A 55538-nucleotide genomic window follows, 5' to 3' on the forward strand; every position below is an offset into this window, starting at 1 on the left:
CCCTAACCCTCTCCCCGCGCGCGGGGAGAGGGGACGTGCCCTAAAAGCAGCGTCGAGGTTAAGGAAGGCGGTGCGGCATATCCCTTCTCCCCGCGAGCGGGGAGAAGGTGCCGGCAGGCGGATGAGGGGCAGGCTCTGGGAAAACAAGAAGCAGCCGGATGATGGCGGCTCGAGGGAAACAAGTAGATGCAAGCAGATTTCGTCATCATCGGCTCGGGCTCCGCCGGCTCCGCCCTCGCCTACCGCTTGTCGGAAGACGGCAAGAACAGCGTCATCGTCATCGAGGCGGGCGGCAGCGATTTCGGGCCGTTCATCCAGATGCCGGCGGCCCTTGCCTGGCCGATGAGCATGAAGCGCTATAATTGGGGTTATCTGTCCGAGCCGGAGGCGAACCTCAACAAACGGCGCATCACCGCGCCGCGCGGCAAGGTGATCGGCGGCTCCTCGTCGATCAACGGCATGGTCTATGTGCGCGGCCATGCCGAGGATTTCAACCGCTGGGAGGAGCTCGGCGCCAGCGGCTGGGCCTATGCCGACGTGCTTCCCTATTTTAAGCGGATGGAACATTCGCATGGCGGCGAAGAAGGCTGGCGCGGTACCGACGGGCCGCTGCATGTCCAGCGCGGCGGTTTCACCAATCCGCTGTTCCAAGCCTTCGTCGAGGCCGGCAAACAGGCGGGCTTCGAGACGACGGAGGATTATAACGGCAGCAAGCAGGAAGGTTTTGGTCTGATGGAGCAGACCATCTTCGGCGGCCGCCGCTGGTCTGCCGCCAACGCCTATCTGAGGCCGGCGCTGAAGCGGCAGAATGTCAGGATCGTCTACGGCTTTGCGCAGAAGATCGTGATCGAGGACGGGCGGGCGACCGGCGTCGAGATCGAACGTAACGGCAGAACAGAGGTGGTGAAGGCGAACCGCGAGGTGATCGTCTCGGCCTCCTCGTTCAATTCGCCGAAGCTCTTGATGCTGTCGGGCATCGGTCCCGGCCAACATCTGCAGGACATGGGCATTGCGGTGAAGGCAGACCGGCCGGGCGTCGGCGCCAACCTGCAGGACCATATGGAATTTTATTTCCAACAGGTGAGCACCAAGCCGGTGTCGCTCTATTCTTGGCTGCCGTGGTTCTGGCAGGGGGTGGCGGGCGCGCAATGGCTGCTCTCGCGCGGCGGGCTCGGCGCCTCCAACCAGTTCGAAGCCTGCGCCTTCCTGCGCTCGGCACCTGGGCTGAAGCAGCCCGATATCCAGTATCATTTCCTGCCGGTGGCGATCAGCTATGACGGCAAGGCGGCGGCGAAGAGCCACGGCTTCCAGGTTCATGTCGGCTATAACCTGTCGAAATCGCGCGGCAGCGTGAGCTTGCGCTCCGCCGATCCCAAGGCCGATCCGGTGCTGCGCTTCAACTATATGAGCCATGCGGAGGATTGGGAGAAATTCCGCCACTGCGTGCGCCTCACCCGGGAGATCTTCGGGCAGAGCGCCTTCAACGACTATCGCGGGCCGGAGATCCAGCCGGGCGAAGGCGTGCAAAGCGACGAGGAGATCGACGCCTTCCTGCGGGAATATCTGGAAAGCGCCTATCACCCCTGCGGCACCTGCCGGATGGGCGCCAAGGACGATCCGATGGCGGTGGTCGATCCGCAAACGCGGGTAATCGGCATCGATGCCTTGCGCGTTGCCGACAGCTCGATCTTCCCGCACGTCACTTATGGCAATTTGAACGGCCCCTCGATCATGACGGGAGAGAAGGCCGCCGACCATATCCTCGGCAAACAGCCGCTGGCACGCTCTAACCAGGAACCCTGGGTCAACCCGCGCGCGGCCGTCAGCGACAGATAGTCAGTGGTAATCTTCTTCGCGCTGGTGACGGACGGCGAGGATAATGACGCTCGTTTCGCTCATCACTTTGAAAAGAATGACATATCCGGCAGAACCGAATGGCACGACGAGCTCGCGCAACAGAGGATCATCCGCAGAGGCGCGCCTGGCCATAAGCGGGAAATCCTGGAGTATCATCAGCGCTTTTTGAATGACGCTGAGGGCACGTTCCGCCAAATCCGGATCATGTTCGATCAGAAAATCGGCAAGCCGGTCCAGATCTTCATAGAAGGTCTGGGTGTACTTTAGCTCGAAGGTCATTTCTGCTGCGCTGCTTTACGGGCTTTCGCCTTTTCAAGCTTTTTGCGCATCAACTCCTGAATGTCGTCCGTTGTATAAAACACACCGGTCCGCTGCGCTTCCGCCAAGCCAGCCAGACCGCGTGCGATGAACTCCGCTTGGGTCTTTCTATAATCGATCTGGCGGCGAAGAGAGTCTTCTATCAGCGACGACAAGCTCTCGCCTTCTTTGAGAACGCTTTCGGCGGCAGCGCGCAATTCAGGATCCACGCGAAGGGACGGGAGAGATGCCGTTTTCATGACGTTCCTCATGCGTTGCAATTGCAATGCAATATGATGGATCATCGTGTTGTATTCAACTCCCCTCCACCTGACCCAATTCATATGAGCCGCGGTCGAGAAATCGGGAACGATCACATCAGAGAAATCCGATCCAGCGGCCAGCGAGCACAGCAGCGATCCAGACCGCGGCCGACAGGGCGGCAGAGAAGCGCAGGCCGGGCCGGACGATGCCTGTCGACACCGCCGTTTTCCAGCCTCGCCCGAAATGAACGATCGACAGGTTGAGAAGGCCGAGGGCGATCAGGCAAAGCTTGGCAAGGAAGGCGGGATTGCCGGCATATTCGACCGCCCTGACGCTGAAGAGGCAGACGCCGGTGACAATGGCCGCCGCAAGGCCGACACCGGCGGCGCGTGACAGAAACGGCGCAACGATCTCAACCGGCACCTTGCGGAAGAAGCCGGCGAGCCTCAGATCAAGCGGCAGGATGGCGCCGACCAAAAGGCCGATCGCCAGGATATGGGCTGCGTTGACGAACAAGTAGAGCGTTCCGGAGCGCCGGAGCGCGAGCGCAGGTGTCGTTGCCGACAGCCATTCGAGAATGTCGATCACAGCTCAGTTCGCCCAGAGGTCAGTTCGTCTTGATGCGGTCGGGATAGATATCGTAGCGCTTCTCGCCGATGGTGAGGCGCACGGCCTTCAGCCGCTTCTCTTTTGGATCCTGCGAACGGTTTCCAAGGACCACCACCTGGTCGCCAGGCTTGGCCACACCTTCGACGAAACCGGAGCGTTCCGTCTGGCGCGGATTGCCGAGTTCGACGAGCCAGACGCCGTCATCGGCGGTGGCGATATCGAGCGTCGGATGCGGTCCACCCATGGAGATCTTTTGGATGCTGCCGCGCAGTTCGATCTGATCCGCCTCGGCCCAGGACCAGCCGTGATGGGCAATTGCGCCGGTGGCGAAAGCCATCGAAAGCATGGCCGCAGCCACTACTTGCCGTGCTGAAATTCTAAACATGATGTCCTCCCTACCCGTATGGACAGGCAGGTGGAGCATCGGAGCCGGAGGAAAAGGGATTTCACCAAATCTTGAAGAAAGAAGCGGGCGTATGCTCAGGCCAGCAGCCGGGTGACTTCGGCGCTGTGCTTTGGAGCGATGGCGTCGGCGATGGTGGTGGAGAACAGCACCTTGCGGGTGGCGTCCGCCACCTTGGCGAAGACATGGCGGATCTGGCAGTTCTGTTCGCCGTCGCAATCGTCGCACCGGCGGTAGGCGGTAATCGACAGACACGGAAGCGGCGCGATCGGGCCATCGATGATGCGCAGGATCTCGCCGAAGGTGATGGTGTGGGCGGGCTTCAGCAGGAGGTAACCGCCCTGCTTGCCGCGACGGCTGGCGACGACGCCGTGATGTTTCAGGTCGAGCAGGATCTGTTCGAGGAACTTCTTCGGGATCTTCTGCTGCGCTGCGATATCGGAAATCATCACCGGTTCGTCGGCATCGGCATCAGCCAGGACCGTCAGCGCCCGCAGCGCATATTTCGCCTTTTGCGTAATCATTTTTGACCATCGACACACACAGGCGGCGCGAATTTCCGCACCGCTACGGAAGTACTTTCACCTCTATGGCACAACCAGCATGAACGGAATTTGAACGCGCCGGAGAAAGCCTTGAGAGACAAGCGTTTTGGCCTTGTTTTTTGCTCTCGGCCAAGCTCCCTTAATCTATGCCAAAACCGCGCCTTCTGCACCATTTTCGGCATCACTTCAGATTTCGGATTGACAGGCTGCGTGTAACTCTACTATTTCTATAGACATTCGAGCTGCCGATGTGGATTTTTATCCGCAGGCGGCTGCTTTTCTGCATCGCGGCAGCTTCGGAGAGATATTTGCTCCTCCGGCCGCAGCTTTCGAAATCCCTTTTTCTGTCCGATCCATGCGTGAACTGCGATACTCCCGTCAACAAAGGACAGGATTCTCATGACTGCTATCAATGCGATTGCGGAAGAAGGGCCGATTGCGGAAGCCGAGGCGCTGAACGACAGATTGGCGGGTCTCGACCTTGCCGGACGTCTGTCGCTGGTCTCCGGCCTTGGCGGCCGCGTGGTGTTCACGACGTCACTCGGCATCGAGGACCAGGTGATCACCGCCGAGATCGGCACGCACCGCCTGCCGATCGATATCGCGACGCTGCAGACCGGCCGGCTGTTTGCCGAGACGCTGTCGCTGATCGAAGAGACCGAAAGCCAGTACGACATCCATATCCATCGCTTCGAGCCCGAGAAGGCCGATATCGACGCCTATGCGGCGCAATACGGCCTCAACGGCTTCTACGAGAGCGTCGAAGCCCGGCATGCCTGTTGCGGCATGCGCAAGCTGAAGCCGCTTGCGCGTGCCCTCGAAGGTGCCGCGATCTGGATCACCGGCCTGCGCCGCGGCCAATCGGCCAACCGTGCCGAGACGCCCTTTGCCGAATACGACGCCGAACGCCACCTGCTGAAGGTCAATCCGCTCGCCGACTGGGACCTGGAGGCGATCAAGGCCTTCGTTTCCGCAAACGGCGTGCCGATCAATCCGCTGCACGCCCGCGGTTATCCCTCGATCGGCTGCGAGCCCTGCACGCGGGCGATCAAGCCCGGCGAGCCGGAACGCGCCGGCCGCTGGTGGTGGGAGCAGGACGAAACGCGCGAATGCGGCCTGCATGTCGCCGAAGAGGCCGCAGCGATCGCCGCACAGTAAATCACCCCACGGCTTTCCCAATCAGGGCGCGGCGACCGCCGCAGCCTTGGGAAAGCCAACATTCCCAGGGAAGTCAACTTTCCCGGGGATAGCCAACATCAAGTTTTGCGGTGAGCCGCAAACGACCGATAGCCTGGAGTAAGACATGCCCGATAGCCGTCCGGATACGGAACTCAGCAATCCGCAGAGCGCCAAGGCGCCGCTCGACCCGCATCTGAAAGCGCTGGAAAACGAATCCATCCACATCTTCCGCGAGGTTGCGGCCGAATTCGAGCGTCCCGTCATGCTCTATTCGATCGGCAAGGACTCCTCGGTGCTGCTGCATCTGGCGCGCAAGGCCTTCTATCCCGGCCGCGTGCCCTTCCCGCTGTTGCATGTGAACACCGGCTGGAAATTTTCCGAGATGATCGCCTTCCGCAACGAGACCGCGAAGAAGTACGATCTCGATCTGATCGAACACATCAATCCACGCGGCAAGGCCGAAAACATCACGCCGTTCACGCATGGATCGGCCGCCTTCACCGACATCATGAAAACCGAAGGCCTGCGCCAGGCGCTCGATGCCGGCCAGTTCGATGCGGCTTTCGGCGGTGCGCGGCGCGACGAGGAAGCCAGCCGCGCCAAGGAGCGGATCTATTCCTTCCGCACGCCCGATCATCGCTGGGATCCGCGCAACCAGCGGCCGGAACTCTGGAACATCTATAACGGCATGATCCGCAAGGGCGAGAGCGTGCGCGCCTTTCCGCTGTCGAACTGGACCGAAGTCGATATCTGGCGCTACATCCAGGCCGAGGACATTCCGCTGGTGCCGCTCTATTACGCCAAGAAGCGGCCGTTCGTGGAGCGCGACGGCATGATGATCCTGGCCGAGGATCCGCGCCTGGAACTGCTGCCCGGCGAAGTCCGCCAGGAAGGCATGATCCGCTTCCGCACCCTCGGCGACTTCCCGCTGACCGGCGCTATCCGCTCACAGGCCACCACTCTCGAAGAGGTGATTGCCGAACTCGAAATTGCAACGGTGTCCGAACGCCAGGGCCGCGCTATCGATCGCGACCAGTCCGGCTCCATGGAAAAAAAGAAGCGTGAAGGATATTTCTGAGATGACCGCAGCCCAAACCGCCGTCTCGGCCGCAACCGTCGTCAACCTGCCCGCCGCCGAGCCGCTCAAGGCCCTGCGCGATACCAGGCCGCTGCGCCTGATTACCTGCGGCAGCGTCGATGACGGCAAGTCGACCCTGATCGGCCGCCTGCTCTGGGACACCAAGGCGGTCAAGGAAGACCAGGCCGCCACGCTGCAGCGCGATTCCACCGGCAAGCAGAACGATCTCGGCCTGCCCGACTTCGCATTGCTACTCGACGGCCTGCAGGCCGAGCGCGAACAGGGCATCACCATCGATGTCGCCTATCGCTATTTCTCGACCGACAAGCGCTCCTTCATCGTCGCCGATACGCCCGGCCATGAGCAATATACCCGCAACATGGCGACCGGCGCCTCGACCGCCGATCTCGCCATTCTGCTGATCGATGCGCGCTTCGGCATTCTGGAGCAGACGCGCCGTCACGCGACGATCGCCTCGCTGCTCGGCATCAAGCAGTTCGTGCTTGCCATCAACAAGATCGACCTGACGGGCTATGACCGCGCCGGCTTCGACAAGATCAGCCATGACTTCCGGGAATTTGCCCTGTCGCTCGGCGTCAAGCAGATCACTGCCATTCCGATGTCGGCGCTGAAGGGCGAAAACGTCGTCTATTCCGGCCAGGCCGCCATGCCCTGGTATACCGGCCCGACGCTGGTGGAAACGCTGGAGCTTGCCACGGTGCGCTCGTCGCAGACGGTCGGCTTCCGCCTTTCGGTCCAGCGCGTCTCGCGTCCCGGCGAAAGCTTCCGCGGCTATCAGGGCACGGTTGCCGGCGGTTCGGTCAAGCCGGGCGACAGCGTCATGATCCTGCCGTCGGGCATGGTCGCCAATGTCTCGAAGATCGTCACCTTCGATCTGGTTCGCAACGCCGCCGTTGCCGGCGACGCGATCACCCTGGTGCTCGACCGCCAGGTGGATGTGGCGCGGGGCGACATGATCGTTTCGATCGACGCCCAGCCGCAGGTCGGCCTTGCCTTCGACGCACAGATCGTCGCGCTGCAGCCCGAGGGTATCGAGCCCGGCAAACGCTACTGGCTGAAGAGCGGCAGCCGCCGCCAACGCGTGCAGGTACAGCCGCTCAGCCAGCTGGAGCTGAAGACCGGCGCCTGGAACGCCGCCCAGCGGCTCTACATGAACGCCATCGGCAAAGTCCGGCTCGTCTTCGACGAAGCGGCGATCTTCGACCCCTATGAGCAGAACCGGCTTTCCGGCTCCTTCATCCTGATCGATCCGGAGACCAACAATACGGTTGCCGGCGGCATGGTGACGGGCAAGCGCACCGAACTTGGCGGCCTGCACAATGGCGAAGCCCGCGTGATCCTCTCGCTTCCGGCCGACCTTGCCGAACAGATCATGGCAAGCGAACTCTTCGCCAGCCGCAGCCATGAGGCCGAGGTACGGCGCATGACGGCAGCCGAAGCGGCCGACCTCTGGTCGAGTGCCGCAAGCGATATTTGACAAGAGATAAGGGGCCAGCAAGTCTGGCCCCTCACCGCAGCCGAATCTGCGGGCTGGCGGATTCCCTGTCGGCCTCTACGGCCACTAAAAAATCAGAGTTTGCAGAAAACGGGCTTTTTCCATTCACGTTTCGCTGTTTTCCGCTTGCCCGCGGGCCAATGTAGGGCCATTCTTAGATCGGATCCTGGCGGTGCGGTAAAACGAGAGGTCAGGCCCTGCAACGCTCAATCTCGACCTCGAAGCACTTAACGTGGCGCCTTTCTCGACTGATCCCCGAGCGAGGAGTTGTCCATGTCCACGCGCTATGTCGACCATCCGCTACAACCGGGCGACCGGGTTCCGAACGTTGTGTTTGATGCGATCTCGAGCGAGGGGAAGATCGCACTTGATGATTTTCGCGGCCGCAGCCCATTGTTGATCGGTTTGTTTCGAGGCCTGCATTGTCCGTTCTGCCGGCGCCATGTCGCAGCCATGGCATATCTCAACCCGATGCTGCGTGAGAAAGGCGTCCAATCCCTTGCGGTGGTAAACACACCGGTCGAACGCGCGCGGCTCTATTTCCGTTACCATCCGATACCCGATCTTCTTGCTGCTTCCGACCCGGTACGGGCTTCGCACCAAGCCTTCGGCTTACGCGAGGTCGGGATCGACACGGCCATGGCGATACGGATCGATCTTCCGGGCGAGTTGCCCGAGCCTATGGGCGTGATGGCAATGGACGAATTTCTCAACAAGAAGGAAGGATATCAAATTACGGAAGCCGATCAGCAGATGATGACTGCCGATCACGGGCAGCTTGTCGGTCAGTTCCTAATCGACCGGGAGGGCATCGTACGCTGGAGCTTCACTGAAGTTCTGGAGGCTGGGCTCCAGACATTCCAGGCACCGAATTCCGAGGAATTGATGTCGGTCGCTTCCCAAGTCGTGCATTGACAACGAAAAACTCGCTCGACGCCCAGCCGAAAGTCGGCCTCCCTTCGACGCGCAGATCGTTGCCTTGCAGCCAGAGGGCATCGAGCCCGGAAACTCCTCGGAACCGTTGCGGCCTTTTGCGGTGGAACACTCCGCATCACCCGGCTATAAAGGTCATTGTGCGTTGGCTTTTTCGCGGTAATCGATGCCCAATTCTCCCGAATCCTCAGATGAAAGCGTTAGCAGCTCGAGCTCGGGTCGCGATCAGACACCAAATTTGCCAGCGCAGGTGGCCGCCTCGGATCCGCCGGGAAGCACTCAAACCGACGACTCGCTACCACCCCACGGATCCTTCGACCAAACTCGACGGGCCGCCAAGACTCTATTGCGTGCGCTGCGCCAAGATTTGCAGGCGAGTTCTGCTTTGGCAAAGATCAAAACGGCCGCGTTGTTTTGGAGGACGAAACTGAGGTCGACGCGGCCCGGAATCGCGTCAGCTCCCCACAAGTGGATGACGAGTGCTTTGGTCAAAGCGGGGCGCAGTATTCGCGGTCAGCGTTCAAGGCCGCGTGAAAGGCGACGCAGCGCTCCGTTCATTGCAGGCTGGCGGAAATTCGCTATCGGGTTGGCCTTGCTTGTCTGCCTCATCGCAGGAAGCGTGCTGGTGTGGGCACTGAAAGACGTGCCCTGGAGCGAAATCCGGGATGGAACGTTAAAGCCGGTCGTCGTGCTGGAAACCGCCGACGGCGCGCCATTGGTAAGACAGGGACCTTATCAAGGGCCATATGCTCGATACGACCAGTTTCCGCCCCATCTGATCGATGCCGTCCTTTCAATCGAGGATCGCCGGTTCATGGATCATTTCGGCATCGACCCCAGGGGCATCGGGAGGGCGCTTCTGCGGAACTTGGAAGCTGGCTCGGTGGTGGAGGGTGGTAGCACGATCACCCAGCAACTCATCAAGCTGCAATACCTCGACAGCGACCGAACCATAAAACGAAAGATACAGGAGGTCGTCATCGCGTTCTGGCTGGAGTGGAAGCTCGGCAAGGCGGAAATCCTGACGCGCTATCTCAATAGCGTCTATCTTGGAGCGGGCGCCACCGGCATGCCTGCCGCCGCGCGCATCTATTTCAACAAGGACATCGGCGCCCTCAACCTGCCGGAGTCGGCGATGCTGGCGGGGTTGCTGCGGGCGCCGAGCCAATGGAATCCGATCGACAATTTCGAAGGCGCCCGGCAGCGCACCTTGGTGGTTCTCGACGCAATGGCAGCCAATGGCAAGATCACCGAGCCACAGGCGGCGGAGGCCAAGACGAGCTTTGCCAGGCTGCACCCAACGACGCCCACGCCGCGCTCCGGAAGCTGGTTTGCCGACTGGATTTCACCGCAAGCAAGCGAAATCGCCGGCTCCTCGCCAGGTTCGACGACGGTGCGCACCACGCTGGTGCCGCGGTTGCAGCAGATCGCCGAAAGGGTCGTGAAAAGAGCTCTGGACAGTGAGGGAAAGACAGTCGAAGCATCGCAGGCGGCCTTGGTTGCTATGACGCCCGACGGCGCGGTCGTAGCGATGGTTGGAGGGCGCGACTACAAGGCAAGCCAGTTCAACCGCGCCGTCACTGCGATGCGCCAGCCGGGTTCCACCTTCAAGCTATTCGTCTATTACGCAGCATTGAAGGCTGGGCTCACCTTGTCTGACCAAGTTCCGGACGCGCCAATTGACATCAATGGCTGGTCGCCAGAAAATTCCGGTGGCAATTATCGCGGCTGGGTAACCCTTGCCGAGGCATTCGCGCGATCGCTCAATGCCGCCTCAGTGGCGCTTGCCGAAGAGGTAGGTCTGGACAATGTGATTGCCGCCGCGCGTGAACTCGGCATCGATGCGCCACTGGCCAACACGCCGTCTTTGGCGCTTGGTACGTCAGAAGTAAATCTGCTTAATCTCACCAGCGCCTATGCGTCCGTCCAACTCGGCAGGGCACCTGTCAGGCCCTGGGGCATCATCGACTTCCAGGCGGCGGGGCAGCCCAAGACGTTTCGAGTTGGCTCACAAGCAAAGCCGAATGTCGATCTTTCGCCCTACCAGTCCGACCTCATCGGCCTGCTGCAGTTGGTGGTCGAGCGCGGCACTGGACGTGGGGCCGATCCCGGCACGTTTGCGGCCGGTAAAACCGGCACGAGCCAGAACAATCGTGATGCCTGGTTCGTCGGCTTCACGGAAGCGCTCGTCGTGGGTGTCTGGGTCGGCAATGATGATGACGCGCCGATGAAGGGGGTGACGGGCGGCGACCTGCCAGCGCATATCTGGCGGGACTTCATGCGTGAGGCAACGACCGAACCGACTCTCAACGGAGTGCGATCGACCGAAGCAGTGGTCGATGGTCAAGGCGCGCCCCAGTCCTGCAACATCACCGCCTGCTCGCGCAGTTACCGCTCATTTCGGCCGTCCGATTGTACATATCAGCCATATTCCGGCGGCCGACGGCTTTGTGAAAAGTGATGTGATTCGGTAGAGATGGAGCACCGGTCATCCTTGCCTCACGCCCGTTTCGCAGATCGGCGCCGAATATCGTTTGGCCGATGTTGCGAAGGCGCACAAAGAGATGGAATCCGGACGTTCGGCGGGCAGTATCCTGTTGATACCTTGATTGGTCAAAGTCCGTTATTTCGGCTTACGCAGATCGAGAGATCCAGTCGGAATAGGAACCACACTGGCAAGCCGTTGGCCTACCACCGTACCGATTGTGGCAACCCCGGACGTATTCCTGGATGCCGGCTCGATCTGGCGAAGAAACAGTCCGCTATCATCTGCAAGAGATCCGATGGTAATCATCGGCTCATCATCGACGAAAAGTATCAAACCAATGCCGGATCCAACCTTATCCTCCACCCTGCATGGCAGGGCCCGCAATACGGTCTTCGCGTTTGTCGAAAACAGGGATTTCACAAGCCCGCCAAGTGCTTCGACCTTATTGACGAACGGCCGCACGACGAGCGTGACCGCTTCTTCTTCAGATAGAGTGAGTTCGACGGAAAACTGAGCCGGCGCAGAACCGGTTGGCAGGCAAGCACTATAAAGCTGAAAAATCGCGGCGCGGGCGAAATTCAAGCGTGTATCATGGGACTCGGCTTCGACGATTGATTGGAGAAAGCGTGAAGAGTTCACTGCCGGAATCCCTCTTTCGAATCGGGATAGCCCGATGATGAGTCAATATACGATACCGCTTCTAGGAGCGAGCCGTCCGAATTATTCATATTACCAACTGCTGATTACCAACTGCTGACCTTCGAAAATCTCCAGTTTGTCCCCAATATCCTGGATATACCGCGAATATTTGGCGAAGCTAGAGACCCAGTTTAGATCGCAAGAAAATATGGAAGCATTTAGGTCAATATTCTGGCGTGTTGAGATCGCTATCACTCGTCCGTTCGCGCAACCATCCCGGTTCGCGGGCGCGCTTCCGATCGTCGTGTCACGCGTGTTTTCGTCTTGAAATCGGTTTCCGCCTTAAAGCGATATGCCACATGTTGTTGGCAGCCATCAAATCGAATGGCAACACCCGGTGCCACACCCGATTCATCGCTCAAGACGATGAATGCTGGACGGCGGAAGGCTCTGGTGACCCCGATTATTGAAGCTTGAGGGCGGCGTCGCGCAGAGCCTGCCAAGCAGGGCTTCCATCGTTATGGATGTCGAATTTGTCGTAGTCGTCCTCAGGATAGCGGCCCGAGTCCTGGGTGCTGGTAAGCCGCCAGACCACCCAGCCTCCGCAATCCGAGGTGGCGATCGTGTTCAGCCACGTTCCATAGGCGTTTGCCTGATCGGCATCGGACCGCGGAATTCCAAACTCCTCCAGGATCACCGGTTTTCCGATATTTCGTCCGATCGCGCAGTATTCGCGAATGCGGGCATCGAAATCGGAATGGCTCATTTTGGCGTAGGATGGGTAGCCATGCCACGTGCCGAAATCGACGCTCGGAATGTTCATATCCGCCAGCTTCTGATCCATGTTCCCATGGCCCGTCGTTACGAGCTGTTTCGGTGCCAGGGATTTGACATAGGCTGACATTTCCGACACCCAGTCATGAAGGAGCGGTTTGGGATGGATGTCAGGTTCATTGGCCAGATCCCAGGCAAATATGGTGGGGTCATCGGAATAGCGCACACCAGTAATCGTGTTGACGCGCGACAGAACATGCCCGACCCATGCCTTGTAATCGCGTCGGGTTCGCGGATCAGCGGCAAAAAAGGTGTATTTGTCCGAACTCCCGTACCAGGCATTCATCTGCTGGGCACCGCCCGTATAGGCCCAGAAATCGACGAATGCGAGGATCAGCTTAAGCTTGCGCTTTGCCGCTTCCGCGATGAGGTAATCGACCTTTTGCAGACCGTCAGGTCCGTCGTTGGGAACCATCTTGTTGGTTATCGGATCCCAACTCATCATGTAGATGCCCTTGGTTCCCAGATTGCTGGATTCGGCCGTGCTTTTTGAATTCCAGATCGTCGGCACCTGGCCGTCCAGCGACCCTATAACCGGTTGCAGGAAGGTGCGCACCACATTGGCACCCATTGCCGTGGCATCGTCCAACACGCGGGTGACTTCGCCTGGCGAGCCAAATGTCAGATAATGGTTGTTTACGCCGGCCACGCGAAATGGCTTGCCGTCCAGAAGAAAGCCCCCCTCTTTCGTCGTGACGAAAGATTGCTGCGCAGATGACTGCGCGTCCGCAGATCCGACTTGAGCAGACCAAAAAAGCGCCACCGCCGCAGCGCCGACAGCGAAATTCCGAAAACGGTGAATACGTCTCATGCGAAGAAACTCCCTTTCAAGCCCGTGACGCAATTCCGATTTGGTCTGTCTCGTCGAGGGAATTGCCGTATGTCGGGACACCGGCAGCCGCTGATGGCGCGATGGTGGACTGCGTCGCAGTGTGCCGTGTGGCCCAATACAATGCCGGGCACAGAAGCAGGCCTTCCAGCGAAACAGCAATGACCCAGAAATTGGCTGTGCCTGCGATCCCGAATTGCGCACCACCGACGGCGGCCGCGATCTCCAGCACCGCACCGCCGGTCAGAACGAGCGTAGCAAAGCCCAGGCGCCGTCGGACACGCTGAACCGCCAGATAATGATACTTCAACGCCATTCCGAAAGCGGCAACGCCCAGAAACTGGAGGCCATTTCCTGCAATCACAGCATAGGCCGGATTGAATATCCAGAGCATGAAGCGCGACAGGAAGAGGAACGCCAAGGCGGTCGCCGCGCAGACCAGCATCGACAAGCCAAGCGACAGGCGCAGGCGCGAAGGAAATAGCTCCGGCTCCCGCACAGCGATGGCAAACAACACCGAGGCGAGTGACGCAGGGACTAGAAGCGCGACGTTCAGCACCGTCCAGGCGGCATAGAAGGCGGCGTTGATCTCAGCGGACAGCATCACCGTGACGACGAAGGGCAGCAGCAGCGCCGGCGCCTGAACAGCCATGCTGAGCGTATGATGGCCGAAAACCTGTCCGAGCACCGGGCGGAAGGCGTGGATCTCCGGCCGGTGGAAAACCCGCCTGCCGGCATAAACAAGAAGCCCGGCCGCGACGACCAGCGAGACAAGCTGCCCGGCAAACCAGGTGGTGAAGATCGCCAGTTCGCTGGCCGCCCGGCCAAGTGTCAGGCCGAGAGCGATCAGTAGAAGAAGCTTGCTGGCGGCGAAGACGACATTTCGGACCAGTTGAAGGCCGCTGCGCAGCAGGCCAACCAGGGCTTGGTCGAGCACGAGGGTCACGGCCGTCAGAGCGCAACCGGCGACGAAGAAAAGATCGGTCGCGGAGGAACCGACGATCGAGCCAAGCTGCGTCGATGTACGGGCAGCGATAGCAAGATAGATCAGCCCCACGACGATGGTGGCGCTGAACGAGGCCAGGAGGGCGCCCGTCAGAAAGGGGCCTGCTCTTTTCTGACGGCCTATCTCGCCCATCAGGAAGGGCCCGAGACCGACTTCACCGAGATTCGCGAGGAGATTCATCAACGATATGGCGGCGGCGGCGAGCCCAACAGCTTCGGCCGAGAAGGAGCGCGCCGCGAACCACCAGTAGACGAAGCCGAGAATGGCCGTCATCAACGTTCCAAGCCCCAGCATGCCTGCATTGAGGAGCAAAACCGCCTGATTCATCAGGAGGCTGCGGACCTTGGCAATGGCGGCGCTGAGGGTCATCATGCCTATTCCACCGGTTCGAGAGCGCGAGCAGGAACCGAGGTGAACGGTCGCTTAAGGGCAGCGCGGGTCCGGCCGAGAGCGAAGCCGGCCGCAGTGGCCGCCAGGCCGGCGCCCAGCGCGACGGCGCGAAGAAGGCCGCTCGGCTGGCCAAGCAACACATCAGCGAATCCCCGCATAACCCCTTGGGGCAACGTCCTCGTCATATAGGTCTTTTCCGACGCCAGCGCCTCGCCGGAGCCTGCCATCAACGATAGGCTGGCCTTTGAAAGCCCTTCGGCCCAGCATCGATGAAGGAAATATTTCCACGTCGCGCGATCGGCGGGTATGGCGTGATCGCTGCCGCTCGATGGCTCGAAGACGAAACGGCCATGCGGTAAGGCCTTGCTTGCACGGATGCAGAGTTCGGTTTCCTCGCATCCGAGCGGCAAAGCCTTGGCCGTTCGGCCCAAGCCGGAATCGAAGCCGCCCGCATGATCGAAGACGTCGCGGCGGATGCACATCGACGCGCCGATGAGGTTGCGCACCGGCCCCGGGTGAAGGCCGCGATAGGTGCAGCCGAGGATCCACAGGAATTCGTCGGGAAACCAGGACGGACGGTCTGTTTCCCACAACGGGCGGATGGCGGACACGGCGCCCAGAACCGAGGGATCCTCGAGTTGCCGCACCAAGGTCGCCAGCAAATCTTGATCCGACACGGCGTCGTCGTCGAGAAACAGGATGACCTCGCCGCGGCTGACGGAAATCCCGGTGTTGCGGGCACCGGAGAGGCCGGGCGGATGAATATTCTCGACGATCCTGACCGGGGTTTCGAAGCGCTTGGCGCGCAGACGCAGCGCGAGTGCCGGATTGTGATCGACGATGACGACGATCTCGTCCGCGGCCGGGACCTGGCGCGCTGCCGCCTCGATTGCTTTGTTCAGAATGCCCCAGCGCTTGTCGGAATAGCAGCAGATGACGATTGCCGTCGTGAGCTTGCCGGGCACGAGGTGCTGGACATTATCCATTTTTCGTCTCCGGAGCGAACTGAAGGGTTATTCCGGTCGGTGCCGGGGACTGGAGCGTGTCGATGGTCATCCAGACCTTGCGGTAGATCGTTCCCCTGTCGCCGTCCTTGTAGAGCCAGGCTTCCAGCCGTGCGGCGGGGCGCGTTTTTGTCGGCACGGAGAATTCGAAGGTTTGGCTGGAGGAAGGCGCCAGTTCGAAGGTTGGCATCTTTCCAATCAGCGTGCCGCCCAGAACAAGGTCAAGACTGTAAAGCGTCTTAGCGTCTTCCGAATTGCGCACGCCGACCGTTACCACATTGTTCGTCCAGTTCCCTTTGGGGACCATCCAAAGCTCGGTGAATTGAAACGGCTTGCGTTCAAGCGCGACCGGGCGCGCCATGAGGACGGCACTCGTCGCCAAGATCATGGAAGCTGCGAAGGCCCCAAAACGGCGGCCGGGCCAAGCCCAGGGAATGGCTGGAACCGGCCTTGCGAGCTGCAAAACGACATTCAGCCACCGAACGGCGATAGTCGTCAGGCCCAGCGCGTAGACCCAGCCCCGCGCATCGAGATGCCCGACGACATGCAGCAGAAGCCCACAAAAAATGCAGGCCGCGAAGCTCAGGAACACCGAGAGCGTCCCCCTCGTGACCATATCGCCCTCTATGCGCAGGGTGTCCACCAGCATGCGGCCCGGGAAATACAGTATCAGCGGCGCGCAGAGCACTAGGCGGACGGCCTTCTCCCAGGTCGAAAAGGTTTCGGGCAGCCACGTTACGGCCAACGCAGCGGCAAGAACCCACAGCGGAATGATTCCCAGAAAGACACGGCGGGCCATCATCGGGGACGAGCTCCTGCATCCGCCCATGCCGTCGCGCCGATGATCTGAGCGGCGCCCGGGTTCACCTTCATGAGCTTCTGGCGGATCACGTTCGGGTCGAAGGATTTCTGGACGAGATGAACGATCTTGCTGTCCAGCCGGCTCAGAGTGAGGCCGAGACGGCTATGGATCTGCGTCAGATAGGCCCCGCGCGCATCGCGCATCGTCGGCGACCGGTGCATCACATCGAGCACAAAGACGGAATAGAGCGTCCATTCCCCGAACCGTGTCTGGTCTTTTGACGCGCTGAGACCCTTGAGCAGCTCGACGTACGGTTTTGAGCCGTATTTCGACGCGATGTAGTCATTCAGCGCGATGAGCCATTCGCGCTTGAAGCAGAAGAAATCGTTGATGAAATCGACGTAGCGAAAAGACCGGGCCGGCTCGACGCCGAGGATCTTTGCAACATTGCGCAACCGTTTCTTCTCGAAACGGTAGTGCAGATCGGGAAGCCTGTGGCTGGAATAATAGAGAACCGGGTCGCGCCGGTCGATCAGATCGGTCGTCGCGATGGGCCGCAGCAGCAGTGTATCCGCACCGAGATTACAGAAATGCTCGGTCCGGCAGAATTCGAAGGCGCGCAGCTTGATGATCTGCTGCCGAAACCAGCCGGGAAGCTCCAGTTCGCTGGCCGAAAGCCAGTCGTTGTCGCCGGAGACAGCTGCGCCGGGCACGAGACCCTTCTCGTCGAGGAAGGCTCTTAAAGCCGCCGGCTTGTCGGTGACCATGGTCAGGTTTCCCTTGTCGGGGAAATGCTGCTGGTAGGAGCGAAGGGACGCTTCGAGTAAATATTCGATGTCCCGCGAATGGACGCACATGAAAGCGTCGATACGGCTATCGATCATTGCAAATCTCCGTCTGTTCGTCCCAAGGATTGCACCGGCTCTCCGGTCCGCTTGCGAGGGACGGCGGGCTCTCGTGTTTTCCCGAGCCGCCCGACGTCGAAAATGACCATGAAGCCGTTGTCGAAGGTGCGGTCGACATCGGGCTCGGAGTTGAACTTAAGGAGCGACGAGGACTGGAGGGGGACCATGTGGTTTCGGTCCTGCGCGCCGCCGTCGAAATAGACGCCGACGCCGGGCAGGCCGGTGGTCATGCGCAGGTCGACCATGACGAAGCCGACGCCCGAGTCGATCAGCAGCTTACGTTCCATCGGGCCGAGATCGGCTGCGGTGATGGCCATGCCTGTATCCCGCCCACTCTCAAGAGTGGTCGAGACCTGTTGCCGGCCATAAGTAGACAGGAGCAGGCGATTGATCCGGTCGGTTGCGAAATGCTGGTCTCTCCCCAGCCATTCCCTGGTCCAGCTTGCGGCGCTGATCCCCATCGGTTCTATCGACGAAGAGTCGGCCGACACTTCATAGCCAGCCGGAACCAGGATGCGTGGTCCCTCGGAGCTGATGACGCCAGCAATCAGCACCGTCGTTGCGGCGGCGGCAAGCGCCGTTGCGCGCAGCCAGCCACGCGACGTGCCGTGCCAGAACGCCGCGACGGCCACCGCCACGACAATTGCGACGCCGAGGAAGGATAGCGAGCCGACGCGGTTGCCGATCTCCCACCCACTGCGCGTCAGGCGGAATATGATACTGACGGGATAGGCCAGCGTCACCAAAACGAGGATCTGGAGAAGGCTTGACCGCCATAGGCGCCATCTGGTCGGCGGCCAGAGGATGCTCGCATTCCGGTGCTGCCCATTGAAAACGAGCGAGCGGAGAAAGCCGGTGAGAAGGCCCAGGCAGATCAGCGCGACGCCCGCCAACGTCAGGTAGCGTTGCCAAGCAGGCGCCAAGGCTCCCGTGTCCGACACGAAAAGCTTACGCGTCGAAGTCGAACTCGATACGAGTTGCGCTACCTCGTGTATGCCGCCTGCCAGTACGGGAAGGATGTAGCTGCCGGTGGGGTTCCCGACGATCTTCGACCAGGCGACCGGAGCAATCACGGCGATCGAGGCCAGCAGGATCGCCTGCCGCCTCTGCATGACGGACGCGCCCTGCCTCAGACATTCCATCACCGCCGTGCCGCACAAAAGGGCCGTGCAAAAATAGGAGGTGAGATGATGAGTAACCGCGAGCGCCACGATCAGGACCATGGTGGCGGCGACCATCGGCCAGCCTGCCGCGTCGCTTGGCTCCATGCGTCGGCTTTCCGAAGCCAACAGCACCGCCGCAAGCATGGGGATCGCCAGGCTTTCATAGGAATAGTGGACGTCGAACAGCAAAAACGCGGACGAGCCCATGTAGATCAGGCAGGCGATGGAGGCGATCCGCGCCGAGCCCGTGATCTTCTCAAAGAGCAGGAATAGCGCGAGCATCAGCATCATCCGTGCCACCGCCAACACGATGATGGCTGCCGCGAAGACGGACAGTCCGGACAGGTTGACCAAGGCGGACGTTATGAGCTCTAGCCCGGGATAGAGGGGGCTGACCGGTAAAAGGGGATTGGGCAGGAACAGTCGCCCCGCCTCGATAATGTCGTTCACCGTCGCCCAGTGCAGGAATTCGTCATGGTCTATGAAGGCGACGGGCGCGCGGATGAGGCGTACCACGAAGAGGGCCGCGGTGACGATCACTATGAGCGCCAAGCGCTCCAGGCGGCTGGCTCCCGGGTGGATTATTCGCGCCGCCGCGGGGAGAAAGATCGCGGCGATGGCGCAATAGAACGCGGGAACCGCCCAGCCCTCTCCCAGCCGACTGGCATTTGCAGCAAGAGCGGCCACAACAAGGGCGCAGCTGCATAGGAAGGCAAAGACCGCCGACATCCCCAGCGACGAAGGATTGGCAACGCCCCCGACTGCGCTGTCCTGCCTGCGCAGGCCCAAAAATGCGGCGATCCACAGATCGACGCGTGGAATGGAAACCCTTCCTGGATAGCCATGACGATAGGCTCCGTCCTGGTGGGCCTTCTGCCGGCCTGGAGAAGCCCGCCCCTTAACAACGGTCATCGTGCCTCAAATCTCCAAGCAGTGCTGGACCGGTTCGCAGTTCAGGCTGCGGATGCGAAAGGACGCGTCTGTACACCATCAGCAGCCGGTCCGTGCAATCGTCCCAGTCCGGCAACTTCGTCTCAATTGAGATCGGCCCCGCGTCCATGGCGACGAGCATTTCACGCGCGGTGAAGTCTGGCGAAGCGTTGAGCGGAATGGATCGCACAAGGCCCTCCTCAGCCAGCTCCCGAAAGCCGGATGTGTCGGTTGTCAGTACGGGAGCCTTGACCGAAAGCGCCTCCATAACCGCCACGGGATGAGCTTCATAATCGCTGAGGAGCACGACAAGAGCGGCCGAAGACAAAAGGTCGGCCATCGCGGACCGGTCGGTAGGCGGAATTGCCCCGATCTCGACACGGTTGCCGAGCCCGCGCTCGGCCACCTGCTGACGCAGCTTCGCCTCATAGGGCCCCTCTCCCAGGATCCGAAGGCGCATATCAGGGAATTTTGTTGCCAGCACGTTAAATGCAGCAAGCGCGCGATGATGACCTTTATAACGCTCCAGCCTGCCGAGCGAGACAATCAGCGGCCTGTCGTGAGGTGAAGCCGGTCGCCGCGCGGACGTTTCCGGCAGGCGCGCGCCATTGGGGATAACGATGAACCGGTCTCTGGCGATTGCCATATTCTGGCTGAATAGATCCGCTTCGAATCGCGACACGCCAATGAGTTGCGCTGCCCTGGCAGCCAGAGGCGCGAGCATTCTATGTTGGAAGCGCCGGATCGAGGACCGAAATCGTGACGAATGGCCACCGCTGTGAAAGGTGACCACGAAAGGAAGCCCCTTCCGCGATGCGGCGGCCATTCCCAGCGGTGCCAGGAAGGTGTGGTAGCCCTGAACATGCATCAGGTCCCAATCACCTTCGGCGACCGCCCTGAAGACGCCGGGGGCGAAGCACCAATCCCGCCCACGGGGAAACGTCTTCAGCCTGAGAATATGCACGCCGTCTCGGGTTTCCGCTGCCGGAAGAAGGCCGTCGGGATTGCCCGTCAATACCGTCACCGTGTGCCCCTTGCGCACCAGCCGGATTGCGACCTCGCTTACATGGGTTTCCGTTCCTCCGGCAAAAGGCAGGTATCTCGCGCTGAGCATCAAAATGCGCATCATGCGGCCTCGCCAATTAAATCCAGACCTCAGGACATGCCCTGCTCGAGGACCTGGACGCCCGTCGGCGTACTGACGCGTTCTCGGAAGATCGTCTTCAGCACGCGCCAGCCGTCCGGAAGGGCACGCAGATTGCTGACGCCGTAGATACGCTCCGATTCAAAGCTCGCGACTTCCATGATTTTGAGCTTGTTCTTCAGGGCCCGCAAATTGATCAGCGTCTCAATTTCGAAGCCGTCGCAATCGGCACGCAGCAAGGGAACATGCCGTCTCCAAAAGCCCATGTAGCCGTAGCACAGATCGCTAAAGGAGCTGCCATAGAGCATCCGGACCAGGAGGGTCAGGCCCAGATTGCCGAAACGGCGGATGACTGTCATGTCGCTGGTGCCGCCACCCTGCATAAAGCGCGAACCCTTGACGAAATCCGCACCTGCAACAAGAGCCGCGACGAACAGGATGATTTCGTAGGGATCCATCGACCCGTCAGCATCAAGCATCACGATCATATCACCAGATGCGGCTTCGAAGCCCGTCCGCAATGCGATGCCTTTGCCCTTCTTAGGCTGAAGTACGATCTTGACATCATCGCGCATGCTGCGCGCTATATCAGGCGTTCCGTCTGTCGATCGCCCATCGACGATGATGATTTCATGCACCCATGTCGGTATGCGGGGCAAGAGAAGCTTAATGTTTTCCGCTTCGTTCAAGGTTGGAATGACGAGCGAGGTCCTTGGCAAATTGAACATCGGACCTTGGACCGGCATCGAGGAATGCGAGGATTCTAAAGCTTCGATTGCAGACATAAGCTCTCCTTGGCGTTTTGGACCGCGTGACAAATCGCAAATCGACGATGCCCCTGAGCTGTTTGGCCGAGAGGAGGATTAAACTCTCCTGGAAGAGTATGTGGCTAAGTCTCAATGTACTTTGATCAGATCGCCAGGCTGTAAGACCGTTTCTTCGGTCGCAGGTTCGACGATGACACCATTCGGTCCAGGCCGAACGATTTCAAATTCAACACCAGCGCTATCATTCGACGATACCATCGACCGGAAGATTTCAAGATCGCTCTCGGTCGTCTTCAACGCCGTGGATAGACCTCTTTCGGCATCCGCTGCCGACTTTTCGATCTCGATCTTGCGTTCGATTCGATCGCGCTCAACGTCCTGTTTTGCCATCGCCAGCCGTTGCTTTGCGCTCTCGACATCGATGACGGCTTGCTGCTTTCGATCTTCCGACTCGGTCAGTTCGCTTTGTGCCCGGGTCAGCTCAATGCTGGTGACAAGTTTGTTTTTGGCCAACTTCTCGATACTTTCCAGCCGATCCTGACGGACCCGAATGGTGGCATCATAATTGCCGACGCGTGCCTGACGCAGATCGAGATCGGCCTGAGCATTGGCCACAGATTTTGCGTAAGCACTGCTCTGCGCATCCTTGCTCGTCGTTACCAATTGGCGCTGCCATGTCTCATCATCCAGCAACCGTTGGGCATCGGGATCGGGACCAAGAATAGGTGCACCAATGCTGGCAATTTGTACGGAATCGCGCTTCGCCCTGAGCACCTCGGTTCGCGACGCAAGCCGCTTCAGATCGGCCAACTCAGCCTTCAACCGCTCGATCTGGCGGGTAATTTCCACACTCTGCCATGGCTCAATACTCTTCGCCGCCATGCCACCCGCTTGCGCAACGGCATGCAGAACAGTCATGCCATCAACATATCGAAACGAGCCAGGATTACGAACCGGGCCGGTAATATAAACAGGCTGGTGCTCAATCTTGACGATAGTCACGAACCCCTTTCTGCCGACCAAACTTTCGTACGAAGGAAGAATGATCGCCTCGACATCCGTCGGAGGAAGCCCTCGAACCGGGAAGCGTCCCAAAAGCGGAAGCGAAATCGTTCCGTCCGCTTCAACGACGTATTCGCCCGTGAGCTCGGGCCGCTGGTAAAAGTTCCAGGGAACCGTGCCCCGCGAGCCCGTCCAGCGATCTTCGACGGAGGCCAAGCTTTCGTAAAATGCGAGATTCAATTTATCGCCTGAGCGAAGACCGTCACGCAACAATTGAGGCTGCCGGGCCGAAGTCTCACCAGATGTCACAACCGAGACCGCTTCCTTGGGCGCAGGTAACTCTTCCGCTGCTGACGCCACTGGAACAATCGCCGCAAATACAACGCATAGTATTTTTTGATTTAGGCGAGAACCACTTCTCAACCTATATTCAGGCATAGCTGGCGATATTATATGCGAAAGCTTCATGTTTCGAATTTCCGCCTTTAAAACGCTGAACACCCTCTAATCTCTTTAAGGTTAACATAATATTAACCATATTCAATAGTACTTAACAATGATTAATACATCTGACAGGCAGGCTAAGAGTCTGAATTGAAAAGAATTCAATAAATATAACATCTTGCGGCGGCTGGGCAGCACTTCGAAAACCTTGACCTCATCGGTTTATTTGACGATCTGCAGGGTGAACTTTGCGATCTTTGCAATGCAGCTCTGAGCCAAGGCCAGCGTTTGAGAAATGGCTTCAAGAACGACACTTGCGCCGTCGCGATCCTGAATATCGGCGGTGTCCCGGGGATGGCTTTCGGCGCTTCCGACCATCCGGGCGCGAGTTTCGGCGTTCTGATCCGGGATGGCGAACCGACTTGTATGCGCGCTTGGCCGGTGTCATTTATCCAGAAAATGGCATTATGTTATGTATTTCAGATATCTACAGCCAAAGAACCTGTTGCGATAGGGTGCCCGCCATCGAGATGGGCTCTCGGCACAGGCCGACCGCTCTCCCGCAAAATGACGCCCGGCACCGCAGTCGGCGTCAATGACAGGGAAAGGTTTGAAGCTCTATGTCTGCACATGAAAAACCACTGATCGCGATTGTCGGTGCAACGAGCAAACAGGGGCGCAGCGTCGCCGCGACGCTCCTTGAGAGCCAACGTTTCCGGGTGCGCGCTTTCACCCGGAAAAGGGATTCGCCTGAAGCTCTACGCCTAGAGGAACGCGGCGCTGAAATCGTCACCGTCCCTCTCGAACTTGGCCGTCAAAAGGACCTCGTTGCCGCCTTCAAAGGCGCGGATGGCGCATTTCTGATGACGCCGCCGATCGCCCCGCCGGAGACCATCGAGGCCCCTCTCGGCCGGCAACTGGCGGATGCCGCCCTTGAGGCCGGCGTCGGGCATATTGTTTTCAGCACGCTTGAGAATGTCGACAAGATCACCGAGGGCAAGAAGTACGCGCCGCATTTTACCGACAAAGCGCGTGTTGCAGACTATATTCGCGGCCTGCCGATCTCTCATTCCTTCGTCATGCTGGCATTCTTCTACACGAATCTTCTCGAATATTATGTGCCGCGCATGGAGGGCGATACGCTACTCCTGCCGGTTTATCTTCCTGAAGATTTCCGAGCGCCGTTTGTCGATCCGCTGACGGCGACCGGGCCGGTCGTCCTCGAGATCTTCTCAAACCCCGAGCGTTACAACGGCAAAACGCTGCCGATCGTCGGCGACATCATTTCTCCACGCGAGATGATCGAAACCTTTCAGCGCGTGACCGGCCTCAAGGCCGAGTATCGAAACGCTTTCACCCGGGATGGCCTGCTGCACTATTTTCCAGAGTTTGCCGCCAACGAACTTCTCGTTCGAGAGCTTCTGGGGATGGTCGAATATGCTGTCGACTATGGCTATTTCGGCAAGGAGCACGATCTCGAATGGAGCCGTCGTCTGAACCCCGATACGCTCAACTGGGAGCAGTATCTGCGGAAGACGGGGTGGCGTGGCGATAAGCGGTCTTTTGGACTCTGAAGCATGTCGCGCAAATATGTGCAGCGGTTTTGCGATAACGACGTGCTTAAAACAAAGACTTACGACGGCCGGATTCCCGGTAATCTGGAAACCTCGGCGACGAGAAAGTCGACGAGCAGCCGAACGCGGGCAATGGCTGCACGCTCTGGAACGATCAGCAAGCTCACCGGAACCGGTAAAGGACGATAGTCGCCAAGCACGACCTCGAGTTGGCCGTCGTCCAGAAGATCGTGGACCAACCAGAGGTGTGCGGGACCAATGCCGCGTCCGGCGGCAAAGGCTGCGCGCGCCGCAAGCCCGTGATCGACGCGCAACTTGCCACTGACGGGGATCATCAGGCTTGTGCCATCGGGAGAGGAAAGAACGAGCCGATCGCTGCCGGCCACATTCGACATCACGACGGTTTCGTAGCGTGACAGATCGGCTGGGCGCTCGGGCCGTCCGTGGACGGACAAATAGGTCGGTGCGCCCACCAGCAGCCGATGGCTCTCTCCGAGCGCATGCAGTTTCATCGCGCTGTCGGCGAGAGGCCCAAGACGGAGTGCGACGTCGACGCCTTCGCGAACCAAGTCGATACGCTCGTCCGTCAGGTTGAGGTCGACGCGGATGTCCGGATGCTTGTCCTGGAAATCAAAGATCAGGCGCGTGATGTGCATCACGCCGAGCGCTGCCGTACAGGAAAGCCGAACAGCGCCCGCGGGAGCCTGACGGGCATCTCTTGCTTCTTCGGCAGCCTGTTCGACCAGGCGCAATATCTGCAGGCAGTTGGTATAATAGCGGCTACCCTCGTCGGTCAGGGTCACGCGACGCGTGGTTCGGCTGAGGAGCGGTACGCCGACAGCCTCTTCAAGTTCATTGAGGTGCCGCGTCACGGTGGATTGACCGACACCCAACTCTCTTGCGACCATCGACAGGTTGCCGCGTTCGGCGACGCGGACAAAGGTGCGCATCCTGTCCAGAGACAGTCCCGTGTTATCCATTTTTCAGCACAATGATCGTCATTCCCTCGGTATAGGGAATAATCCGGGCTTTGCCTAGTCAAGCAGATCGGCCGGATTGATCCGGCCGGTCGCTGTTCATCCGAATTTGACAAGGTTGAGGACAGGCAACGGCCCGCCGGGGAATTGCGCGAGCTTGCCGCCGATCGAAATCGGCCCGAGATCGATGCCGGCAAAGCCCAGTCTGGAGATCAGCGCGCCCACCTCGGCCTTCGATTGGGCATCGTCGCCGGAATAGAAGAGCACGCGGCTGCCGCCCTCGGCGCGAGGATCGGCTGAAACCAGATGCGCCAGAAGATGGTTGAATGCCTTCACGACGCGAGCGCCGGGCACCAGGCTCGCGAAGACTTCCGTTGATAGGCGGCCATTCAGCTCGGCCGGCTTGAACAGCGGTCCTTCGATCGGATTGTTGGCGTCGATCACGATGCGGTCCGCCCAGTCGGGAAGACCCGCCAATGCCCTGGGAAGCTTTGACCAAGGGACGGCGACAAGGACGAGGTCGGCTTTCGCCGCCTCTTCGATCGTCCCCGCCGTAATGTGCGGCGACAGCTCCTCGGTCAGTTCCTGCAATGTGTCAGGGCCGCGACTGTTCGAGATCGTGGCAGCGATGCCGTTGCGGGCAAGGGCTCGGGCGAAGGCGGAGCCGATCTTGCCGGCGCCAATGATACCGATGGTCATTGCGATAACTCCATTGTTTGGTTTCGATGGAGCGAATATCGCCTCGTTATTCCCTTGTGATTAGACGGAATTGCCTGTTATCAATTTCAAGCATTCATTGAAAGTCACGACATGGAGACGCTCGCAAACCTGGAATCCTTCGTGCGCAGCGCCGAGCTTGGCAGCTTCTCCTCGGCGGCACGGCGGCTCGGCCTGACGCCGGCGGCGGTCAGCCGCAATGTCGCAGCACTTGAAGGCAACCTGAAGCTCAGGCTGTTTCAACGAAGCACCCGAAGTCTGACGCTCACGGAAGCAGGCGAGCGCTTTCTGCTTTCAATCCGTGACCATCTGGACAGCCTGCAGGGAGCGATCTCGGAGGCATCGAACGAACAATCCGAACCATCCGGCGCGCTGAAACTCAGCATGAGCCCGACACTCGGCATCGGCTACATCCTTCCGTTATTGCCGGAGTTCATGCGGCGATATCCGATGATCCGGCCGGAATGGATGTTCGAAAACAGACAGGTCGATCTGATCGCCGAGGGTTACGATGCTGCGATCGGCGGAGGGTTCGAATTGGCGCCCGGCATCATCGCCAGGGCATTGGCGCCCGCTCATATTATCCCCGTGGCATCACCGGGATATATGGGCGATCGGGTTCCGCCTCATGATCCGTCCGGCTTGCACGAACTCGACGGTATCGTCATGCGCTCGATGCGGACGGGTCGAATTCACCAGCGGCAGATGCGCAATCTTGCTGGAGATGAGCAGCCTGCGGCCTTGAAAGAGACGATCGTCGTCAACGATCCCACGGCAATGCGATCCGCCGCGCTGCTCGGCCTTGGTGTCACGATGATTGCCAAGGCGGATGCTCTTGGCTATCTGGAGAGCGGCGAGCTGATCCGATTGATCCCGGCGTGGTATGCCGATGCAGGTCCGATTTCGATCTATTATGCAAACCGCACCCTGCTGCCCTCCAAGACGAGGGTGTTCATCGACTTCCTGACGGAGGTTTTTCAACGTGAGCGGTGGCCGGAACGATTTGCAGGAACACTGGGCTGATATCGGCAGACACAAAGCTGGCAGATCGTACCAGATTGCCGCGTCAAGCCGCGCCAAAGCAATTCCAGGAAAAGTGTGAAGCGGTTTTCCGTACGGAATTGCTTAAAAACAAAAACTTAGAGCGGTTCTGCGTTTCCATGAAAAGCTGAACCGCTCTAGCGCGTCGAGCCGCGAGGGATGATGGAGAAGCCGCAATCGACCTTGTCTTCGCCGGGCGGCTCGTCGCGGATGGCGCGCAGCAGCATGTCGGCGACGCGGTAGCCGATATCGTAGCGTGCAATCTGCACCGTCGTCAGCGGCGGCTGGGTGAAGGCCGAAAATTCCAGATCGTTGAAGCCGCAGATGCCGACATCCTCCGGCACGCGGATGCCGCGCACGGCGCATTCGATGAGCACGCCGAGCGCCAGATCGTCGCTTTGGGCAAAGACGGCATCAATATCCGGCACGCGCTGCAACAGGCGGGCAAACAATTCCCTGCCGAGGCCGGTGCTGCTTCCCTCATCGCCGCCAATGGCGAGATCGGGATCGAAACGGCCGGCTTCCCGCATCGCGGCCTCATAGCCTTCCTTCCGGCGGCGCGAGCGAATATCCGTGCCGCGGCCGATGAAGCCGATCCTCTCATAGCCCCTCGACAGCAGGAAACGGGTGGGTTCGGCGCCTGCCGCATGATGATCAAGGCCGACGACCAGCCTTGCCGGCTCCTGGCTGAGATCGGTGATATGGGCGATCGGACAGGTGGCATTTTCGACCAGCGGCAGAAGATCACGATAGGATTCGGCACCGGCGATGATAACGCCGGCCGGCTTCTGCGTCAGGAAGGATCTGAGCTCGCCGGCCTCGCCGTCGACATGGTGGAGCGTATTGGAATATTGCACGCGGAATTCGGTGGTGCGCAAGCAATCCTCGATGCCGATCATCAGGCCGGCGAAGCCGTGCTGGTGCAAAGCGGGCGTGATGACGCCGATGATGCCGTTATGGCGGCCGGCGAGCGCCCGGGCGGCAAGATTGGGGACATACCCCATCTCGTCTACCGTGCGCAGGATGGTCTGGCGCAGATCCTCCGAGACGATTTCGGGATTGCGAAGCGCACGCGAAATCGTGATGGGGCTGACCCCCACCTTCTTCGCCACATCGCTCAACTTCACATGCGCGCCGCGCCTGGCTTTCCGCCCCCGCTCCACTGCTGCCCCTCATCGCCCCTTATACGTCGCCCGCGAGACTCGCTTGCCCTTGATTCGCGGTCTTCACTTTCTGAAGAAGAAATAATTTAGAGTCTACTAACATTTTATATTCGCAACAGGATCCGGGAATATAACTTCCGGAAAGAGCAACAAGATCGTCTGTCGGCAAATTACGGACGTATGCGGCGAACGGATCACCGCCTCCGGGAATAAGTCCATTTATTTTCGAATGAAAACATCGCGGAGGACGCCAAGCGAAGCAAAATCAGGCCGGAATTTTTGAGACGCTCAAACGCTGGGTGAGCGAAGATTAAATTCCAGCCATATCTTACAAATCGGCAATATAAACATGATCAAACTTTAATTTGTAAATCCGCTTGGTGGGATCATATGAATCCCGAGCGCCAATTCTTCTCTTCCCCCCGGTCGCCGCCCCCGACGACTGCGCGTTCCCAAGAGGAATTGGCGCCAAACGCCATCCGACGCCAGGTCCCAGGACATGGAACCACGACGCCATCCAAGCCAACGCTCTCGCAAGGGACCACCGCCCAAGGGATCACCACCATGTCACACATCCTCCGCAACCATCGCACCGCAGCCCTTGTCGGGGCCGCCATCATCGCCGGCGCAGCCTGCCTGCCCTTCGCCCTCAACGCCTCCAATGCCGTTGCCGCGCCTTCGGATACCGGCGGCATTCTCGCGCCCAGCGGCTCCTTCGCCTCCATCGTCGATGCCGACAAGCCTGCGGTCGTCACCATCACCACGACAATGAAGGCGACCGATGTCAGCGCCGGAGAGCAGGAATCGCCGATGGACGAGCAGTTCCGCCAGTTTTTCGAGGATCAGGGCATCCCGCTGCCGCGCCAGGCACCGCAAAAGCGGCCTTCGCAGCAGGCGATGGCGCTCGGCTCCGGCTTCATCATCAGCCCCGACGGGGTGATCGTCACCAACAACCATGTCATCGACAATGCCGTCGACATCAAGGTGACGCTGGATGACGGCACGGAGCTGCCGGCCAAGCTGATCGGCACAGACCCGAAATCCGATGTCGCCGTGTTGAAGATAGAGGCGGGCAAGCCGCTGCAAACCATTGCCTGGGGCGATTCCGACAGGCTGAAGCTCGGCGACCAGATTCTGGCGATCGGCAACCCCTTCGGCATCGGCACCACGGTGACGGCAGGCATCGTCTCGGCGCGCGGCCGCGACCTGCACAGCGGGCCCTATGACGATTTCATCCAAATCGACGCGCCGATCAACCATGGCAATTCCGGCGGCCCGCTGGTCGACCGCAACGGCAATGTCGTCGGCATCAACACCGCCATCTATTCGCCGAACGGCGGCAGCGTCGGTGTCGGTTTCGCCATTCCTTCCGATGAGGCCAAGGCGATCGTCGCCAAGCTGCAGAAGGACGGCTCGATCGATCACGGCTATCTCGGCGTGCAGATCCAGCCGGTCACCAAGGATGTCGCCGATGCCGTCGGCCTCGACAAGACCGGCGGCGCGCTGGTTGCCGCCGTCACCGCCGATACGCCGGCCGCCCATGCCGGCCTGAAGCCCGGCGATATCGTCACCTCAGTCGGCGGCGAGAGCGTCAAGACGCCGAAGGACCTGTCGCGCCTGGTCGCCGACCTTTCGCCGGGCGCCAAAAAATCCCTCAGCGTCTGGCGCGACGGCAAGACGATCGATCTCAACGTCACCGTCGGCACCAATGAGGAAGGCCAGAAGCAGGCGGCGGCCGAAAGCCCAGACGCCCAAGGCCAGAGCACCGGCCAGCCGAGCCTCGGCATCGGCCTTGCCGATCTGACGCCCGACGTGCGCCAAGAGCTCAACCTGCCGCGCTCGATCAGCGGTGCTGTGGTCGCCAAGGTCGCCCCGGACAAGTCGGCGGCTGCCGCCGGCATCCAGTCTGGCGATGTCATCGTCTCGGTGAATGACAGACCGGTTCACAACGCCCGCGACGTCAAGACCGCAATCACTGAGGCCGGCAAGGCCGGCCGCAAGTCGGTGCTGCTGCTCGTCGAACGCGATGGCAACAAGACCTTTGTCGCCGTGCCGTTTGGGGCGGCCTGAGCTTTGCCGCAAACAGGAAAAGCCCGCCTGGCGCGGGCTTTTCGACGGACGGAGCGGAGACAGCTTGAAGCCAAGCACCGCTCAGGCGGCAAAAATCTATAGAGCGCCGTCCGTGCCTCTATTTCCTGCTCAGGGAGATTTCAGCTTCGTCCGCTTTGCACGCCTACGAAATTTGCCTGTTTGGCGGTTTACCTCTTGCTGCTTTACCGCATCGGAGTGGCTGCGTTGCGCGGCCTCCAATTGCTGCCGCGTCGGGAGATCATGGTCGTAGGTGGAAGCACTGAATGCCGTCGCGTTATCGAACGGACCTTTGTGTGGACGCGCCAGACCATAGGCGGCGCTATCGATCCCCTCCTCCGCTGACGACGACCGCGCTTGACGCGCCTGCGCTATGAGATCGTCTGCAGTCGGGCTTAAGGTTGCGATTTTCCGCAAGAAGGCGATGATTTTGCTTTTCCTGGCCCTGTCCTTTTGATCGGCGGGAATCCCAGACATGTCTTCTTCCTTGTTCGTCATGTCATCGCGACGATCGATCGGGGGGTGCCGGCGACATCGCAGCAGGCCCGTTCACGGGATCTCGGATACTCGTTCAGGCAGCCTGGTTTTGGGAAAGCGGTAGGCTGGCGGCCGCAGCGGTGCGTCCGCCCGCCCGGACGCCGTATACCGCGCGATCCGATGGGCTTTCACCGGGGCACCGCCGTCATCCTGCCATCGGGCAAAGGAGCCGTCTTCCATTGCATGCGGAAGCGGGCCTGAACTCAACTGTGTCGCGAGATACATTTTCAGCGACGACCTCAAAGCGGCCTCATCGACGATGCCCATCTGGAAACAATCAATGAGGAAACTTGTGGCGGTGATCTCACCCTCATCGGCCGCGTGGGTTTCGCCGCCGCGAAAGCCGGCCTTTCGCAGAATACGATCGAGCATTCTCAAATTGGCGATATCGAAAAACTGATCTGATGTGGAAGACATGGCGTCCTCCTTCGTTGGGGCTAGGGTTCACTGGCGCTAGCATCACTGGCGCGCCCCAAGCAGCGGTGCCCGTATCGTGCCCGCCGATAAATTAGCTTGCGCTTATTGCCGGCTGACCGCAACCTCATTCGGCAGCCGCCATTGATAATGCCATGGCGGAACCCATTTTAGCTAGAGGAGGATACGCATCATGCAGTTCAACGATGAAGCGACCCTCACAAAGCCGTCGGCATTGCCGGTGGAAAGGCGTGCGCTGGTCGATCACCTGCGAGAGGCGATCGCGCGCCTGACGCACGGGCTGGCAGCCGCCGGATTGGTGGAATTCGTGCCGCCTCTGCTGGAGATCAACAAAGTTCTCCGCGATATGACGGACGAAATTTCCCGTGCGGATTCGCTCTATTCCGATGAGGTTATCACGGGTACGATGCGCTTGATCAAGACATCGGAAGCCTTGCTTGAAAACCGGGTTATCGTGCAGACCATCCATTAAGATCTGCCGACGCCCGGACATGCAGGCAGGCTGATCGCTGGACATCCGGCGTCAAGCTATTCGCTCCCTCGTGCATCCATCATCACCACCGGTGCCCGAGTTCCGCAGATCGGCCGCGCCCAGTTCCAAGGATAACCGCAATGACACTTATTTTCCCCAATAGAAGCCGCAGCTTCGACGAAGCGAGAAAAGGCGTCCGCTTCACCGGCTATGACGGCATGTTCGAAGTCCGGTTTCTGGTCGAAGAGGCAGCGCTTGGCAGCGCGATCACCCAGAACTCTTCCGAGGCCGCATACCTCAATGCCTTTGATGCGGCGCGCTCTTCCATTCAGGAGGCCGCATCGAGAGCCTATCAGCATCGACGCGGAAACAACTTCACGCTCACGGCCGCGGATTTTCGCTAGTCGCGGGGGAGCATCGAGCGAAACGGCCGTCATCCTGCTACTGCGGGATGAGACAGGGGGAGCAAAGCATATGGTTTCCACACGATACCGCCCGAAAGACCTGAAGCTGGCGCGTCGCCATATCGTGAAGGCGGCGCATCGCGTTGCCGATCAGGAAATGCTGATCAGGAAACTATTGCGCAAAGGCAGACCCTCCGGATCGGCCTATGCGCTGCTCAGCAGGCTCTACGACGACCAACGGCGGAAACTCGATCGGCTGAAACTGATCGAAGCAATGGTTGAGGTAGAAGGGCAATTGTGTATGGACGTGCCCAGCAATCCTGGCCCCTCCGCGCCGCCCCTTGCGATCGTGCACAGCAGCGGGATCTCTCTGCCGGATCGGCAATCCGCCACGCCTTGTAGCGCAGATGATTGGCGCCCATATCTGGTGTAGTGGCAGCTTGTGAACGGGCGCTGCTTACCGGGCAATCAGAGTTACCCGGCCCCAACCAAAGGAGGGCATGATGTCTTCCACGGTAAACATCCATTCGTGGAAACGCCTGGCGCAGCATATCGGCAGGTTCCGGTATATCGACTTCCTGGTGAAATCGACACCAGCAATCTGTCTGGCCTTTATCGTCTATATCATTCTCAACGATGTGTTCTGGTAGCGCTGCAAAGACTGTTGCCGCGAGCCGAAGATGCTTTGCTGCCTATCAAACGAAGTGGATAACGCGATGCAACTGCGAGAAATGGGTGAACAAGACTGCCTCGCCTTTCTGGCAGGCCACACCCGTGGCCATCTGGCATGTCTCGGCGAGAAATATCCCTATATCGTTCCCATCCAGTATGCTTATGAAAAAGACCGGCTTTTCGTATTTTCCATGCCGGGCCTGAAGATTGATCTATTGCGGGCTCATTCACCAGCCTGTGTTCAGGTTGAAGAATTCGGCGAAAACCGAACGTGGAAGAGCGTGCTTGTTCAGGGCACCTATGATGAGCTGACCGATACGCCGGCCCGGCATGACGAACGCCTCCACGCATGGTCTCTGCTGCAGAAGCAACCGTTTTGGTGGGAACCGGGATCGCTTGCCTTAAACTCGGAAAGCGAAGACAGCCCTGCTCCCTCCATATTCTTCGGCATTTCGATTGAGGTGGTATCGGGCAGGCAAGTGGTTTAGTATGGAGCCTTCAGGCTCGCCGCGCCTCTATCCTTGATTCGCAAGGTGGCGCAGCTGCATGATATATGGAAATCCAGACAGACACTTCCAGCTAAACGCTGTCCGATACCAGCCTTTCCCATAGGGGCGCGGATTGCTTGATGCATCCACCAACGTGGCCAGCTGAACCGCAGCACTGCGTTCAATGCCACGCGACCACTCATAGGGAAAACGATGCCAGACGCACCTGAGAATGAAGCGCTTTTCAACATCACCGGACACTATGTGCAGGAATTGAAGGCCGTTCTTCAAAGCGAGAGCATTGTCGAAGGCACCGACTACGAAAACAGCGCCTTTAACGAAAAACGGCGGAACGAAGGACTGCACCTGCTGCGATTCCACAAGACCGGCACGGCAGCGCAGGCAACGCAGATCTGGGAAAAACATATGACGGCCCGAGCGCATCGATAGGACGGCCCCAAGCCAGTTCTTCGATTGAGGCCGACTTGAAAGCGCCGGTTCTCCGATCCTCGCTCCGGAGGCGGCGTTGGCACGTCCGGCGCAACATTGCCTTGAAAGGAAAAATCATGACCAATGACACAACCAAAAAGACCCAGCCCGCCAAAGCGGCCGTGGCCGACGCACCCTACGACGTCATCTATTTCGCGAAAAAACATCGCATTTCCAACGAGGATGCCAAGGACATCATCGAAAAGCACGGCGCCAATCGCAAAGAGGCGGACAAGGCCGGCCGGCGCATCAGCGTCTAAGGCAGAGTATGATTTGGCAGGCGTTTAAATCCTAAAGTCTTTATTTGATGCATGTCGTTGTCCCAAAACCGCTGTACGGTTTTGGGCGAGATGCAGCAGCCTCTGTAGCCTTTGCATCTGCCAGCGATGCCACGATGCAACAGCAACGGACGAATTAACCCTACTGGCTTACCTTAATATCAGCATGCGCTTGAATACCTCAGCTCCTATGCCATCGTAGCGTCACGATAACACTTCTGGTTCCTGAAGCAGCTCGCCGGAACCATAGCCGCCTTTCTGGGGAGAGGCCGGCTTGCCTTCATAGGGCCCGAGCTCAATCGAATGGAGGGTGCGCCATGAACAACGTCTTGGAATTTCGGGCAAAATGCCCGCATGTCGAAAGCCTGTCCGACTGCCGCGAAGCGCTTGAACCTGCCGTCATGAAGATCGTCAGCGACGCCATCGGCAAGGGATACACGGCCGCGGAAGCCGCCATGGTAGTTGCCGATATCGCCGACGATTACATCCTCATGCTGTCGCGGCAACCACGGCATTGACACGCTTGCGGGCGCGCAGCTGTGCCTTCCTGAGCTATTGCAGGTTACGACGACAGACATGGCTTCGCCCGCTGCCGATAGCCGGAGCAAAGTCCTTCCGTGAACTGCTTGAAGTGGACCGCGCAGCAACTGCAGGGGTAGCAGTGGTACAGGAGACGAGACCTGCCGCGCGATCCGTCGGCAAAACCCCTGATATTGCCTGAAGTTCCCGCAGAGATACGGCATCGCGACCCCGAAAAATCCACCTAGGGATCATCGACAACCTGTCCGGGCACATTACGACCATCACACCGATAAGCTCCGCCGGGCGAAAACCGACAGGCAGATCACAACACCAACGAAAAACCCCGCCGGAGCGGGGCTTTCAGCAGGTCCAAGTGGAGGAAGCCGAACGTTCGGCCGACGTTTTAGACAAGATCAATCATTTCAAAATCCGGCAAAAGCACCTCTTTCGCGAGCGTTCACGGCGCCGCTCTGTTCCGCTCAATCTTTGAATCATTGCCGTAATGTAGCGTGTAATGATCACTTGCGACGTGAACCCCTCCCCAGCTAGCGCCACCTTGGCTGGCGGGGTGGAGCATTGGCCTGGATTTCATGCAGCGGCGCCCGCGACCCGAGAAGTTTCTTCAGCTTCTTCTCCTCCGCCGGGCCGATACCAAACTTGCGGCAATGCTCCGCAACATCGTGCTCTCGCGGGCCGGGAATGCGAACTTGGCGATTGCTCATGCTCTTCATGTCTGTTTCCTCCTGAGAGGAAAACCAGCAAGGCGCAGATTTGTTCGTTAGGGAAGTCTAAAATTTAGGGGTTTGTTTGCTTCGGTTTGGGGCGAGTGGGTCTGCTGACGCCCTGGTGCTCGCCGATCAATTGATCTTCAACCAATGCCGAAGCGCCGCCACCGCGCCATCGCTGGCATAGGCAATCATCCCGCCGATCGTCAGGCCGGCAAAGGCGATCAACCCCGATATCCCATAACCGATCGACTTCATCCGTTTCCACTCTTCAAGCGCCGGCCCCACCGCCTCCTGGTTCTTCTCCACGGTCTCCTTGAGGCTCTTGATCTCCTCGCGGATATGCACATCCGCGCCGCCGCTGATCGCCACCCTGGTATCGAGATGGGCGATCTGCCTGGCCTGCTCGTCGAGCCGCTTGTGGATCACGGCGCGGCTGTCATGGGCGTTGACCTTTTCGTCGCTGACCTCGTTGCGCAGAAGTGCGACGTTTTCCTCGATACCGGTCAGCCTGCCCTCGACGCGCCCGAGGGCGCGCAGGATATCGTCATTGGATGTCATCTCTGTCGGTGCTCGCCTAGGGGTAAAATTTCAGCTTTTCGGATTGCGGCAAGCGGCTGACAAATCGCAAGATCCCTTGCAGCACCGGATGGACGTAAGACGAAACGTCGAGGTTCATGCCGTGGGCGAGCAGCGCCGCATTGTCCTGGACATTGGTGGCAAAGACTTCAATGACCTTATAGTCCGCCGTCCCATCGCCATTGTCGACGCGGTCGTAGGTGGTTCTCGATGTCCAAAGACCAGGCTGATATTCGAACATGATGCGAGTGCCGTTCGGAACCGAAGCCGGCAGCTTGATCGTGTCCCACGTCGTCACGCCGTCCTGATTTCCAGGATGTCCGACGACGTTCCCGAGCGGGAACATTTCAGCGGCCGGCGACTTCGTCGGATCAATGTCCGCGGTGAAGGCGAGCAGATGATCGATGACCTTGGCGTAACGAGAACTTGCCTTGATGGTGTTGTTCACCGTCGCCAACGTGGTTGTCCATAAGGCGGGAACCGCATAGCCCGCGACCGTCCGGCCGCTGTCCGACGAAGCCGTCATGGTCGGAATTATGGTAGCGGCGACGACATGGATCCCCGCCCCATAACGCGTCTTGACGCGGTCGACCAGGCCGAGCTTGGCGTTCGACCATGTGCTTGGCGTGGCGCTGTTATCGTTGCGGCCGGACTGGTCGAGAACGAACGTCCAGATATTCTTGCCGCCGTTGTATGTGTCCCGGATCGCGTCGATCATGGCCCAGCGCTTGGTTGCCGACGTCGCCAGTTCCTGCACAGACTTCGAGCCGGGGACGCCCATGATGACGGGTATGATACTGCCCCATACGGGATCTCGCACATCAAGCCAGCGCAGCCACATGCCCATGTTGCGCCTGGCATCGGCCGTGGCGGCAATCTCCTGGCGCTCGATGAGGCTATCGGACAGGACCATCGGAACCGGCCGGCCGTCCCACCCCTTGGCCAGAACCATTGCAGGGCCATAGGCAAGAGGCTGCGAGTTGCTCTCATTGCCGACTGTATTATAGAACGTATCGCGGGCCGGCGTGCTCGCCCCGTTCGCCAGGGCCAGCGCCCGAATTGACGTCAGATCGGTGGCGGCCCAATATTTTTCGCCCCGATGGCGCTGGCAGCGATAGCCGCCAATATAGGTCTGCCCGACCGTACCGTGCCACACCGTTCGGATGCCGAAGACAGACCAGGCCGGCAGGGCGCTTGGCAGCGTCACCTGCCCGTAGACAATGCCGGTCGACGCCGTGACGGTCGCGGTTGCGTTGCCGCCGAAGAGCACCGGGTATTCCGTGCCATCCGGATGGATGAAAAACACCTCATCGATCGCAATATCGGCATTCGGCAAGATCGTCTCCTGCGGCGCAAGGCCGCCCTCTGTGCAGCCGAAACCCACAAAGGGAATAAGGAAATCGTTGGTTTCGTAATCAGGTGAGCCAAAGAACAGCTTCGAACATTGATAGTTCAGGTCGGCCGCGTAAGTTTGCGTGAAACCCGCCGGCCAGCGGGTGCCCGTGGCGGCCGGCATGTAGCGGCTGACATCCGGCACCCATGGTGGGGGTATCGCAGGGGCCCCGCCCATCGGCTTCGTCAGGGCAAGCGAGATGGCATTCATCATCGGTGTCTTTCCAATCTGCTGGTGAGGTCGTCGTAGAACTGGAGGGTGCGCCCCTGGCGGGCATTGGCGCGGTCGAGCGCCTGGCGCTCGCGAGCGAGGATGGCGATGACGGGCTCGCCTTCCACAACAGGCGCATGCGCTTCCTGCCGGCGGAGATCGTCCGGCAACGGCGGCAGAGCGATGCCGGCCGCCGCCTGCCCCTTCGTCGCCGTCGCCTTGTTCAATCGCTCAGTGGCGGAGCAGCCACTGACGATCAGCAGCAGTGACAGCGCAAGCGCGGTTCTTTTGCGAAAGCTGAAGCTCATAGGATTGGATCTCGGTTTCGAGTGTGTCTTTGGCGGCGTGCTCGGCGGCTTCTGCGGCGGCGAGGCGCTTGCGGTGCTCTTCGCCGGCCTCGGCCGCCGCGTTGCGTTGGCGCTCCATCTCGGCGGCCTGGGCCTCGGCTGCACTCTTCTCGGCAACAAGGACATAGCCGGCGCGCGCCTGCCTTGCCGCCGAGGGATAGCCGATCGAAACGGCATAGAGGTGATAGAGCATCAGGCCAGCGGCGAGGCCGGCGCCCATCTTGAGCGTGTCGAGGATAGAGAACATCAGATGCCCTCGAGGCAGAACTGGCGTTCTTTCTGCCGGCGCCTGACAAGGCCCGGAAAGACGATGCCGGCGGCGCGGTTCCACTTCAAAAGCGCCTCGCAGCCCTCTGCAGTCCTGCCCTGGTTGATGAGTTTGATCGCGCTCGAACCGCAGGCCGCCTTGACCCCGACATTATAGGCAAAGGAGGTCAGCGCCACGAAACGCGGATCCGGCAGGGGCACGTGCACGCAGCTTTCGACACCCCCGGCATAGGTCTGCAGCTCCAGCGCCAGGAGCGCCTTGCACTGCTCCACCGTCTTGCGGTCCCCCGGCTTCACGCCATTGGTGCTGCCATAGCAGATCGTCCACGGCTTCCCCTGCGTCGCCGGATCGGGATAGGCATTCTGGCGCAATCCCTCGAACGATCCGACAAGCGCCACAGCCATGGCCGCGGCGGCACTACCCTTCTGCAGGCGGTTTGCCATTCAAGTCTCCTGAGATTTTCTGCTGAACGAAAATGCGGGCGATGATCGCCGCAACGGCCAAGAGGCCTGTGATCGCCGACATGGCGAGCTGGATGTAGATGTTGCGCGACACCCAGGTGGCGGCGACGAAGGTGTAGACGGGCTCGATGATGATGAAGAGCAGCGCCAGCGCCATGAGACGGACGCTCCAGGCACGCTTCAGCACCTCGCGCCAGTTATGGACGAGCATAGGGGGCTCCGGATTTTGAATACGGCAAAGCACCCGTCTCGAAGGAGACGGGCGACATGTTTTGGTTATTCAGTAAGGCGACACGTTCAACGTACGCTATCGAGTAGTCGGATAGATCCGATCACGAAGCCTGAATATCGGCTGCTCGATGTATTTGTAGGACAGGGCTGCGAGCAGCAGCGTTATTGCCGTGAAAGCTAAGAACTCACCGGGACCATGCAATTGAGGCTTCACGCCGAAACTTGGCTCCAGCCAACGGGGTGTCACGAAGAAAAAGAACGTGTAGTTCACGACCTGATGATAGACATAGGCACCATAGCTACGCTTGCCTATGAACACTAGAACCGGGGCTTCCATCACCTTCGCTGCGGTCGTCGCTTTGCCGACAGCCAAGAAAAATATCAGCGATGAGGCGATCATATAAACCGGCACGTCGGCAAGTACTTTGCCAACAAAGCTAGTCCGAAACGCGAATATACCTTCGCTCATCTCCGTCAATGACAGCAGGCAGAGCCCCACGATGCCAACCGTCAGAATTGCGGAGAAACAGCGCGACACCGCGGGCGTAATCCGGCCTGTCGAAATGATGATGGCGACCGCTGCGCCAGCAGCCAGCGAATCCAGATTTCCGAATGTGACGAGCACATTCGCCTGCCCAAGATCGGCATACCAGGCAAAAGCGCGCCAGCCGATCGCAAGGGCAAATGCTCCCAATAGCGAAAGCCTCCAAGCATTCGGCCGGAGAAAGATGACGATTGGCGCCCAGAAAACATAGAACTGCTCTTCAACCGCAAGCGACCACCACGGGGCGGCTGGTCCATAAATTCCGATATCGCCTCGGAGCAACACATTTGAAAGATTCTGCACGAAGAAGACGTGATAAATCACATCCTCCCGCACAGCGTCATTCAGCCCTATGCAAATGACAAATGCGAGAGCCAGATAATAGATGGGCTGAATACGGAAAAATCGGCGGCCATAGAAGCCCTTGAGAAGCTGTAACCCCTTAGCCTCAGACCTTCGGCCGGCTAAGTCGACGAGTATTCTCGTGATTAGAAAACCGCTGATCACGAAGAATACTACGAGCCCGCCTCGCCCCCATTCGGCGACCTTGTTAAGATAGGGAAGCGGTGACCAATGAGCCATCAGCACCAGAAGTAGCGAGATTGCTCTAAGTCCATCCAAGCCGCGTATGCGACCGCGCGCCTGTGTCTCGAACTCTCGATGTGCAAGAGCATCCAACGTCCGATCCCTCCGTCTCTCCGGCGGAATAGCGCACTCCTGCTGGGATTGAAAGCACCCCTAAACGTTATCCGCGTCTAGAGGGGGTTAGTTCAGGCCGACCGCAGCAGTAAGGGCGGCGACGGCCAGGGGGGCGCGCTGTTCGGCGCCAGCTTCATTGAGATGCGTATTATCATAGCGACCGGATGGGCCGATCAGTTCGACGTTCTCGCCGGCAAAGACGGTCGAGTTGTTGACGACGGTCGCCTGAGCAGCGAGGATTCCGGCATTGGTGGCGCCGTAGCGGATCGTCCACTGCTTCCCCTGCGTCGCCGGATCGGGATAGGCATTCTGGCGCAATCCCTCGAACGATCCGACGAGCGCCACGGCCATGGCCGCGGCGGCACTACCCTTCTGCCGGCGGTTTGCCATTCAGGTCTCCTGAGATTTGCTGCTGGACGAAGGTGTAGATGGGCTAGATGATGAGGAGAGGCAGCGCCAGCGCCATGAGGCGCACCGACCAGGCGTGCTTCAGCACCGCGCGCCAGTTATGGACGAGCATGGGGGCTCCGAATTATAGATGGGAGCAATCAGGCCCGCTGAGGTCCGATCATTGTTTTCCTATTGTGGTGTTTGTCGCCAGTCGGATAAGGTGGGGAATGAGATCCGATCAGCAGAGAGTTTTGGGGCTGGACACCGTTAGGGCGATTGCAGCCCTTTCAGTCGTATTCGCTCATCTTCTCGGGCCGTCGTTGCCTGGGGTTGCGAAGTACATTTTTACCGGCCACCCTGCCGTGATCGCCTTTTTCGTGGTTTCCGGCTTCTGTATCCACTACCCGTATCGGTTCCGTGACCTGCAGGTTGCGCCATTCCTCTCCGGCCGCTTCATCCGGATCGTACCGCCTGCCGCCGCCGCCTTGATCCTGGCTCAAGCGATGGGCATAAGGGCCTACAATCCGATAGACGGCTACATTCTATGGTCCGTCGTGTGCGAAGCCGTCTACTACTGCCTGTACCCGCTGATCTTACCGATATCGCGCCGGATCGGATGGAAGGTTCTTATCGCCGTTTCGGTCATTGCCTCCTATGGCGTAGCAATTGGCCTCGGCTCGGACCAATATGGGAACGCTATGAAATACGGGCCGCAACTCAATTGGGTTGTCGGTCTACCTGCCTGGCTTCTTGGCTGCTATCTCGCTGAAAATCTCGACCGCCTGAAACTTCCAGGTAATGTTTGGGGCTGGCGTGTCGTGACTGCCGTAAGTGCTTCCACACTTTATTGGGCGACGATGAACACGGCCGCCGGCTTTTACCTGACTATGGTGCCCTTCGCTGTGCTGGCGGGATGCTGGATGCTGGCGGAAATCAAGAATGCGACAGATCGAGGCCCTGTCAAGGCTCTGGAAAAGATCGGCGCCGCTTGCTTTTCGATCTACCTTATCCACGTCATCGCGGCGGCGGCTGTTGAACGGTTTGTGACACCGCCGATTGTCGTTTGCGCCCTATCATTGGTGCTCGTCTACCCGTTCTATCGATGGATCGAGAAGCCGTGCCATGCCGCCGCGCGCCGTGCCAAGGCAAAGATGGGGAGTTTGGAGCTCCGACGCCGCTTGGAAGAAGGCGTCCATCCTGCGGCTGAAAAATCCCCGTAATGCAAAAGGCGACGCCAGAAAGCCGCCTTCGCTGGTTTCAGAGGTCCGGGACCGAGCGGCTATTTCGACAGGATATAGCAGTGGAATGCACTGCGTTCGTCGTTAATGGCACCCATCGCCGCGAGCGGAGTGGCGAACATTCTGAGAGCGCTTACCCACTCTGCTTTTATGCCTGGCATCTTCTCGCGATCAACGCCATCAACCATTTTCATGAGGGCCGGGAACATTGGCCGGAAACCAATGTCCCAGGTCTGGATTATCGCCTTCGGCAAGTGCTGCGAGTGGCGTGAAACCGAAAGTCCGGCTCTGGCGAAAATTTCTCGCCAATCCTCATCCGATTTCGATTGCTTGATGTTGTCACTCAGTCTGCCGCGATCAAGTAGCTCAAGCCACTTCCATCGTTCGTCTTTCGTCTCAACATACAACGAGTTGTAGAAACTATACTCCGGAAGCGTGTCGTTCGGGAGCATCAGGCAAATCGTGCCGCCCGGCTCCAAGATCCTTCTCAATTCCGTGAGAACGCTTATTGGGTTGTCGAGCCAATAAACGATGTTCGAAAAAATAGATCCGAAAGAATTGTCATCGAAAGGAAGAGGACCGTTCCCATCGCCCTCAACGGTTTCTTTGTAGAACCCAAGCGCTGCCGCTTTTCGCAACAAGTTGGCCTTGTGGTCAAAGCCAACGCTTATCTGATATGACGCCGGAATGTTGACTAGAGGGTCGAAGCTCTCATCGTAGGCGTCATACACATCAGCTTTTTCATAGAACCGGTCGAGTTGTTCCGTCTTCTGGAAGGCGTCGAATTCGGCACTGAACCGCCCGCCTGCCCTGATGAACGAAAACAACCCGTCCCCGCATCCAAAGTCCAAGGATCTTCCCTTGAGTTCAAACCCCTTCATTGCCTCGATATCGAGAAACCGCCAAATGGCCGTTTCGGGACGTAGCCAATATACGCTCAGCAGTTGATCTAAAGCCGTCATTAATTCCCACCACAGCAAATCCTTCCGGCACGCTATATGATGGTCGGTCGTTGTTCAACGCATGGCTTCAAGGTATTCATGAAGGGTGTTGACAGAGCCGGCGTGGAATGTGTCGGAAACCCACAGGACATAGCCGGCAAGCTGTTGCCGTTTTATGTCCCGGCTGTGTTGACGCTCGATACGGGCATGGTTGCCTCGCGGGTATAGAAAAAAGCGATTCGTAAAGAACCGCCTTCAGTCATTCATTAAATGTATGTTTTTGGTCAAACGCGCTCAGTGACCAAGAGCACTTCGTCGCTCATATCGTGATTATCGATAACTGCCTGCAGGTCACTCATCATCGGCGATAGCGCCGAAAGGAGTTTCGATTGGTTTAGAGCCGGCGCCAAGAGCCCCAGCGTGCTGATCATCTCGTAGAAGTCCTGACCAAACAGCCACGCCGCATTGATCTTGTAGCCGTGGCGTTTGAGCATTCCCTCAAGTGCGCGGAGCGAGAACAGGAATAGATGCAATGGCGGGTGCATCATGCGGTTGACGTAGTTCGGGAATGTCATCTGGCTCATCGTAGAGATCGAGGGAAAATGCGGAACCTCGATAACGAGCGTATCCCCCTCACCTTGGATCGCTGAAACGTCCGCCAGGATCTGGTTCGGGTCCGGCACATGCTCCAAAACGCTGAACATTGAGATCACGCCATATTGGCCGCGATACTTCGAAACCGTATCCTTCGAGATGTAATCCTGCCTGACCTCGACGCCGAAACGCTTGGCGGCATACTCAGCTTGCATCACATTCGGCTCGAGCCCAAGGATAGTGTATCCGTGGCCTTTCGCTACTGACAATGTCTCGCCAACGCCGCAACCGATATCGAGCCATGTCTTTTTCGATGCCCGAGAATGTTCAATTGCAAATTCGACCTTCGGCGTGAAAACCTGAGCGACGCGATAGTCGATGATCGAATCGTTGGCGTAGAGAACCTTTTGCGCCTCTGTGTAATAGTCCGATCGGTAGGCCGCTGACAGCGCCTCGTCAGCCGGCGGGTTGCAGACGAAGGCCGAACCGCAGCCCTCGCATTCGTGATAGTCGAAGCCGTAGACTGTCAGAAGCTTATGATGGGCACTGCTCCCGCAGGCCGGGCACTTCTCAAGGAGCGCGCCCTTTTCGATCTGCTCGGAAAAAGCGCGAGCCGCAGCGATCGAGCCCTGTTTATTCAGATCCTTTTTCAGTCTGCCACTATCGATCGGTTTCCCGCGCTTTATAAAGTATCCCATTTCGTCTCCCTGGTGGATTTAATGTTGTCTCCACAATTATTGCGATATACCAATCACTGCAAGGAGAATGATTCCTCATGCGATCCTTCCGCACGGGAAGTAGAAACCATAGATCGACATCCATATATTGCCGGCCGCGCCCGCGACTTGCGGATCTGCTTGTCGTGCTTGTCCATATACCCGCTGAGCCGACGACATAGTTTCCGGCAACCTAGACAGCGCCGACGTCATTACTGATGCTTGCAGTCAATATCCCCTGCGATGGGTCTGAAAAAGCGCGGAGGCGGTCGTGACTGTGGAGGTATACTGGAATCTCAATTTTGCCTTCACCCGCGCTTAATTAGGCACTGTCAGCCAGAAGCGCCTAGGTCGAAGAGATAGCGGCATTGGCAGCATCATTGACCGGCGTCACGAACGTATATTCGTCACGTGGATACAGCACGAACGGCCGAATGTTCGTGCTCCCATCGGTCAGCACCACGCCGAAGCATTTCACAATGGTGTCGCCCGTGAGCAGTGTCGTGGTGATGCCGCCGATCGTCGGCGAGGTCGAGAAAACCATGTCGAAGGACAAAGTCGGCGTCCTTGCGCAACGCATAGGCGAAGTATGTCGCATAGCGCGCGAGGACGCGCCGCCAGTGAGGGACGAGCATGGAAGTCTTCATTTTTCGGAAAAGAAAAAGGCGCCCCGAAGAGCGCCCTGTTATTGAATTTTCACGGTGGTGGTCTACCGCCTCTTAAACAGCAGATCGGCGCCATACATGCCTTTGGCGCCTTGGATGAGGCCGCCATTTCTATCTGCAATGCGGTTTACCAACTCGAAGCCTGCTCCAGATGCGATATCGATCAGACGCCGCTCTGAAATGGTCCTGCGCGGGTATCGGACGACAACATCTTTGAAACCTTCTGGGATCGGGCCGGCGCCGTTGTTGAACAGCCGAATGCTGAACCCTGAACTGGTCCGTCTCAGAAAAGGTGTTCTGTGCAAGAAAGGCATAACCGGTCGTCTTGGAGAGACCGCGCTTCCAAAGCGCATACGGGTCTTCCATCTTTAGATAGAATGGGTGTGGGGTGCCAATATGTTTTAGCCGCCCCGCCGTCATATTTTCGACGCCGCCTCGAAGAACGCATCGATCTGCGAACTGGAAAATCCCATGGCAGCGAACCCGGCCAACATCATCGGACTGCCCTTGACGAAGATCACGGAATACTCATACGCGATCTGAACGTCTCGGGGCTGTTGAGCCACCCACACGTCAACGACGTCGATCAACCCAGACGCAAGAAGGTGGAGCTTGAACTGTCGGGCGGAAACAAAAGACACCGCAGCCTTCGGGTGAAGGAATGCCTGGACCTCTTCGCCCAGGTCATCGATCGCCTCTTGTGCGATTTCCTGTCTGCCGGCGAACACACCTTTGATTGCGCCATTTTCGTCGCGCATCACGTAAACCAAAGTCATGATCAAGCTCCATTCAGACGCGGCACGGTATAGTCGTTAAAGCCGTTTGATCGCAATGTGTACGATACGGTACCGACCGTCGTGATGGCGTAAAAGGTTACAATCCCCGTTGATCGCGATCGGCTGCGAGCAGATACGCGGCCCGCTTGTGCTGTGTTGCCCGCGTTGACATTGAAGGCTGCAACAGGAGATGTGACAGCATCAGCCCCCGCGCCAAGCTCGCCAGATGAGTTGGCCGCCGAATTAACCGCAAGCATCCAATAGATTTCAGTAGCAATCCCGGCCGGCGTGCCAACTGGCTGTATATCGTTGGCAGCTATGCCGGAACCGTTGTATTCCTGCACGGCGGCCGTAATTCGATATTCGTTGCCATCCTGAACATACTGGCGAATGACATTAACGGACGTGGTCAAGACGACGTTTACGCGCCCAACAACCTCCCAACCTGTAAGATTTCCTGTTGAAACGAGCGCCGGGTCAGACTGCAGACTAGCGACCCAATCACCGGCACCTGTGGTCAGGTTGCGCACAGAATGAACAAAATAGGTTTTGCTCGCCTGCATGACACCGGTATCAAGGAACCCGCCATTATTGCCGGCGGTGAAAGTGCCAGACAGGGATTTTGTCAGTGCGGAAGCATAGACGACGTTCTTGGCATTGAAGAATACTTTGCCGGTTTTTATCTGAATAGAAGTGCTGGATACATAGACGGTCTCACACCCGACGACGTTGTTGATCTCCGATTTAGCCTGGATCTTGGCAATCAGCTTATCCGTGAAGAACGCTGTCCCACTGCTGACGATGAAGGTGGAATACCCGTTCGGAACGACAAGCGTTGCCGCCCCGTCGATCGTCTCTGCCCCATTCGGATCGATCGCCACGTCCCCGCCGTCGGCGATGACGCAATAGTGCCAGTTTGCGCCGAGCGCTGCGGCTGCGCTCAGGGTGAGCGTCGCTGCCGCGGTGAAGCGATGGATAGCGTTATCGTCGGACGCAAGCGCTGTGTAATCACCCGATTTGGCCGCGTAGACCGAAGCCTTGTCGAAGGCGACGTCGACGCCGTTCTGGGTGAACCCCAGCAACCCGCCACCCTTGAGATAGAGACCGGTTTGCGGGTTCGAAGCGAAGCCGAGGCCCGGCGCGGACACCGTTCCGCCTGCGGCCTTCAACGGCGCGACCATCGGCGCCGAGCCGTCGCGCGGCAGCGAGTTGGTGATTTCGTTGCCGAGGTCGGTGGTCAGCGCGTTCCACGGCACGGGGTCGATGACCTGGCCGACAGACGGTGTCGTTCCGGCGGGCTTGGAATAGACGCCGGTTGAGGGGTTTCTGGGCATTCATCGTCTCCAAAGGAAAAGGCCCCGCGCATGCGAGGCCATTGGTGGTGTCTTGCGAAGGCAGGTGCATAGGCGACTGTATTCGCTCCGGTTGAGCACCGCAGAGATCGACAGCCTCGATCGCTCACCTCAAGATCGCGGACATGGTAACGCACCCGTCTCTTCAAAGGCGGGCACTTGAACCTGTTCGCTGTTGAGATCGGGCAGCGGGGAGAAACTGTGGCTTCGAAAGAGTGCCCCCATTTTCCGCTTTCGCTTATGACCTATGTCCGACTATCGTCTCTTGAATAAGAGGTCGGCTCCGTAAGCATCCGTTTTGCTGCCGGTGAGGCCGCTATTGCGACCTTCGAACCTGCCGATAAGATCGAAGCCCATTCGACCAGCTATTGCTGTCAACGACGCCTCTGAAATGGTTTGATGCGGGTAGCGGATATTGACGTCGTCGAACCCTTCAGGAATCGGTCCAGCGCCGTTGTCAAAGAGCCTGGATGACTGAACGCTGAATGTCTTCCGATTGGAGAAACAATTCCGTGCCAGATAAGCGTACCGTCCCGTCCTGCCGAGAGCATCACTCCATAGCCGTTCAGGATCGGCCAGATATTGAAGCGTTCCGCTGCTATAGAAGACATCGTATCCATCGGGCAGTTGATCAGAATGCGATATCGATGGGCGCAGCGCCCTCGATGCATCCGACATTGCCTTGGTCTCGACCACGGTGAACGACCACGAAGGGAACCGCCGTTGCAGGACAGCGCACATCTCCCCGGCTGAACCGCCGAAATCAACGAACCGGCCAGAGGGCAGGTCGAAGGTCTGGAGCAGTTCTTCTGGCGGCTTTGCGTAGGAATCCTCGTCGCCGACGATTTGCCGCGAGCGCGCCACCCTGAAAGCCGTGAGATCCCGGGATGCGTACTCGGCGCTGGCCGCTGCCGCGTGGGCCCAAGATCTATATCGCTTTTCCCGCGTATGCCACTGATAGGCGGCGACAATTGCAGACTTCGGTAATACCGCTTTGAGGAGCTTCTTGATCATAAGAGGCATCTACAACTTTGCCCTTCAGTTTGGAAGAGGCAACCGGTGGTCGAAGATAAGAGAACCATCGGCGACACCGATATGCTTTTCCGGCTACGAGCAGGTTGATGTCGTTTGATAATCATCCGAGGCGATTTCAACGTAATCGCCAGCGATCGGCATCTCGTCGCCATCATGCGCGTCTGGCAGCGAGTTGGTGATCTCGTTACCGAGGTCAGTGGTCAGCGCGTTCCACGGCACGGGGTCGATGACCTGGCCAACGGAAGGTGTCGTTCCGGCGGGCTTGGAATAGACGCCGGTTGATGGGTTTCTGGGCATTGACCTTCTCCAAAGAAAAAGGCCCCGCGAATTGCGAGGCCTCGAGTCGTATAGTGTCGGTTGCGGCATGCAGAGTGATCACGAACCGAACCAACCGTCACCTAGAGCGATCAAGATCGTCGCAATGCTCATCGCCGTCGTGACGCTTGCCTCATGGTCCCCCGCTCCGGACAGGCCCCGGCAGGTGGGTGGTTAATCAGTTTCCGATCGAGTTGACCATGTTTCTCTCCGGCGCTTTCACGGCGGGGCCGATCTGTTACTTCATCGGACGGAGGGATGTGCTTCGCGCGTTCCTGTCTTCCAACCTTCGATCGACCGGAGTCGAGACGATTTTCCGGCCGTTTTGAAATATGCCGCCCACATCCTTACCAAGGCGCCCCATTCGTGGTGGTGTTCCTGCTGCCAATCCGGGGATGGAAGCGGGCGCGGGCGAGCGGCGAGGGAATGTATTTCAGCGTTATCAGCTGCCTGCTCGGCGCCACCCTCGGCCTGATGATCACCTTGGCAATATTGCTGCTGGTCGCCATACCGATCCAGATCGGCCTTGATAACCGCTGACAGCGTGTATCTCACAACTCGCAAGCTTCCAGAAGGATTTTTAATGCCGAAATTCATATCCATGGCTTACCGTCATCTTGCTGCTGTCGAGAAAGCAATAAAGCGCGTACGAGTGCGTCCGTCCTCCAAGGATAGACGGCTTCTTTGGGAGCGTTTTCAAGCCTCGATTGATAGAGCGGCGATCGTCGCCGAACCCCACGTTCTACCTGCTGCAGAGCGCGCTCTGTCAGGGCGTTGGATAGGTTTCGGCTTATGGTGCCGACAAGCGGCAATGAAGTTACAGTTGCGCCGATTTTTGGAAATCCAGATGCCACAGCCCCAGCCAGGCCAAGAAGACCGGCACCCGCAGCGCGGCCTCCATCAAGAAGATTCCCAACAGCGCGGGTGGAATTGGAGGCTATGTTTCCTTCATTGACGGCGCGCAGAAGCTTTAACTCTTCGGGCGAGAAAGCGGCCGTTTGCTTCTCGTCGAGAAGCAGATTGCCTAGACGCTGTCGTGTCGTCTTGCCCGCGTTTGCCCCGGATTTTGCCGGATCGGGGAGCTCAGTGAGTTTTTGGGAGCGCATTGCGGCTGCCTCATTGGCGTTTCCCGCTTTGAGGGCCCGCGCTGCCTCGGAACCGGGTCCAGCCACAACAGCCGCCGGATCGTCAGCAGTAATAAACTCGTCCAGCCCGTGAATAGCCTTAGACGCCGCTGACTGCTCGTTGCCGTCATTGACTTTTTTGATATTCTTGAACGTTTCGCGAGCAGAGTACAGCCCCTTGATGTCGGCAACGCTGTCTGTCGGCGGGTTGGCGAGCTCATCGAGGATCTGGTGCGTCTTGCCTGCAAGTCCTGCGGGAAGGCCTTCTTCGTCAAGCTTGCCCTTCGCCGCCTCCGCCATTTTTTTAACGGCATCCGAGGCAAAATCGACGCCACTGTCCCGCATGGTTTTAGCGTTGCGCAACGCTTCGGCATATAGATCAGCGGCTGACGGAGGCTCAATCATTTTAGGCGTTCGAAGGGTGTTCGTTACACCAGGAATGACGTGCTCGCCAGCGTGAAGGGCCGGCGATCCGGGAATGAACGTAGACGCAAACTCCAAGGAGCGGCCGATCGCCTCCGGGCTCGTTCTGCCATCTGGGCCGTTCATCTGCACTTTGCCGCTGTAGACGTCACCCGGAAGCATAACGGCGCGTTTTATCGCTCCGATGAAGCCGGCATCTGTGTCAAACCAGTTGAGATTCCCGTCGGCATCTTTACTTACAGGCAGAAAGGCCCCTTTGAAGCTCTTGTCGACCGCTCCCGCGGGCCTGGGGAACTGCTGCGAAATCTCGTCAACAGCCCTATTCTGCTCCTCGGGGGAGAGGCTTAAAAAGCTGTCGTCAACCGTGATACGCTGGCCATTGACATTGATTGTCGTCATTACTTTTCAATGCTCCAAGTGGTTCCGTTCGAGGTCCTGCGCGGCGTGGGAGGCAGTGGATCTTCCAGAACCGGACCCTGTCGCACAGGGGCGAGGCTCCATGCGGTTCCGTTCGGGGTCCGGCGTGGTGTGGGAGGCTGCGGGCTTTCAGCAGGAGCAGTTGGGTCTGCCGCCCGAGTGGCTGCCTCGCCCGGCGCCTGGGCAAAACGGACCGGTCGGACCTGCGGGGATGGCTGCTGCTGATCCACGTCCGGAGCGCCGGCGACTTGGGGCGTCGGTCCGACCGTGGACGAGGGCAAAGGTGGTGGCGTAGCTTGTAGGCTCCCCTGAGTCACCGCAGACATCCGCGGCTGCACCGGAACGCCGGATACACCGGGACCGGACGAAGGCAGGTGCGGCGGTGCAGGCAACCGAACGTGAGGGACCGGTTCCGGGGGCGCTAGATTCGCGTCCCTCCTCGTCGCGGCGAGCTCCATCTCACCGTGGGAGGCCGGAGCCTCGTTGCCACCGAACAGCGACGGCAAGAAGCCGGGCAACTTCGCCGACGGGGAGGAAGGCGCGCCCATCGACCCGGCGGGAGTCTCGGCCCTCCCCGCCTGCTGCTCCTCATTCTGCTGCCTGATCTCCAGCCCACCCATCAGCGCCTGCGCCAGTCGCGCCGCGCCTTGCCATGGAGATTGCACCGGGCTCGTGTCCATGCCCTGCTGCAGCATCGCGTAGGCCAGCCGCTTGCGCTGGTCGTCGATGTCGCCTTGTGTCTTGCCGGTATCGCCGCCGAAGATGGTTGGGATCATGCCACTGCCCTTCCGTAATCGACGCGGTCGAAACCGTCTGCGTGTTCGAACACCGCGTCCGGATGCATCGTGCGCACATCGTCGGACATCAGGCCGATCTGCATCGGGCCACCGTCCTTGTATTTGAAGGCGTAGACCGGCAGACCGTTCTCCAGCGTGCCGACGCGTTTGATGTCTTCCTTCAGCCGCCGGTCGGACTTCGCCCAGCCGCCGAGCAGCGAGCCGCCAAGACCGAACAGGCCGCCCATGGCGGCGTTCGACTGGGCGAGCTGCTGATTGTAGAGACCCATCTTCTGATTGAAGTTCTCATTGATCAGCCCGGCCTGATCCACAGTCGGCAGCTGCGTCGTCGGCGTGTTGACATAGCTCGGCTGGTGCACCTGCGAGCCCGACATCAGCGCCGAAATCTCGTTCAGCGGCTGGTTTCGCTCGGTCAGGATCGAGTTCTGGGCATTCGAATACATGTCGCCGAGATACTGGTCGGATGCGGCCTGCTTGCGCGTCGAAAAATCGCGCAGCGCATTGTCATAGGCGGCAGAGCCCATCGAGATGCCCTTGTCGGCAAGGCTCTGATCGAGGCTCGCCTGATCGCGGTCCCACTGGTTGTTGAAGCCGGATTGCCAGTGATCGTTGACATATTTGCCGACATTGCCGGCGCTGAGATCGACATTGGTGCCCAACACGCCCGAAATCTTGCCGGTCTGGTCGTTGGCGAGCCTGGCAAGGCCGAGTTGCGTCTGCTGCGTCTGGTCGTAGATCGCCTGGTTCTCGGGCGAATAGGTCTGATAGGCCGAATAGGTCGGCAGCCGATAGGTCTTGCCGTTCTGGTCGGTCATCGTCTGGTAGCCGCTGACCTTGTATTCCAGCGAACCATCCGGCGTGTACTGATTGGTGTGGCTGAGTCCCGCATTGGCGATGGCGGTGTCGACGTTGGTGGCCGTCTGTGCCGCTGCGGTCTGTGTCGGATCAGGCGCCTTTGGGGCCTTCGGCGTGGAGACCATAGGGAAAATCCTCTTTCATGATTGCGTAAAGCAGCGCGTCGCAGTCGCCGAAATAGGCTTGCTGGCGGCCCTCCAGACGGGCGCCGAGCCGTGCGAGAACCCGCTGAGATTCAGCATTGTCGGCGCGGGTCCTTGCGGTTGCACGGCGGCAGCCGAGCTGGTGCACGACATAGCGGAAGACCGATCGCATCAGCGTCAGCGTCAGCCGGTCGGCGGCAAGCGAAACCTCGACGTCATGCTCGGTCCAGACATTGAAGACGAAGCCGGCGATGATCCGGCCGCGGTCGATATGGGCAAGCGTCGTGTAAGGCGGGTGGAAGCTCACGCCGATCCTGTTGCCGACCCATGCCGCGATCTCCTCGCGCGGTTCGGAGACGATCAAATCGGCGCGCCCTTTTCGTAAAGCACCGAGCCGCCGACCACCGCCGCTTCGGAGACCGAGCCTGACGAGCCCGAGATCAGCGCCCGGATCGTCGGCGCCAAGGCCGAACCCGCACCGCCGGCGGAGGCGAATTTGCGCACAAGCGAGATACCCGGGAATTTCGACACGCCCCAGACCGCCGTTCCCCACTTTGCCGCCGTATTGTTCTCGATCGACGACAGAAGTGCATTGGGAATCTTGGTCTGGTAGTCGACCGAAATCCCCGCATACATCAGCGTGGAAACCCCGATCTGCGCCGTCACGCCGATCAGCTTCGAAAGCTTGGTCGAGAGCCCGTCGCCATAGCGGCTCCATGCGCCGACCATCAACGCGTCGATCGCCACGCCATTGTCGTTGGCGCCGACTTCGGCCTCATAAACCGTGCCGTCGCCCGCCCCGAAGAACAGCCGGTCCTGCCAAGTCGTCCAGCAGGAGGCGGGCATGCCGACGAAGCGGCACCAGGCCCCGGTTTCGGTGTTCATCACATATTGATAGGGGCCGAAGGAGGACGGCAGGTTGACGATCGCCATCTGCCGCGCCGGAAAGCTCGAAAGCTGCCACTCCTCAGAGGTCGTGCCGGTCGCCGCAACGGTCTCGCGCCAGGTCGGGCCGATCTTGGCGGTGATCGCCCCGAGGCTGGTCGCACCCCGATCGAGCTGCACGGCCTTGGTGATCGGCACGATACCGTCCGTCGTCATGATCGCCAGATCGGCGCCGACCGACAGCAGGCATCGATCGGTGCCGAGCGGCCGGCCGAGCTTGAAGGTGCCGATCAGGCCCCAATTGGAAGCACTCGAGGGATCGGAGCCCTGGAAGACGATCACCTCGCCTTCCGAGGAGATCAGCACCAGGCACTGCTGCAGGCCTGTGGAAACGGGAATGGTCCAGACGTTGATCGCAATCAGCGTGCCGCCATATTTCATGTTGCCGCCGACCGGCAGCACCGTCGCCGTGCCGCTGACGGCATCGGTGGCGAGATACCAGACATTGGTCGAATTCTTCTCGATGAACCACAGACGCGAGCGATAGGCGGTGACGGCGATCAGCAGCGATGCGTCCGGAATGCCTGATATCATCGTCGAGGGAACGTAAGGTGTGGCGACCGCGCCCGTCTCAAGCTGCGCATTGGCGACCGTTCCCGAGACAGTGACGACAAGCGTGCCGGCTGCCGGTGTGAAGGTCAGCGACACCCGGTTGGCGACGCCCGTGCCGTTCAGCGTGCCGGCGAAGGCGCCGGAAAGGGCGACGGAGCCGGTACCGAAGAAACTCAGCGTATAGGCCGTGTTCCTGATGGCAACATTCTGGGTGGCGAGCGTTGCCGTGCCCACCAGAAAATTATTCGTCCAGGCGGTGCCGTTGAAGAGCAGCGGCGTGTCGAGGCCATTGACGAGGCGCAGAAACTCCTGGCCGGCCGGGTTGGTATATTGCTGCACCGACCAGTGGGCGCTTGCCATGCCGGAGACGACGGGCGCACCAACGGCGCCGCCCGCCGTTACATCGAAGATCTTGTCGCCGGCCGCGGCAAACAGCCTGTTGCCGACGCCTGAATAGGGAATGACCGTCTGCACGTCGGCGCCAAGGCCGGTGGCGAGTGCGAGGAAGCCGTAACGGGCGCGCACCCGGTTGGCCTCGGGAAAGAAGTTGTCGAGCTGAAACGCCGCATCGGCAGGCATATCCGCCATCTCGACATCGGTTCGCCAGCCGCCGATCGGCGCGATCCAGTCTTTGCCTGGCGAAACCCGGCCGGTGCGCCCGTTTTGAGGGACAGGTCTGCGGGTCATGGGTTGGACACCGTAATCGTGCCGGGCCAATAATTCTCGGGCGCCTGGCCCCTCGCCGGCAGCGAGAGGTCGACGGGCGCTGCCGCCCGATCGGCGCCGATCGCGGCTTCCTTGGATCGCTCGAAACTGGCGATCTCCTCGCCATAGTCGAGACCCTTGGCCCGCTTCCAGCGCCAGATCAGCGAGAGTTCGAGAAGGTCTTCGGGAAAACGGGCGGTATCGGTGTCACCAGCCCAATTGGCGGCATAGGTCGCCTCGCCATTCAGCGCCACCCAGAAGCCGGAAATATACTCGTAAGCCATCGTCTCGCCTGCAGCATTCGGGTGGATATCGAGCTTGCCGCCGGCCATGCGCCAGATCTCAGGCACCGGGTTCGAATTGATGATCCTGTTGCGCTGCCAGGTCTGCGGCTCCACCGGGCCGTTCAGCTGCCAGAGGCGCGAGGCATTCCAGATCTTCGAATTGGCGGCGAAGCGCTCCCAGTCAGCCGGCGGCTCGGCCGGTTCGGGGTTGGCGCCCGTCGTTGCGAATTGCCGCTGCACCATGAGCGTTGACCAGTCATGCTCGCGCATCAGGTCGCGGCCGGCGCGGGTGGAGAGGATGCGCAGCTGCATGATCTGCGGATCCGCCGAGGACATGACGGCCGTCGGCGGATCGAGGTCGATTTCCGAGCAGACATTCTGAATGATGGTCAAGAGCGACATGCGCGGGATCTCCGGTTCAGGCGGCGACGCGGCCGCGGGACTTGGCCCCGGCTTGGCGTTCGTTTTCGAGCGCCTCGAAGCGGGTGGCCATCTCCCTCATCTGCTCCTGCAGGCGGGTGACCTCGTCCTTCAACCGCTCGTTTTCGGCCGCAAAGGCCGAGGCAGCACTCGAGTTTTCAGCGGTCGCCAGATAGGCGCGGGCGGCAGCGACGAGCTCGTTCGCCCCCATGCCGATCTTCTGCTTGACGGTATCGGAGAGGGCTGCAAGCTGCTCGACGGTATAGATATTGACCGCCTCCAGCTCCTTGATCTGGCTGGGCTTCAGATAGGGCCATTGCGCCAGCGGCGTGCCAGTCAGCTGCTCGCGGGCGGCCGCCCCTTCCTTGAAACGCTTATAGGCGTCGGAAAAGCGCTGTTTGTCGTTGTCGGTCACCTCGCGATAGACTTCGGTGTGTTTGTCGCCCGAGATGAAGATGCGGACGAATTCCTTGTCGGCGAAGATCGGCCGGCCTTCCTTCTCCGTCAGA

At 59.4% G+C, this 55538-nt stretch carries 60 protein-coding genes and 2 pseudogenes (1 of these 62 running past the window's edge); 19 read left to right on the plus strand and 43 right to left on the minus strand.

Features of this window, described 5'->3' with window-relative positions:
* Positions 1–186 precede the first annotated feature (186 nt).
* A complete protein-coding gene (gene betA, locus GR198_RS31755) occupies positions 187–1836 on the plus strand; it encodes a choline dehydrogenase (protein WP_164070254.1) in 1650 nt (549 codons plus the stop codon).
* On the opposite strand, the gene GR198_RS31760 is transcribed toward betA, so the two are convergent.
* The 5 genes from GR198_RS31760 to GR198_RS31780 all read right to left on the minus strand — a co-directional run bounded on the left by GR198_RS31760 (position 1837) and on the right by GR198_RS31780 (position 3954).
* A complete protein-coding gene (locus GR198_RS31760; RefSeq protein WP_164070255.1) occupies positions 1837–2136 on the minus strand; it encodes a type II toxin-antitoxin system RelE/ParE family toxin in 300 nt (99 codons plus the stop codon). It lies immediately after the preceding gene.
* Positions 2133–2414 (minus strand): YlcI/YnfO family protein, encoded by a 282-nt coding sequence (locus GR198_RS31765; RefSeq protein WP_164070312.1) that lies wholly within the window; start codon positions 2412–2414, stop codon positions 2133–2135. The genes GR198_RS31760 and GR198_RS31765 overlap by 4 nt, the downstream gene beginning before the upstream one ends.
* A gap of 118 nt (positions 2415–2532) precedes the next feature.
* Positions 2533–3006: a DUF6644 family protein gene (locus GR198_RS31770; protein ID WP_029874339.1), complete on the minus strand. Its 474-nt coding sequence runs from the start codon at positions 3004–3006 to the stop codon at positions 2533–2535.
* 19 nt (positions 3007–3025) lie between these two features.
* A complete protein-coding gene (locus tag GR198_RS31775) occupies positions 3026–3412 on the minus strand; it encodes a DUF6152 family protein (protein ID WP_029874340.1) in 387 nt (128 codons plus the stop codon).
* A gap of 95 nt (positions 3413–3507) precedes the next feature.
* Complete coding sequence (locus tag GR198_RS31780) at positions 3508–3954, minus strand: RrF2 family transcriptional regulator (RefSeq protein ID WP_003546399.1); 447 nt, start codon at positions 3952–3954, stop codon at positions 3508–3510.
* Positions 3955–4374: 420 nt separating this feature from the next.
* Between GR198_RS31780 and GR198_RS31785 the strand changes: the two genes are divergently transcribed.
* The 6 genes and pseudogenes from GR198_RS31785 to GR198_RS31810 all read left to right on the plus strand — a co-directional run.
* Positions 4375–5133: a phosphoadenylyl-sulfate reductase gene (locus tag GR198_RS31785; protein ID WP_164070256.1), complete on the plus strand. Its 759-nt coding sequence runs from the start codon at positions 4375–4377 to the stop codon at positions 5131–5133.
* 145 nt (positions 5134–5278) lie between these two features.
* Positions 5279–6232 (plus strand): sulfate adenylyltransferase subunit CysD, encoded by a 954-nt coding sequence (gene cysD, locus GR198_RS31790; RefSeq protein WP_164070257.1) that lies wholly within the window; start codon positions 5279–5281, stop codon positions 6230–6232.
* Between the two features lies 1 nt (position 6233).
* Positions 6234–7730, plus strand: coding sequence for a sulfate adenylyltransferase subunit CysN (gene cysN / locus GR198_RS31795; RefSeq protein WP_029874342.1), 1497 nt, complete (start codon positions 6234–6236; stop codon positions 7728–7730).
* 291 nt (positions 7731–8021) lie between these two features.
* The gene (locus GR198_RS31800) at positions 8022–8663 is read left to right on the plus strand and encodes a peroxiredoxin-like family protein (RefSeq protein WP_164070258.1); all 642 of its coding nucleotides are present in this window, start codon (positions 8022–8024) and stop codon (positions 8661–8663) included.
* A 184-nt stretch (positions 8664–8847) separates the two neighbouring features.
* Complete coding sequence (locus GR198_RS31805) at positions 8848–11142, plus strand: PBP1A family penicillin-binding protein (protein ID WP_164070259.1); 2295 nt, start codon at positions 8848–8850, stop codon at positions 11140–11142.
* 46 nt (positions 11143–11188) lie between these two features.
* Positions 11189–11290: pseudogene (locus GR198_RS31810) on the plus strand (quinone oxidoreductase); the annotation flags it as partial.
* 14 nt (positions 11291–11304) lie between these two features.
* Here the strand turns inward: GR198_RS31810 and GR198_RS31815 are convergent.
* The 11 genes from GR198_RS31815 to GR198_RS31865 form a co-directional block, all read right to left on the minus strand.
* Positions 11305–11808, minus strand: coding sequence for a hypothetical protein (locus GR198_RS31815; protein ID WP_164023208.1), 504 nt, complete (start codon positions 11806–11808; stop codon positions 11305–11307).
* A gap of 463 nt (positions 11809–12271) precedes the next feature.
* On the minus strand, positions 12272–13453 hold the full coding sequence (locus tag GR198_RS31820; RefSeq protein WP_164023209.1) for a glycoside hydrolase 5 family protein: 1182 nt from the start codon (positions 13451–13453) through the stop codon (positions 12272–12274).
* A 16-nt stretch (positions 13454–13469) separates the two neighbouring features.
* Complete coding sequence (locus tag GR198_RS31825) at positions 13470–14849, minus strand: hypothetical protein (protein ID WP_164054789.1); 1380 nt, start codon at positions 14847–14849, stop codon at positions 13470–13472.
* A gap of 2 nt (positions 14850–14851) precedes the next feature.
* A complete protein-coding gene (locus GR198_RS31830) occupies positions 14852–15853 on the minus strand; it encodes a glycosyltransferase family 2 protein (protein WP_164070260.1) in 1002 nt (333 codons plus the stop codon).
* Complete coding sequence (locus GR198_RS31835) at positions 15846–16673, minus strand: membrane protein (protein ID WP_029874349.1); 828 nt, start codon at positions 16671–16673, stop codon at positions 15846–15848. The genes GR198_RS31830 and GR198_RS31835 overlap by 8 nt, the downstream gene beginning before the upstream one ends.
* A complete protein-coding gene (locus tag GR198_RS31840) occupies positions 16670–17557 on the minus strand; it encodes a DUF6492 family protein (RefSeq protein ID WP_029874350.1) in 888 nt (295 codons plus the stop codon). Before GR198_RS31840 ends, GR198_RS31835 begins: the two co-directional genes overlap by 4 nt.
* Positions 17554–19653: a hypothetical protein gene (locus GR198_RS31845; RefSeq protein WP_029874351.1), complete on the minus strand. Its 2100-nt coding sequence runs from the start codon at positions 19651–19653 to the stop codon at positions 17554–17556. The genes GR198_RS31840 and GR198_RS31845 overlap by 4 nt, the downstream gene beginning before the upstream one ends.
* Positions 19640–20800, minus strand: coding sequence for a glycosyltransferase family 4 protein (locus GR198_RS31850; protein WP_029874352.1), 1161 nt, complete (start codon positions 20798–20800; stop codon positions 19640–19642). Before GR198_RS31850 ends, GR198_RS31845 begins: the two co-directional genes overlap by 14 nt.
* Positions 20801–20826: 26 nt before the next feature.
* Complete coding sequence (locus GR198_RS31855) at positions 20827–21600, minus strand: glycosyltransferase family 2 protein (protein ID WP_029874353.1); 774 nt, start codon at positions 21598–21600, stop codon at positions 20827–20829.
* Positions 21601–21711: 111 nt separating this feature from the next.
* Complete coding sequence (locus GR198_RS31860) at positions 21712–23052, minus strand: polysaccharide biosynthesis/export family protein (RefSeq protein WP_245279682.1); 1341 nt, start codon at positions 23050–23052, stop codon at positions 21712–21714.
* Between the two features lie 198 nt (positions 23053–23250).
* On the minus strand, positions 23251–23406 hold the full coding sequence (locus tag GR198_RS31865; RefSeq protein ID WP_164049532.1) for a hypothetical protein: 156 nt from the start codon (positions 23404–23406) through the stop codon (positions 23251–23253).
* 242 nt (positions 23407–23648) lie between these two features.
* Between GR198_RS31865 and GR198_RS31870 the strand changes: the two genes are divergently transcribed.
* On the plus strand, positions 23649–24602 hold the full coding sequence (locus GR198_RS31870; protein ID WP_164070261.1) for an NmrA/HSCARG family protein: 954 nt from the start codon (positions 23649–23651) through the stop codon (positions 24600–24602).
* Positions 24603–24661: 59 nt separating this feature from the next.
* Here GR198_RS31870 and GR198_RS31875 read toward each other — a convergent pair whose 3' ends face one another.
* Together GR198_RS31875 and GR198_RS31880 are read right to left on the minus strand one after the other, a co-directional pair.
* On the minus strand, positions 24662–25582 hold the full coding sequence (locus tag GR198_RS31875; RefSeq protein WP_164070262.1) for a LysR family transcriptional regulator: 921 nt from the start codon (positions 25580–25582) through the stop codon (positions 24662–24664).
* A 96-nt stretch (positions 25583–25678) separates the two neighbouring features.
* Entirely contained in the window at positions 25679–26278 is a 600-nt protein-coding gene (locus GR198_RS31880; RefSeq protein ID WP_029874357.1) for an NADPH-dependent F420 reductase, read from the minus strand.
* 111 nt (positions 26279–26389) lie between these two features.
* Between GR198_RS31880 and GR198_RS31885 the strand changes: the two genes are divergently transcribed.
* The gene (locus GR198_RS31885) at positions 26390–27319 is read left to right on the plus strand and encodes a LysR family transcriptional regulator (protein ID WP_164070263.1); all 930 of its coding nucleotides are present in this window, start codon (positions 26390–26392) and stop codon (positions 27317–27319) included.
* A 155-nt stretch (positions 27320–27474) separates the two neighbouring features.
* Here the strand turns inward: GR198_RS31885 and GR198_RS31890 are convergent, their stop codons facing one another.
* Positions 27475–28464: a LacI family DNA-binding transcriptional regulator gene (locus GR198_RS31890; protein ID WP_164054786.1), complete on the minus strand. Its 990-nt coding sequence runs from the start codon at positions 28462–28464 to the stop codon at positions 27475–27477.
* Positions 28465–29064: 600 nt separating this feature from the next.
* Here GR198_RS31890 and GR198_RS31895 point away from each other — a divergent pair.
* Positions 29065–30570 (plus strand): DegQ family serine endoprotease, encoded by a 1506-nt coding sequence (locus GR198_RS31895; protein ID WP_164023222.1) that lies wholly within the window; start codon positions 29065–29067, stop codon positions 30568–30570.
* 129 nt (positions 30571–30699) lie between these two features.
* Here GR198_RS31895 and GR198_RS31900 read toward each other — a convergent pair whose 3' ends face one another.
* Both GR198_RS31900 and GR198_RS31905 read right to left on the minus strand, forming a co-directional pair.
* Positions 30700–31065 (minus strand): hypothetical protein, encoded by a 366-nt coding sequence (locus tag GR198_RS31900; RefSeq protein ID WP_029874361.1) that lies wholly within the window; start codon positions 31063–31065, stop codon positions 30700–30702.
* A gap of 72 nt (positions 31066–31137) precedes the next feature.
* On the minus strand, positions 31138–31542 hold the full coding sequence (locus GR198_RS31905) for a hypothetical protein (RefSeq protein WP_029874362.1): 405 nt from the start codon (positions 31540–31542) through the stop codon (positions 31138–31140).
* Positions 31543–31732: 190 nt separating this feature from the next.
* Here GR198_RS31905 and GR198_RS31910 point away from each other — a divergent pair, with 190 nt between their 5' ends.
* The 8 genes from GR198_RS31910 (at position 31733) to GR198_RS31940 (ending at position 34881) form a co-directional block, all read left to right on the plus strand.
* Positions 31733–32032, plus strand: coding sequence for a hypothetical protein (locus GR198_RS31910; protein WP_011650973.1), 300 nt, complete (start codon positions 31733–31735; stop codon positions 32030–32032).
* A gap of 140 nt (positions 32033–32172) precedes the next feature.
* On the plus strand, positions 32173–32436 hold the full coding sequence (locus GR198_RS31915; protein WP_003546348.1) for a DUF1488 domain-containing protein: 264 nt from the start codon (positions 32173–32175) through the stop codon (positions 32434–32436).
* Between the two features lie 70 nt (positions 32437–32506).
* Complete coding sequence (locus GR198_RS31920) at positions 32507–32869, plus strand: hypothetical protein (RefSeq protein ID WP_029874363.1); 363 nt, start codon at positions 32507–32509, stop codon at positions 32867–32869.
* A 70-nt stretch (positions 32870–32939) separates the two neighbouring features.
* Entirely contained in the window at positions 32940–33086 is a 147-nt protein-coding gene (locus GR198_RS35595; RefSeq protein WP_017959492.1) for a hypothetical protein, read from the plus strand.
* Between the two features lie 66 nt (positions 33087–33152).
* Positions 33153–33596 carry a pyridoxamine 5'-phosphate oxidase family protein gene (locus tag GR198_RS31925; protein WP_029874364.1) on the plus strand — a complete coding sequence of 148 codons (444 nt, stop codon included), beginning with the start codon at positions 33153–33155 and terminating at the stop codon, positions 33594–33596.
* Positions 33597–33809: 213 nt separating this feature from the next.
* On the plus strand, positions 33810–34046 hold the full coding sequence (locus GR198_RS31930; protein ID WP_164070264.1) for a hypothetical protein: 237 nt from the start codon (positions 33810–33812) through the stop codon (positions 34044–34046).
* Positions 34047–34162: 116 nt separating this feature from the next.
* Complete coding sequence (locus GR198_RS31935) at positions 34163–34345, plus strand: DUF3606 domain-containing protein (protein ID WP_029874365.1); 183 nt, start codon at positions 34163–34165, stop codon at positions 34343–34345.
* Between the two features lie 335 nt (positions 34346–34680).
* Positions 34681–34881: a hypothetical protein gene (locus tag GR198_RS31940; protein ID WP_029874366.1), complete on the plus strand. Its 201-nt coding sequence runs from the start codon at positions 34681–34683 to the stop codon at positions 34879–34881.
* Between the two features lie 549 nt (positions 34882–35430).
* On the opposite strand, the gene GR198_RS31945 is transcribed toward GR198_RS31940, so the two are convergent.
* The 9 genes and pseudogenes from GR198_RS31945 to GR198_RS31985 all read right to left on the minus strand — a co-directional run.
* On the minus strand, positions 35431–35616 hold the full coding sequence (locus GR198_RS31945; protein ID WP_003546334.1) for a hypothetical protein: 186 nt from the start codon (positions 35614–35616) through the stop codon (positions 35431–35433).
* Between the two features lie 126 nt (positions 35617–35742).
* The gene (locus GR198_RS31950) at positions 35743–36171 is read right to left on the minus strand and encodes a DUF1515 domain-containing protein (RefSeq protein ID WP_164070265.1); all 429 of its coding nucleotides are present in this window, start codon (positions 36169–36171) and stop codon (positions 35743–35745) included.
* A 16-nt stretch (positions 36172–36187) separates the two neighbouring features.
* Positions 36188–37795 carry a hypothetical protein gene (locus GR198_RS31955; protein ID WP_164070266.1) on the minus strand — a complete coding sequence of 536 codons (1608 nt, stop codon included), beginning with the start codon at positions 37793–37795 and terminating at the stop codon, positions 36188–36190.
* Positions 37792–38019: a hypothetical protein gene (locus GR198_RS31960; RefSeq protein WP_164070267.1), complete on the minus strand. Its 228-nt coding sequence runs from the start codon at positions 38017–38019 to the stop codon at positions 37792–37794. The genes GR198_RS31955 and GR198_RS31960 overlap by 4 nt, the downstream gene beginning before the upstream one ends.
* Positions 38020–38023: 4 nt before the next feature.
* Complete coding sequence (locus GR198_RS31965; protein WP_164070268.1) at positions 38024–38386, minus strand: hypothetical protein; 363 nt, start codon at positions 38384–38386, stop codon at positions 38024–38026.
* Positions 38386–38850, minus strand: coding sequence for a lysozyme (locus tag GR198_RS31970; protein ID WP_164070269.1), 465 nt, complete (start codon positions 38848–38850; stop codon positions 38386–38388). The genes GR198_RS31965 and GR198_RS31970 overlap by 1 nt, the downstream gene beginning before the upstream one ends.
* Entirely contained in the window at positions 38825–39079 is a 255-nt protein-coding gene (locus GR198_RS31975) for a hypothetical protein (protein WP_113546225.1), read from the minus strand. The genes GR198_RS31970 and GR198_RS31975 overlap by 26 nt, the downstream gene beginning before the upstream one ends.
* Positions 39080–39175: 96 nt before the next feature.
* The gene (locus tag GR198_RS31980) at positions 39176–40321 is read right to left on the minus strand and encodes an acyltransferase family protein (RefSeq protein WP_164070270.1); all 1146 of its coding nucleotides are present in this window, start codon (positions 40319–40321) and stop codon (positions 39176–39178) included.
* Positions 40322–40588: 267 nt separating this feature from the next.
* Positions 40589–40732, minus strand: a pseudogene (locus GR198_RS31985) (lysozyme); the annotation flags it as partial.
* Positions 40733–40959: 227 nt separating this feature from the next.
* Between GR198_RS31985 and GR198_RS31990 the strand changes: the two are divergent.
* Entirely contained in the window at positions 40960–41952 is a 993-nt protein-coding gene (locus GR198_RS31990; protein ID WP_164070271.1) for an acyltransferase family protein, read from the plus strand.
* A 59-nt stretch (positions 41953–42011) separates the two neighbouring features.
* On the opposite strand, the gene GR198_RS31995 is transcribed toward GR198_RS31990, so the two are convergent.
* From GR198_RS31995 to GR198_RS32055, 13 genes are all read right to left on the minus strand, one after another.
* Positions 42012–42932, minus strand: a complete 921-nt coding sequence (locus tag GR198_RS31995) for a methyltransferase domain-containing protein (RefSeq protein ID WP_164070272.1) — start codon at positions 42930–42932, stop codon at positions 42012–42014.
* Between the two features lie 263 nt (positions 42933–43195).
* A complete protein-coding gene (locus tag GR198_RS32000) occupies positions 43196–44203 on the minus strand; it encodes a class I SAM-dependent methyltransferase (RefSeq protein WP_164070273.1) in 1008 nt (335 codons plus the stop codon).
* 364 nt (positions 44204–44567) lie between these two features.
* Entirely contained in the window at positions 44568–44777 is a 210-nt protein-coding gene (locus GR198_RS36405; protein ID WP_409514063.1) for a hypothetical protein, read from the minus strand.
* Positions 44778–45302: 525 nt separating this feature from the next.
* Positions 45303–45662 carry a hypothetical protein gene (locus tag GR198_RS32010; protein WP_164070274.1) on the minus strand — a complete coding sequence of 120 codons (360 nt, stop codon included), beginning with the start codon at positions 45660–45662 and terminating at the stop codon, positions 45303–45305.
* Between the two features lie 2 nt (positions 45663–45664).
* Positions 45665–46996, minus strand: a complete 1332-nt coding sequence (locus tag GR198_RS32015; RefSeq protein ID WP_164070275.1) for a hypothetical protein — start codon at positions 46994–46996, stop codon at positions 45665–45667.
* A 273-nt stretch (positions 46997–47269) separates the two neighbouring features.
* The gene (locus tag GR198_RS32020) at positions 47270–48028 is read right to left on the minus strand and encodes a hypothetical protein (protein ID WP_164070276.1); all 759 of its coding nucleotides are present in this window, start codon (positions 48026–48028) and stop codon (positions 47270–47272) included.
* 93 nt (positions 48029–48121) lie between these two features.
* The gene (locus GR198_RS32025; protein WP_164070253.1) at positions 48122–48346 is read right to left on the minus strand and encodes a hypothetical protein; all 225 of its coding nucleotides are present in this window, start codon (positions 48344–48346) and stop codon (positions 48122–48124) included.
* A 611-nt stretch (positions 48347–48957) separates the two neighbouring features.
* Positions 48958–50310: a hypothetical protein gene (locus tag GR198_RS32030; protein WP_164070277.1), complete on the minus strand. Its 1353-nt coding sequence runs from the start codon at positions 50308–50310 to the stop codon at positions 48958–48960.
* A 790-nt stretch (positions 50311–51100) separates the two neighbouring features.
* Positions 51101–52105 carry a tail fiber domain-containing protein gene (locus GR198_RS32035; protein ID WP_164070278.1) on the minus strand — a complete coding sequence of 335 codons (1005 nt, stop codon included), beginning with the start codon at positions 52103–52105 and terminating at the stop codon, positions 51101–51103.
* Entirely contained in the window at positions 52071–52487 is a 417-nt protein-coding gene (locus tag GR198_RS32040) for a GNAT family N-acetyltransferase (protein WP_065279222.1), read from the minus strand. The genes GR198_RS32035 and GR198_RS32040 overlap by 35 nt, the downstream gene beginning before the upstream one ends.
* Complete coding sequence (locus tag GR198_RS32045) at positions 52484–54307, minus strand: hypothetical protein (protein ID WP_164070279.1); 1824 nt, start codon at positions 54305–54307, stop codon at positions 52484–52486. The genes GR198_RS32040 and GR198_RS32045 overlap by 4 nt, the downstream gene beginning before the upstream one ends.
* A complete protein-coding gene (locus tag GR198_RS32050) occupies positions 54304–55011 on the minus strand; it encodes a phage adaptor protein (protein ID WP_164070280.1) in 708 nt (235 codons plus the stop codon). The genes GR198_RS32045 and GR198_RS32050 overlap by 4 nt, the downstream gene beginning before the upstream one ends.
* A 16-nt stretch (positions 55012–55027) precedes the next feature.
* Positions 55028–55538 carry the 3' portion of a hypothetical protein gene (locus GR198_RS32055; RefSeq protein WP_164070313.1) on the minus strand. It continues 62 nt past the right edge of the window, so 511 of the gene's 573 nt are visible here — the last part of the coding sequence; its start codon lies off the right edge, out of view; the stop codon is at positions 55028–55030.

The organism is Rhizobium leguminosarum (genome assembly GCF_010668065.1).
In the GTDB taxonomy this organism is placed as follows: Bacteria; Pseudomonadota; Alphaproteobacteria; order Rhizobiales; family Rhizobiaceae; genus Rhizobium; species Rhizobium leguminosarum_S.

What these genes read in the sequence shown, in the direction of transcription:
- GR198_RS31800 (WP_164070258.1), top strand. Translation starts at nt 8,022, where the DNA reads ATGTCCACGCGCTATGTCGACCATCCGCTACAACCGGGCGACCGGGTT.
- GR198_RS31860 (WP_245279682.1), bottom strand. Translation starts at nt 23,052, where the DNA reads ATGAAGCTTTCGCATATAATATCGCCAGCTATGCCTGAATATAGGTTG.
- GR198_RS32000 (WP_164070273.1), bottom strand. Translation starts at nt 44,203, where the DNA reads ATGGGATACTTTATAAAGCGCGGGAAACCGATCGATAGTGGCAGACTG.
- GR198_RS31930 (WP_164070264.1), top strand. Translation starts at nt 33,810, where the DNA reads ATGCCAGACGCACCTGAGAATGAAGCGCTTTTCAACATCACCGGACAC.
- GR198_RS31905 (WP_029874362.1), bottom strand. Translation starts at nt 31,542, where the DNA reads ATGTCTTCCACATCAGATCAGTTTTTCGATATCGCCAATTTGAGAATG.
- GR198_RS31805 (WP_164070259.1), top strand. Translation starts at nt 8,848, where the DNA reads ATGCCCAATTCTCCCGAATCCTCAGATGAAAGCGTTAGCAGCTCGAGC.
- GR198_RS31920 (WP_029874363.1), top strand. Translation starts at nt 32,507, where the DNA reads ATGGTTTCCACACGATACCGCCCGAAAGACCTGAAGCTGGCGCGTCGC.
- GR198_RS31850 (WP_029874352.1), bottom strand. Translation starts at nt 20,800, where the DNA reads ATGATGCGCATTTTGATGCTCAGCGCGAGATACCTGCCTTTTGCCGGA.
- GR198_RS32025 (WP_164070253.1), bottom strand. Translation starts at nt 48,346, where the DNA reads ATGCCCAGAAACCCATCAACCGGCGTCTATTCCAAGCCCGCCGGAACG.
- GR198_RS31935 (WP_029874365.1), top strand. Translation starts at nt 34,163, where the DNA reads ATGACCAATGACACAACCAAAAAGACCCAGCCCGCCAAAGCGGCCGTG.
- GR198_RS31940 (WP_029874366.1), top strand. Translation starts at nt 34,681, where the DNA reads ATGAACAACGTCTTGGAATTTCGGGCAAAATGCCCGCATGTCGAAAGC.
- GR198_RS31835 (WP_029874349.1), bottom strand. Translation starts at nt 16,673, where the DNA reads ATGATGGCCCGCCGTGTCTTTCTGGGAATCATTCCGCTGTGGGTTCTT.
- GR198_RS31870 (WP_164070261.1), top strand. Translation starts at nt 23,649, where the DNA reads ATGTCTGCACATGAAAAACCACTGATCGCGATTGTCGGTGCAACGAGC.
- GR198_RS31875 (WP_164070262.1), bottom strand. Translation starts at nt 25,582, where the DNA reads ATGGATAACACGGGACTGTCTCTGGACAGGATGCGCACCTTTGTCCGC.
- GR198_RS31820 (WP_164023209.1), bottom strand. Translation starts at nt 13,453, where the DNA reads ATGAGACGTATTCACCGTTTTCGGAATTTCGCTGTCGGCGCTGCGGCG.
- GR198_RS31840 (WP_029874350.1), bottom strand. Translation starts at nt 17,557, where the DNA reads ATGATCGATAGCCGTATCGACGCTTTCATGTGCGTCCATTCGCGGGAC.
- GR198_RS31830 (WP_164070260.1), bottom strand. Translation starts at nt 15,853, where the DNA reads ATGGATAATGTCCAGCACCTCGTGCCCGGCAAGCTCACGACGGCAATC.
- GR198_RS31975 (WP_113546225.1), bottom strand. Translation starts at nt 39,079, where the DNA reads ATGCTCGTCCATAACTGGCGCGAGGTGCTGAAGCGTGCCTGGAGCGTC.
- GR198_RS31780 (WP_003546399.1), bottom strand. Translation starts at nt 3,954, where the DNA reads ATGATTACGCAAAAGGCGAAATATGCGCTGCGGGCGCTGACGGTCCTG.
- GR198_RS32010 (WP_164070274.1), bottom strand. Translation starts at nt 45,662, where the DNA reads ATGACTTTGGTTTACGTGATGCGCGACGAAAATGGCGCAATCAAAGGT.
- cysD (WP_164070257.1), top strand. Translation starts at nt 5,279, where the DNA reads ATGCCCGATAGCCGTCCGGATACGGAACTCAGCAATCCGCAGAGCGCC.
- GR198_RS31785 (WP_164070256.1), top strand. Translation starts at nt 4,375, where the DNA reads ATGACTGCTATCAATGCGATTGCGGAAGAAGGGCCGATTGCGGAAGCC.
- cysN (WP_029874342.1), top strand. Translation starts at nt 6,234, where the DNA reads ATGACCGCAGCCCAAACCGCCGTCTCGGCCGCAACCGTCGTCAACCTG.
- GR198_RS31865 (WP_164049532.1), bottom strand. Translation starts at nt 23,406, where the DNA reads ATGGTCGGAAGCGCCGAAAGCCATCCCCGGGACACCGCCGATATTCAG.
- GR198_RS31915 (WP_003546348.1), top strand. Translation starts at nt 32,173, where the DNA reads ATGACACTTATTTTCCCCAATAGAAGCCGCAGCTTCGACGAAGCGAGA.
- GR198_RS31760 (WP_164070255.1), bottom strand. Translation starts at nt 2,136, where the DNA reads ATGACCTTCGAGCTAAAGTACACCCAGACCTTCTATGAAGATCTGGAC.
- GR198_RS31765 (WP_164070312.1), bottom strand. Translation starts at nt 2,414, where the DNA reads ATGAAAACGGCATCTCTCCCGTCCCTTCGCGTGGATCCTGAATTGCGC.
- GR198_RS31925 (WP_029874364.1), top strand. Translation starts at nt 33,153, where the DNA reads ATGCAACTGCGAGAAATGGGTGAACAAGACTGCCTCGCCTTTCTGGCA.
- GR198_RS32020 (WP_164070276.1), bottom strand. Translation starts at nt 48,028, where the DNA reads ATGATCAAGAAGCTCCTCAAAGCGGTATTACCGAAGTCTGCAATTGTC.
- GR198_RS31825 (WP_164054789.1), bottom strand. Translation starts at nt 14,849, where the DNA reads ATGATGACCCTCAGCGCCGCCATTGCCAAGGTCCGCAGCCTCCTGATG.
- GR198_RS32035 (WP_164070278.1), bottom strand. Translation starts at nt 52,105, where the DNA reads ATGGTCTCCACGCCGAAGGCCCCAAAGGCGCCTGATCCGACACAGACC.
- GR198_RS31970 (WP_164070269.1), bottom strand. Translation starts at nt 38,850, where the DNA reads ATGGCAAACCGCCTGCAGAAGGGTAGTGCCGCCGCGGCCATGGCTGTG.
- GR198_RS31910 (WP_011650973.1), top strand. Translation starts at nt 31,733, where the DNA reads ATGCAGTTCAACGATGAAGCGACCCTCACAAAGCCGTCGGCATTGCCG.
- GR198_RS31880 (WP_029874357.1), bottom strand. Translation starts at nt 26,278, where the DNA reads ATGACCATCGGTATCATTGGCGCCGGCAAGATCGGCTCCGCCTTCGCC.
- GR198_RS31900 (WP_029874361.1), bottom strand. Translation starts at nt 31,065, where the DNA reads ATGTCTGGGATTCCCGCCGATCAAAAGGACAGGGCCAGGAAAAGCAAA.
- GR198_RS32015 (WP_164070275.1), bottom strand. Translation starts at nt 46,996, where the DNA reads ATGCCCAGAAACCCCTCAACCGGCGTCTATTCCAAGCCCGCCGGAACG.
- GR198_RS31955 (WP_164070266.1), bottom strand. Translation starts at nt 37,795, where the DNA reads ATGATGAATGCCATCTCGCTTGCCCTGACGAAGCCGATGGGCGGGGCC.
- GR198_RS31950 (WP_164070265.1), bottom strand. Translation starts at nt 36,171, where the DNA reads ATGACATCCAATGACGATATCCTGCGCGCCCTCGGGCGCGTCGAGGGC.
- GR198_RS31855 (WP_029874353.1), bottom strand. Translation starts at nt 21,600, where the DNA reads ATGTCTGCAATCGAAGCTTTAGAATCCTCGCATTCCTCGATGCCGGTC.
- betA (WP_164070254.1), top strand. Translation starts at nt 187, where the DNA reads ATGCAAGCAGATTTCGTCATCATCGGCTCGGGCTCCGCCGGCTCCGCC.
- GR198_RS31885 (WP_164070263.1), top strand. Translation starts at nt 26,390, where the DNA reads ATGGAGACGCTCGCAAACCTGGAATCCTTCGTGCGCAGCGCCGAGCTT.
- GR198_RS31990 (WP_164070271.1), top strand. Translation starts at nt 40,960, where the DNA reads ATGAGATCCGATCAGCAGAGAGTTTTGGGGCTGGACACCGTTAGGGCG.
- GR198_RS32030 (WP_164070277.1), bottom strand. Translation starts at nt 50,310, where the DNA reads ATGACGACAATCAATGTCAATGGCCAGCGTATCACGGTTGACGACAGC.
- GR198_RS32045 (WP_164070279.1), bottom strand. Translation starts at nt 54,307, where the DNA reads ATGACCCGCAGACCTGTCCCTCAAAACGGGCGCACCGGCCGGGTTTCG.
- GR198_RS31965 (WP_164070268.1), bottom strand. Translation starts at nt 38,386, where the DNA reads ATGTTCTCTATCCTCGACACGCTCAAGATGGGCGCCGGCCTCGCCGCT.
- GR198_RS31775 (WP_029874340.1), bottom strand. Translation starts at nt 3,412, where the DNA reads ATGTTTAGAATTTCAGCACGGCAAGTAGTGGCTGCGGCCATGCTTTCG.
- GR198_RS32050 (WP_164070280.1), bottom strand. Translation starts at nt 55,011, where the DNA reads ATGTCGCTCTTGACCATCATTCAGAATGTCTGCTCGGAAATCGACCTC.
- GR198_RS31995 (WP_164070272.1), bottom strand. Translation starts at nt 42,932, where the DNA reads ATGACGGCTTTAGATCAACTGCTGAGCGTATATTGGCTACGTCCCGAA.
- GR198_RS35595 (WP_017959492.1), top strand. Translation starts at nt 32,940, where the DNA reads ATGTCTTCCACGGTAAACATCCATTCGTGGAAACGCCTGGCGCAGCAT.
- GR198_RS31845 (WP_029874351.1), bottom strand. Translation starts at nt 19,653, where the DNA reads ATGACCGTTGTTAAGGGGCGGGCTTCTCCAGGCCGGCAGAAGGCCCAC.
- GR198_RS31895 (WP_164023222.1), top strand. Translation starts at nt 29,065, where the DNA reads ATGTCACACATCCTCCGCAACCATCGCACCGCAGCCCTTGTCGGGGCC.
- GR198_RS31945 (WP_003546334.1), bottom strand. Translation starts at nt 35,616, where the DNA reads ATGAAGAGCATGAGCAATCGCCAAGTTCGCATTCCCGGCCCGCGAGAG.